Annotated in this window: 63 protein-coding genes and 1 tRNA gene (1 of these 64 running past the window's edge); 43 read left to right on the top strand and 21 right to left on the bottom strand. The window is 59.0% G+C overall.

The features are described from left to right. Positions 1–140, top strand: partial view of a TetR/AcrR family transcriptional regulator gene (locus tag KVT38_RS25680; RefSeq protein WP_217596593.1) — the 3' portion only. It extends 736 nt beyond the left edge of the window; the window shows 140 of its 876 coding nt (coding positions 737–876); the start codon falls outside the window, past its left edge; its stop codon occupies positions 138–140. A 119-nt stretch (positions 141–259) separates the two neighbouring features. Here the strand turns inward: KVT38_RS25680 and KVT38_RS25675 are convergent, their stop codons facing one another. Continuing rightward, entirely contained in the window at positions 260–1,147 is an 888-nt protein-coding gene (locus KVT38_RS25675; protein WP_217596592.1) for an aldose epimerase family protein, read from the bottom strand. Between the two features lie 412 nt (positions 1,148–1,559). Here KVT38_RS25675 and KVT38_RS25670 point away from each other — a divergent pair, with 412 nt between their 5' ends. Then, on the top strand, positions 1,560–2,585 hold the full coding sequence (locus KVT38_RS25670; RefSeq protein ID WP_217596603.1) for a phosphodiester glycosidase family protein: 1,026 nt from the start codon (positions 1,560–1,562) through the stop codon (positions 2,583–2,585). A gap of 113 nt (positions 2,586–2,698) precedes the next feature. Here the strand turns inward: KVT38_RS25670 and KVT38_RS25665 are convergent, their stop codons facing one another. From KVT38_RS25665 to KVT38_RS25650, 4 genes are all read right to left on the bottom strand, one after another. Next, positions 2,699–3,307 carry a DUF3298 and DUF4163 domain-containing protein gene (locus KVT38_RS25665; protein ID WP_217596591.1) on the bottom strand — a complete coding sequence of 203 codons (609 nt, stop codon included), beginning with the start codon at positions 3,305–3,307 and terminating at the stop codon, positions 2,699–2,701. A gap of 94 nt (positions 3,308–3,401) precedes the next feature. Beyond that, complete coding sequence (locus tag KVT38_RS25660) at positions 3,402–4,412, bottom strand: SPL family radical SAM protein (protein ID WP_217596590.1); 1,011 nt, start codon at positions 4,410–4,412, stop codon at positions 3,402–3,404. Between the two features lie 101 nt (positions 4,413–4,513). Next, on the bottom strand, positions 4,514–5,644 hold the full coding sequence (locus KVT38_RS25655) for an AbrB family transcriptional regulator (protein ID WP_217596589.1): 1,131 nt from the start codon (positions 5,642–5,644) through the stop codon (positions 4,514–4,516). Positions 5,645–5,683: 39 nt separating this feature from the next. Then, a complete protein-coding gene (locus KVT38_RS25650) occupies positions 5,684–6,343 on the bottom strand; it encodes a response regulator (protein WP_217596588.1) in 660 nt (219 codons plus the stop codon). Between the two features lie 132 nt (positions 6,344–6,475). Here KVT38_RS25650 and KVT38_RS25645 point away from each other — a divergent pair. After that, a tRNA-Thr gene (locus KVT38_RS25645) sits at positions 6,476–6,551 on the top strand. A 124-nt stretch (positions 6,552–6,675) separates the two neighbouring features. Here the strand turns inward: KVT38_RS25645 and KVT38_RS25640 are convergent. From KVT38_RS25640 to KVT38_RS25630, 3 genes are all read right to left on the bottom strand, one after another. Continuing rightward, entirely contained in the window at positions 6,676–7,089 is a 414-nt protein-coding gene (locus tag KVT38_RS25640) for a hypothetical protein (protein WP_217596587.1), read from the bottom strand. 195 nt (positions 7,090–7,284) lie between these two features. Beyond that, positions 7,285–8,103, bottom strand: coding sequence for a DUF2935 domain-containing protein (locus KVT38_RS25635; RefSeq protein ID WP_217596586.1), 819 nt, complete (start codon positions 8,101–8,103; stop codon positions 7,285–7,287). Between the two features lie 125 nt (positions 8,104–8,228). Beyond that, entirely contained in the window at positions 8,229–8,600 is a 372-nt protein-coding gene (locus tag KVT38_RS25630) for a c-type cytochrome (RefSeq protein ID WP_217596585.1), read from the bottom strand. 223 nt (positions 8,601–8,823) lie between these two features. On the opposite strand from KVT38_RS25630, the gene KVT38_RS25625 reads away from it, so the two are divergent. Together KVT38_RS25625 and KVT38_RS25620 are read left to right on the top strand one after the other, a co-directional pair. After that, positions 8,824–9,039 (top strand): hypothetical protein, encoded by a 216-nt coding sequence (locus KVT38_RS25625; protein ID WP_217596584.1) that lies wholly within the window; start codon positions 8,824–8,826, stop codon positions 9,037–9,039. A 377-nt stretch (positions 9,040–9,416) separates the two neighbouring features. Continuing rightward, positions 9,417–9,959, top strand: a complete 543-nt coding sequence (locus KVT38_RS25620; protein WP_217596583.1) for a DJ-1/PfpI/YhbO family deglycase/protease — start codon at positions 9,417–9,419, stop codon at positions 9,957–9,959. A gap of 60 nt (positions 9,960–10,019) precedes the next feature. On the opposite strand, the gene KVT38_RS25615 is transcribed toward KVT38_RS25620, so the two are convergent. Both KVT38_RS25615 and KVT38_RS25610 read right to left on the bottom strand, forming a co-directional pair. Next, positions 10,020–10,544 carry an ImmA/IrrE family metallo-endopeptidase gene (locus KVT38_RS25615; RefSeq protein WP_217596582.1) on the bottom strand — a complete coding sequence of 175 codons (525 nt, stop codon included), beginning with the start codon at positions 10,542–10,544 and terminating at the stop codon, positions 10,020–10,022. 73 nt (positions 10,545–10,617) lie between these two features. After that, positions 10,618–11,013: a transcriptional regulator gene (locus KVT38_RS25610; protein ID WP_217596581.1), complete on the bottom strand. Its 396-nt coding sequence runs from the start codon at positions 11,011–11,013 to the stop codon at positions 10,618–10,620. Positions 11,014–11,293: 280 nt separating this feature from the next. Between KVT38_RS25610 and KVT38_RS25605 the strand changes: the two genes are divergently transcribed. The 23 genes from KVT38_RS25605 to KVT38_RS25500 all read left to right on the top strand — a co-directional run bounded on the left by KVT38_RS25605 (position 11,294) and on the right by KVT38_RS25500 (position 31,468). Next, complete coding sequence (locus KVT38_RS25605) at positions 11,294–11,866, top strand: sigma factor-like helix-turn-helix DNA-binding protein (protein WP_217596580.1); 573 nt, start codon at positions 11,294–11,296, stop codon at positions 11,864–11,866. Between the two features lie 107 nt (positions 11,867–11,973). Further along, positions 11,974–12,423 carry a hypothetical protein gene (locus KVT38_RS25600; protein ID WP_217596579.1) on the top strand — a complete coding sequence of 150 codons (450 nt, stop codon included), beginning with the start codon at positions 11,974–11,976 and terminating at the stop codon, positions 12,421–12,423. A gap of 12 nt (positions 12,424–12,435) precedes the next feature. Next, positions 12,436–12,633 carry a YqzN/YkzM domain-containing protein gene (locus KVT38_RS25595; RefSeq protein WP_217596578.1) on the top strand — a complete coding sequence of 66 codons (198 nt, stop codon included), beginning with the start codon at positions 12,436–12,438 and terminating at the stop codon, positions 12,631–12,633. A 2-nt stretch (positions 12,634–12,635) separates the two neighbouring features. After that, complete coding sequence (locus KVT38_RS25590) at positions 12,636–14,084, top strand: phage tail sheath family protein (protein ID WP_217596577.1); 1,449 nt, start codon at positions 12,636–12,638, stop codon at positions 14,082–14,084. An 18-nt stretch (positions 14,085–14,102) separates the two neighbouring features. Further along, a complete protein-coding gene (locus tag KVT38_RS25585) occupies positions 14,103–14,510 on the top strand; it encodes a phage tail tube protein (protein WP_217596576.1) in 408 nt (135 codons plus the stop codon). A 14-nt stretch (positions 14,511–14,524) separates the two neighbouring features. Next, positions 14,525–14,935 carry a phage tail assembly chaperone gene (locus KVT38_RS25580; RefSeq protein ID WP_217596575.1) on the top strand — a complete coding sequence of 137 codons (411 nt, stop codon included), beginning with the start codon at positions 14,525–14,527 and terminating at the stop codon, positions 14,933–14,935. Between the two features lie 23 nt (positions 14,936–14,958). Further along, entirely contained in the window at positions 14,959–15,102 is a 144-nt protein-coding gene (locus tag KVT38_RS25575; RefSeq protein WP_217596574.1) for a hypothetical protein, read from the top strand. Positions 15,103–15,109: 7 nt separating this feature from the next. Then, complete coding sequence (locus tag KVT38_RS25570) at positions 15,110–17,284, top strand: hypothetical protein (protein WP_217596573.1); 2,175 nt, start codon at positions 15,110–15,112, stop codon at positions 17,282–17,284. Positions 17,285–17,317: 33 nt separating this feature from the next. After that, a complete protein-coding gene (locus tag KVT38_RS25565) occupies positions 17,318–17,908 on the top strand; it encodes a LysM peptidoglycan-binding domain-containing protein (protein ID WP_217596572.1) in 591 nt (196 codons plus the stop codon). Further along, on the top strand, positions 17,905–18,876 hold the full coding sequence (locus KVT38_RS25560; protein ID WP_217596571.1) for an XkdQ/YqbQ family protein: 972 nt from the start codon (positions 17,905–17,907) through the stop codon (positions 18,874–18,876). The genes KVT38_RS25565 and KVT38_RS25560 overlap by 4 nt, the downstream gene beginning before the upstream one ends. Next, positions 18,869–19,132, top strand: coding sequence for a hypothetical protein (locus tag KVT38_RS25555; protein WP_483298193.1), 264 nt, complete (start codon positions 18,869–18,871; stop codon positions 19,130–19,132). The genes KVT38_RS25560 and KVT38_RS25555 overlap by 8 nt, the downstream gene beginning before the upstream one ends. Next, the gene (locus tag KVT38_RS25550; protein ID WP_217596570.1) at positions 19,125–19,583 is read left to right on the top strand and encodes a DUF2634 domain-containing protein; all 459 of its coding nucleotides are present in this window, start codon (positions 19,125–19,127) and stop codon (positions 19,581–19,583) included. The genes KVT38_RS25555 and KVT38_RS25550 overlap by 8 nt, the downstream gene beginning before the upstream one ends. Next, positions 19,583–20,698 carry a baseplate J/gp47 family protein gene (locus KVT38_RS25545; protein WP_217596600.1) on the top strand — a complete coding sequence of 372 codons (1,116 nt, stop codon included), beginning with the start codon at positions 19,583–19,585 and terminating at the stop codon, positions 20,696–20,698. The genes KVT38_RS25550 and KVT38_RS25545 overlap by 1 nt, the downstream gene beginning before the upstream one ends. After that, a complete protein-coding gene (locus KVT38_RS25540) occupies positions 20,691–21,263 on the top strand; it encodes a YmfQ family protein (protein ID WP_368859160.1) in 573 nt (190 codons plus the stop codon). Before KVT38_RS25545 ends, KVT38_RS25540 begins: the two co-directional genes overlap by 8 nt. A 20-nt stretch (positions 21,264–21,283) precedes the next feature. Further along, complete coding sequence (locus KVT38_RS25535) at positions 21,284–23,833, top strand: phage tail protein (RefSeq protein ID WP_217596569.1); 2,550 nt, start codon at positions 21,284–21,286, stop codon at positions 23,831–23,833. 3 nt (positions 23,834–23,836) lie between these two features. After that, positions 23,837–24,646: a hypothetical protein gene (locus tag KVT38_RS25530; RefSeq protein ID WP_217596568.1), complete on the top strand. Its 810-nt coding sequence runs from the start codon at positions 23,837–23,839 to the stop codon at positions 24,644–24,646. A 15-nt stretch (positions 24,647–24,661) separates the two neighbouring features. Beyond that, positions 24,662–25,186, top strand: a complete 525-nt coding sequence (locus KVT38_RS25525; RefSeq protein ID WP_217596567.1) for a hypothetical protein — start codon at positions 24,662–24,664, stop codon at positions 25,184–25,186. A gap of 1 nt (position 25,187) precedes the next feature. After that, complete coding sequence (locus tag KVT38_RS34985; protein WP_254639550.1) at positions 25,188–25,295, top strand: CD1375 family protein; 108 nt, start codon at positions 25,188–25,190, stop codon at positions 25,293–25,295. A gap of 22 nt (positions 25,296–25,317) precedes the next feature. Further along, on the top strand, positions 25,318–25,878 hold the full coding sequence (locus tag KVT38_RS25520; protein ID WP_254639549.1) for a phage holin family protein: 561 nt from the start codon (positions 25,318–25,320) through the stop codon (positions 25,876–25,878). A gap of 130 nt (positions 25,879–26,008) precedes the next feature. After that, positions 26,009–28,426 carry a glycoside hydrolase family 55 protein gene (locus KVT38_RS25515; protein ID WP_217596566.1) on the top strand — a complete coding sequence of 806 codons (2,418 nt, stop codon included), beginning with the start codon at positions 26,009–26,011 and terminating at the stop codon, positions 28,424–28,426. Between the two features lie 128 nt (positions 28,427–28,554). Next, positions 28,555–29,361 carry a DUF1906 domain-containing protein gene (locus tag KVT38_RS25510; RefSeq protein WP_217596565.1) on the top strand — a complete coding sequence of 269 codons (807 nt, stop codon included), beginning with the start codon at positions 28,555–28,557 and terminating at the stop codon, positions 29,359–29,361. Positions 29,362–29,428: 67 nt separating this feature from the next. Continuing rightward, positions 29,429–30,511 carry an AI-2E family transporter gene (locus tag KVT38_RS25505; protein WP_217596564.1) on the top strand — a complete coding sequence of 361 codons (1,083 nt, stop codon included), beginning with the start codon at positions 29,429–29,431 and terminating at the stop codon, positions 30,509–30,511. 117 nt (positions 30,512–30,628) lie between these two features. Then, on the top strand, positions 30,629–31,468 hold the full coding sequence (locus KVT38_RS25500; RefSeq protein ID WP_217596563.1) for a hypothetical protein: 840 nt from the start codon (positions 30,629–30,631) through the stop codon (positions 31,466–31,468). Positions 31,469–31,743: 275 nt separating this feature from the next. Here KVT38_RS25500 and KVT38_RS25495 read toward each other — a convergent pair whose 3' ends face one another. Together KVT38_RS25495 and mscL are read right to left on the bottom strand one after the other, a co-directional pair. Further along, complete coding sequence (locus KVT38_RS25495; RefSeq protein ID WP_254639548.1) at positions 31,744–32,454, bottom strand: NUDIX hydrolase; 711 nt, start codon at positions 32,452–32,454, stop codon at positions 31,744–31,746. Beyond that, positions 32,451–32,942 carry a large conductance mechanosensitive channel protein MscL gene (gene mscL, locus KVT38_RS25490; protein ID WP_483298192.1) on the bottom strand — a complete coding sequence of 164 codons (492 nt, stop codon included), beginning with the start codon at positions 32,940–32,942 and terminating at the stop codon, positions 32,451–32,453. Before mscL ends, KVT38_RS25495 begins: the two co-directional genes overlap by 4 nt. A 124-nt stretch (positions 32,943–33,066) precedes the next feature. Between mscL and KVT38_RS25485 the strand changes: the two genes are divergently transcribed. From KVT38_RS25485 to KVT38_RS25465, 5 genes are all read left to right on the top strand, one after another. Continuing rightward, a complete protein-coding gene (locus KVT38_RS25485; protein ID WP_217596562.1) occupies positions 33,067–34,833 on the top strand; it encodes an ATP-binding protein in 1,767 nt (588 codons plus the stop codon). An 82-nt stretch (positions 34,834–34,915) separates the two neighbouring features. Then, positions 34,916–35,881: a 2-hydroxyacid dehydrogenase gene (locus tag KVT38_RS25480; RefSeq protein WP_217596561.1), complete on the top strand. Its 966-nt coding sequence runs from the start codon at positions 34,916–34,918 to the stop codon at positions 35,879–35,881. A gap of 39 nt (positions 35,882–35,920) precedes the next feature. Further along, positions 35,921–36,826, top strand: a complete 906-nt coding sequence (locus KVT38_RS25475) for a hypothetical protein (RefSeq protein ID WP_217596560.1) — start codon at positions 35,921–35,923, stop codon at positions 36,824–36,826. Positions 36,827–36,853: 27 nt separating this feature from the next. Beyond that, entirely contained in the window at positions 36,854–37,969 is a 1,116-nt protein-coding gene (locus tag KVT38_RS25470) for a DNA alkylation repair protein (RefSeq protein WP_217596559.1), read from the top strand. Continuing rightward, positions 37,966–39,021: an FUSC family protein gene (locus tag KVT38_RS25465; protein WP_217596558.1), complete on the top strand. Its 1,056-nt coding sequence runs from the start codon at positions 37,966–37,968 to the stop codon at positions 39,019–39,021. The genes KVT38_RS25470 and KVT38_RS25465 overlap by 4 nt, the downstream gene beginning before the upstream one ends. Before the next feature lie 369 nt (positions 39,022–39,390). On the opposite strand, the gene KVT38_RS25460 is transcribed toward KVT38_RS25465, so the two are convergent. The 5 genes from KVT38_RS25460 to ilvA all read right to left on the bottom strand — a co-directional run bounded on the left by KVT38_RS25460 (position 39,391) and on the right by ilvA (position 43,172). Then, positions 39,391–39,672 carry a transposase gene (locus tag KVT38_RS25460; protein ID WP_217596557.1) on the bottom strand — a complete coding sequence of 94 codons (282 nt, stop codon included), beginning with the start codon at positions 39,670–39,672 and terminating at the stop codon, positions 39,391–39,393. A 23-nt stretch (positions 39,673–39,695) separates the two neighbouring features. Next, entirely contained in the window at positions 39,696–39,839 is a 144-nt protein-coding gene (locus KVT38_RS25455) for a hypothetical protein (protein WP_177244180.1), read from the bottom strand. 107 nt (positions 39,840–39,946) lie between these two features. Further along, positions 39,947–40,588: a TVP38/TMEM64 family protein gene (locus tag KVT38_RS25450; protein ID WP_254639547.1), complete on the bottom strand. Its 642-nt coding sequence runs from the start codon at positions 40,586–40,588 to the stop codon at positions 39,947–39,949. 8 nt (positions 40,589–40,596) lie between these two features. Beyond that, positions 40,597–41,790 carry an MFS transporter gene (locus KVT38_RS25445; RefSeq protein WP_254639546.1) on the bottom strand — a complete coding sequence of 398 codons (1,194 nt, stop codon included), beginning with the start codon at positions 41,788–41,790 and terminating at the stop codon, positions 40,597–40,599. Positions 41,791–41,897: 107 nt separating this feature from the next. Beyond that, on the bottom strand, positions 41,898–43,172 hold the full coding sequence (gene ilvA, locus KVT38_RS25440; RefSeq protein ID WP_483298191.1) for a threonine ammonia-lyase IlvA: 1,275 nt from the start codon (positions 43,170–43,172) through the stop codon (positions 41,898–41,900). A 210-nt stretch (positions 43,173–43,382) separates the two neighbouring features. Between ilvA and KVT38_RS25435 the strand changes: the two genes are divergently transcribed. The 3 genes from KVT38_RS25435 (at position 43,383) to KVT38_RS25425 (ending at position 45,147) form a co-directional block, all read left to right on the top strand. After that, a complete protein-coding gene (locus KVT38_RS25435) occupies positions 43,383–43,955 on the top strand; it encodes a hypothetical protein (protein WP_217596554.1) in 573 nt (190 codons plus the stop codon). 143 nt (positions 43,956–44,098) lie between these two features. Then, positions 44,099–44,824 carry an FHA domain-containing protein gene (locus KVT38_RS25430; protein WP_217596553.1) on the top strand — a complete coding sequence of 242 codons (726 nt, stop codon included), beginning with the start codon at positions 44,099–44,101 and terminating at the stop codon, positions 44,822–44,824. Positions 44,825–44,958: 134 nt separating this feature from the next. After that, positions 44,959–45,147 carry a hypothetical protein gene (locus KVT38_RS25425; protein ID WP_090109397.1) on the top strand — a complete coding sequence of 63 codons (189 nt, stop codon included), beginning with the start codon at positions 44,959–44,961 and terminating at the stop codon, positions 45,145–45,147. A 554-nt stretch (positions 45,148–45,701) separates the two neighbouring features. Here KVT38_RS25425 and KVT38_RS25420 read toward each other — a convergent pair. Next, entirely contained in the window at positions 45,702–46,436 is a 735-nt protein-coding gene (locus KVT38_RS25420) for a hypothetical protein (protein WP_217596552.1), read from the bottom strand. A 425-nt stretch (positions 46,437–46,861) separates the two neighbouring features. On the opposite strand from KVT38_RS25420, the gene coxB reads away from it, so the two are divergent. From coxB to KVT38_RS25390, 6 genes are all read left to right on the top strand, one after another. Next, the gene (gene coxB / locus KVT38_RS25415; protein WP_217596551.1) at positions 46,862–47,935 is read left to right on the top strand and encodes a cytochrome c oxidase subunit II; all 1,074 of its coding nucleotides are present in this window, start codon (positions 46,862–46,864) and stop codon (positions 47,933–47,935) included. An 80-nt stretch (positions 47,936–48,015) separates the two neighbouring features. Then, a complete protein-coding gene (gene ctaD, locus KVT38_RS25410; RefSeq protein WP_217596595.1) occupies positions 48,016–49,821 on the top strand; it encodes a cytochrome c oxidase subunit I in 1,806 nt (601 codons plus the stop codon). Next, entirely contained in the window at positions 49,818–50,438 is a 621-nt protein-coding gene (locus KVT38_RS25405; RefSeq protein WP_217596550.1) for a cytochrome c oxidase subunit 3, read from the top strand. The genes ctaD and KVT38_RS25405 overlap by 4 nt, the downstream gene beginning before the upstream one ends. Before the next feature lie 4 nt (positions 50,439–50,442). Beyond that, the gene (locus KVT38_RS25400) at positions 50,443–50,763 is read left to right on the top strand and encodes a cytochrome C oxidase subunit IV family protein (RefSeq protein WP_217596549.1); all 321 of its coding nucleotides are present in this window, start codon (positions 50,443–50,445) and stop codon (positions 50,761–50,763) included. Positions 50,764–50,886: 123 nt separating this feature from the next. Next, positions 50,887–51,804 carry a cytochrome c oxidase assembly factor CtaG gene (gene ctaG, locus KVT38_RS25395; RefSeq protein WP_217596548.1) on the top strand — a complete coding sequence of 306 codons (918 nt, stop codon included), beginning with the start codon at positions 50,887–50,889 and terminating at the stop codon, positions 51,802–51,804. Between the two features lie 104 nt (positions 51,805–51,908). Beyond that, a complete protein-coding gene (locus tag KVT38_RS25390; RefSeq protein ID WP_483298194.1) occupies positions 51,909–52,355 on the top strand; it encodes a DUF420 domain-containing protein in 447 nt (148 codons plus the stop codon). 103 nt (positions 52,356–52,458) lie between these two features. On the opposite strand, the gene KVT38_RS25385 is transcribed toward KVT38_RS25390, so the two are convergent. Further along, the gene (locus KVT38_RS25385) at positions 52,459–53,835 is read right to left on the bottom strand and encodes a sensor histidine kinase (RefSeq protein WP_217596546.1); all 1,377 of its coding nucleotides are present in this window, start codon (positions 53,833–53,835) and stop codon (positions 52,459–52,461) included. After that, complete coding sequence (locus KVT38_RS25380; protein WP_217596594.1) at positions 53,832–54,545, bottom strand: response regulator transcription factor; 714 nt, start codon at positions 54,543–54,545, stop codon at positions 53,832–53,834. Before KVT38_RS25380 ends, KVT38_RS25385 begins: the two co-directional genes overlap by 4 nt. A gap of 159 nt (positions 54,546–54,704) precedes the next feature. On the opposite strand from KVT38_RS25380, the gene KVT38_RS25375 reads away from it, so the two are divergent. Further along, positions 54,705–55,415, top strand: a complete 711-nt coding sequence (locus KVT38_RS25375) for a hypothetical protein (protein WP_217596545.1) — start codon at positions 54,705–54,707, stop codon at positions 55,413–55,415. 160 nt (positions 55,416–55,575) lie between these two features. Here KVT38_RS25375 and KVT38_RS25370 read toward each other — a convergent pair. Then, the coding region (locus KVT38_RS25370) for an EAL domain-containing protein (RefSeq protein ID WP_217596544.1) at positions 55,576–55,825 on the bottom strand (250 nt) is incomplete at its 5' end.

Here is a 55,825-nt window from a genome sequence, read left to right as displayed (position 1 = left end):
GACTGATCGAGGAGATCGGGCAGCCGATCCCCGATCGTATTCTCGTGCGCAGCCTGTACGCGTATCTGAAGGCGCTTTGCCTGCCGGCCTGGCGCGACCGTCTTGAAGCTGCGGGCGCCATGCTGAAGCTCGAACCGTAAGAAAAAGCGGCCTGCCGCCCTCGTCATCCTTAAGGATGATCAGGCGCGGCAGGCCGCTTTTGCAGACGTGCGGTTGTTCGGTTGTGTGCTCGTACGGGCGATGGCTCGCGAGCCGCGGATCAGGCTTCGGTCTCGATCGTAAAGTCCGCATCCAGACAGTCGCCGGGCGGCACGAGGATGAGGCCTTCTTTGCGATTGAGCGCTTCGTTTAATGCGGTCCAAGGCTCGACGCAGACGAAAGGCTTGCCTTCGACGGACCAGAGCACGACGACGCCGAAGACGTCGCTGTAGCTCAGCTTGATTTTGCGGCCGGACGGCGACGGGAAGGAAATCTCGGGCGTCTTCGGATCGAGGAGCGCGACCGATTCGACCAGGCCGCCGAGGTCCAGCGTGCCGTCGAACGGTTTGATTTGTCCGTCGTTGTAGTCGAGCGCCTTCGTCGCGTCGATCGCGTATGTCAGCTTCTTGTCCGACGTCGCGAAGTACGGATGGAATCCCGCCTGAACCGGCATGTCCCGCTCGGACAGGTTGTTGTAGGATTGCTCGATATAGAGCTTGCCGGCTTTAAGGCGATAGGTAAAATGAAGCTCGAATTCGAAAGGATACGACGCGAGCGTCTCTTCGTTGCTGTGAAGCTCGAGCGTCAGCGCGGCTTCTTCCTCGTCCGCATACGCGTTCACGACTTCCCAGGCAGCGGTGCGGGCGACGCCGTGATTTTTCATGCGATAGGTTTGTCCTTCCCACTCATAGGCGCCGCCTTGAAGCTGGCCGCAGATGGGGAACAGCACGGGGATTCCGCCCCGAATGTTCGCGGCCGGATCGATAAACGTATCGCGATCCAGGTAAAGCAGCTCCTCGCCGTTCAAGCGGCAGCCGATGACGATGCCTCCGCGCTGCGGGCATACGGTCACTTTGGAATCCGTCGCGCTGTCAGTCAGCTCATAGACGACATATGTATCGGTGCGATTGGTTATTCCGTAGGTTTTCGTTTTTGTATTCTCGCTCATTGAGAGGCCTCCGATCCGTGTGCCGCAGCAAGCTTGCTTGGCGGCTTTCGGTCCATTATAACAAGTTCGTTCGCCTTATGGTAACCGAATCTGACGGCAATTGCGAAGGTTGAGCGACAATTTAAGCTGTCATTTCCTGGGCAATGTTGTCGGATACCGCGCGGTGAGTGGGCCTTATACCCATTTTGGTCGGAAATGCAACTCTCCGCGCGATTTAATCGTCTATTTCGGTAGATTTGCCAATAGACAGGAGCGTGTCATCATTCCTAATCCTCACGTATCGACACCCGGAGGCGCGCCTGGCGGGCGTTCCCGGGCCGAGGTGTATGCCAACAAGTCCACGCGCTCGGCTGCGGGCCGGCGCCGTAAGAAAAATAAAGCCTGGCGGCGTTTCGTCGCTTTTTTCTGGACGATGGTCGTGCTGGCTGCGGCGTTTGCCGTTTGGTTTTTCGTCACGCCGTCGGGTACTTCCGTTCGTTATCGGCTCGCGGACGCGATCATCACGACACAGCATCGCGATTATGCCAAGTATTTGATCGGCGAGGAAGGGCTTAAGGAGCGGGTAGCCGCTTATGCCCAGCAGTTTAAAGACATGGGCGAAGAAAGGGATACCCACGAGATCGCGCTTCCCGCCGACGCGCCGCACGAAGACGAGACGACTGCGACAGAGCCGCTCACATCCATCGAAGAGGTGGACGGCAAGGGCTATCACGGCTACCTGCTCACCGTGTCGGATCCGACCAAGATTCGGCTCGTCGTGCCCGCGAAGGCGGGCAAAGGCGAGAAGGTGCCGAGCATGGTCAAGCGAACGGGCGCGATCGCGGGCGTCAATGCCGGCGGCTTCGCGGATCCGAACTGGCAGGGCAACGGCTTTCAGCCGATCGGTCTCGTCATCACCCAGGGCAAGATTTATTACAACGGGCTGGGCAAGAACAGCAGCACGCAGATCGTGGGGCTGGACAAGAACGGCAAAATGATCGCGGGCCATTACTCGATCAAGGAGCTGATGGACCTGGGCATCTCCGAAGCGGTCAGCTTCGAGCCGCGGATCATCGTCAACGGCAAAGGGCTGATCAAAAATCACGCCAACGGCTGGGGAATCGCGCCGCGTACGGTCATGGGCCAGCGGGCTGACGGCAAAATTATGTTCCTGATCATCGACGGCCGCCAGATCGGCTACAGCATCGGCGCGGATCTGTACGATTGCCAGCAGATCATGCTCGAGCACGGTGCGGTCATCGCCGCCAACCTCGACGGCGGCTCGTCCACCGTGCTGGTCAAGGAAGGCGGCGAGCTCGTGAACAAGCCGTCGTCCAAGGGCGAGGGCGGGCGGTACTTGCCGACGGCGTTTCTGGTGTTCAACGACCCCGCATCGGTGGACGTGCCGAATATCTGGGCCGGACTGACGTCGAAGGACATCGATCCGAGCAAATGGTAAAGAAGGATCGCAAGTGGCCCGGAGAATTTAGAAAGGAAGGCTGCCGAACCGCATTGTTGCGGCGATGGCGGCCTTCCTTTTTTTTCGCGATGCGTTGCCTTGCAGGCTTGGGCTCAATACATCATCGCGCCGAGCGGTCCGTCTTCGTCGATGATATCCTGAATGGCGTACACGGAAATCGGGAAGTAGGGAAATCCCCAAGCGTAAGGGACCAGATCGTAGAGCTGAAAATAAATGACGAGCGCTTTGTCCGCAATGTAATAATCCTGATCCGCCGAGATGCCGGGATAGGAGGACAGCAGCGGGAGCTTGCGCAACTTGATCTGGGCTTCGATGAGCGCATTGAGCTTCTTTTCGTAGTCGGCCCCTTTTTTGAACAGGTCCTTCAGCGCGTAAGACCGGCCCGTGTCCGCATCGAAGGTGAGCGACTTCTGGATCGTATTGCCGTGCGCGCCGCCCGAGAATACATAATTGAGCAGCGACAGGCTCAGGACGCCGCGCTGGTTCGTCTTGACTTCAAAGGTGCCGTCCATTTCCTGCACATCGGGGGACGGATAGCCCTGGGTGGACATCAGCGACGCTTCTTCGCGCTTGATCGCTTCGTTCATCTTCTTGAGGGCTTCCTCGCCCGTGCCGCCCGTGATGACCGGCGTGCTGAGCTTGAGCGGGGGCTTCTCGGTCCGCTCGATCGAGATCGGGAGCATCAACGTCTGTACGTTCATTTTCATTCCCCTTTGCCTGCGCTGGGCGATTGTCATCACAGCTTATGCGCAGGGGGAGAGGGGCGTGCCGGGGCGCAGAGATCCAGGCGAGACGTCAGAAAAGGGCCAATTGCACGGGCTGGCATGGCGAAGCGCCGGCTTCGCTTGAAAAAGGCGATTCGGCCATCGGATGGTTGAGCGAGGCCGCATGCGCGGCGGCGGGAGCGGCGCCCAAGGCATAGGCGGCGTCCCCCTTGGGCACCTCCATCGCGCCGATCTCGGAGAGTCCGTAGCGCTTCATCTGCGACGCGATTCGGGAATAGACCGGCCTGCGATAGCTGTCGGGCAGCCGCGCGGAATGCCAGTAGAGCTTGCCGTAGGCCTCGGCCAGCTCGGGGTGCGCCGTCCGGAGCACCGAGAAAAACCAGCTCTTGACCTCGGGCGTGGACAGCCGCAGAAACGACGACATCATGTGGCGGACGCCCGCATTCGCGAGCGCTTCGACCAGCGCCTCGGTATCGGCTTCGCCGTCGGTGAGCAGCGGCAGAATGGGCGCCGCGAAGGCATGCACGCGAATGCCGGCCTCCGTCAGCGTGCGCGCGCAATCGAGCCGCCGGGCGGGCGACGGCGTCGATGGCTCGAATGTCCGCCAGATCCGGGCGTCCAGCGTATGAATGCTAATATTCACCGAGGCGCCGGGCAGCGCGCGCAGCAGGTCCAGATCCCGCAGCACGAGCGGCGAGCGGGTGGTGATGCTGACGCCAACGCCGAATTCGGCGAGCGTCTCCAGGCAGCCGCGCGTCAGCTTGGCCTTGGCTTCGAGCTGCTGATAAGGATCGGTCGCGGTGCCGATCGCCACGTGCGACGGAAGCTTGCCCCGCGCGCGCATGCGCTGGAGCTGGGCGCGCAGGATCGCCGGCGCATCGTCCTTGTAGAAGATGCGATGCTGGAACGTATCGTCCGCGGCCTCGCCGAGAAATGCGTGCGTGCTTCGCGCATAGCAAAAGCTGCATCCGTGCTGGCAGCCCCGGTACGGATTAATCGACCAATCGAATGGCATCGACGGAGCGGTCACGGCATTTAAGATCGTTTTCGCCTGCATGGGCAAATATTGTGTCGGATTCATCCAGGGGACCTCCTCCGAAATTGTTTAATATAATGCGAACTTATGTTCTTGTTTTAAGATAACAGACTTGGGGAGCGGAGTAAAGCAGGGATGGTTTCCAGTTAAGAAGCTTCTTTTTCAGACTGCTCCTTTGCTGCGCGTCGAGTGGCGAGGCGGATGACCCATCGGAGCAGCGGCGGAATGGCGAAGAAAATGAAAAATGTGCGGAACAGCTGGTATCCGGCCACGGTCGAAAGGTCCGCGCCGATCTCATGGGCAACGATGCCCATCTGGTCCATGCCGCCCGGTGCGAGACTAAGCAATGCTGTGGGCAGTGACAGGGGATGGATTTTTGTCAAAAGGAAGCTTAAGCCGAACGCGCAGGCGAGCAGGCCGATGCCGCTCATCGCCGCGAGCGCGAGGGTTCGCAGCTTGCGTTCGAGCTGGGCGGGCTTGAGCAGCAAGCCTACATAAGTCCCGATGGCGAGCTGCGCCGCGTCGATGATCGGGGCAGGCAGCGTCGAGCCGTGCAAGCCTGCCGCTTGGAGCAGCGCCGCGCCGAGCGCGGGAGCGAGCAGGTAAGCGGTCGGGAATCGGACTTTTTCGCCCAACATTGCAAATACTGTGCAGACGACGGCGTAAATCGGGAGGGCTGGCCAAAGCCCGGCCCAGTCTGCATGCCTGCTCGAAGCGGCGACCGAGCTTATGGCTTCGTCGACTTGAAAACCAAAGACAGGGCTGAAAATAAGCAGCGGAATGCAGATGACGATCATCATCAGCCGAACGACCTGGATAATCGTAACAACAGTCAGATTGACTCCCTTTGTTTCCTCCGCCAAGATGAGCACCTGCGTAAGTCCACCGGGTATGCTGCCCATCAGCGCCGTGAGATAAGGGATGCCGCCAAGTTTCGCGACGACTGCGGCAAGCGCGGCGCACAGCAGAAGCAGCAGCGCGGTCATCAGCAGCATCGTCGGCAGCTGCGCGCCCATCTCCCGCAGCGCGGCACCAGTGAGCGACAGGCCGATCGTATAGCCGACGGCGATCATGCCTGCGTTGCGCACAGGAGCGGGCAAGTGGTATTTGCCTTTCCAGATCGAGGAGCCGATCAGTACGCCGATCATCGGTCCCAGCAGCCAGGGCAGCGGCCAATTCAACACATACATCAGCGTGCCGCCTGCCAGCGCGGTAATCAGCGCGACGAGCCCCCGCGCCGATCGGCCGGGGGCGAATTTTGGAATATTTGCGTTCATGGTGTTGGTTGTCCTTTCATAGCAAACTCTTGGACGCGCTCAGCCGTTCGCCATCTCCTTTAGCCAGATGACCGCCTGCGTTCGATCGTTCGTCCCGATTTTGTCGTAGATCGTGCTGACGTAATTTTTAACGGTGCCTTCGCTCATGAACAGCTGGCCCGCGATCTCGCGATTCGTCCGGCCCTCGACCATCAAGGCGATGATGCTGAGCTCGCGGTCCGTGAACTTGAGGCCGTCGGTCCGGCCGCGGGCACGGAGTCCCGTAGGCTTGCCGGCATGCGGGGAAGCGAGGCGGGCCGCCAGCTTGGCCGCAATGCCGGCGGGCAGCATCATCTCGCCGCGAGCCGCGTCCCGAATCGCCTGGAGCAGTTTGTCGCTCTGGATGTCCTTGAGCAGAAAACCGACCGCCCCGCTCGCGAGCGCCTCGATAATATAATCGTCCTCATCGAACGTAGTAAGCATGAGTACTCTGACGCCGGGGGCGTCCTGCCGGAGCTTCTTGACCGCCTCGATGCCGTTCATCACAGGCATGCGAATGTCCATCAGCACCAGGTCCGGCTTGTGCCGAATCGCGAGCGCGCATGCGTCTTCGCCGTTCTCGGCGGTCCCGACGACCTCCATGTCATCTTCGAGCTGTATTATCGTCTGCAGACCGTCCCGCATGAGCGTCTGGTCGTCGGCGATCACAATCCTGTACACCCGGCGTTCACTCCTTTGAGCCCCATTATACGGCACATTTGGCCCTTATCGAACCCCCGCGAAAGAAAATCAAAAAAAATCGAAAAAGGGCTTGACTCTAAGCGTCCAATTCGGTATTCTGTAAAAGTGTTCGCTGATGTAGCTCAGCTGGTAGAGCAACGCATTCGTAATGCGTAGGTCGGGGGTTCGAATCCCTTCATCAGCACCATAAGACGCCAACGATGGCGCGGTTTCCCGGATTCGGGGCCGCGTCTTTTTTGTGTATAAAGTTTGGGGCGGTTCGTCTCTAAGAAAACAAAGGAGGAGCCTTGTTGCAGGCTCCCTCCTTCTTTTTAATCGATATCGTATATCTTCCAGACATCGTCTTCTTTAGTAAATGAATATAATTTTGTAGTCTCCGGTTCGGTGTCCATCCAAATTTTTGTTTCTACAGATGCGGTATCTTTATTGATAGGACCAAGGGAAACGACTTCAATCCTTGTAACCTTTTTTTTGTTAAGTTGCGAAACTGGACTACTCTTTGCGAATAACGCTAAGTACTCGCGCTCATTTCTGTCATTTAACAATTTCGTCGACTTATTGATAATTTGTACGAGTTCCAATTCTTGTCCTGAATATTTATTCTCGTCAATTATGGTTTGGTCATCGGATAGAGAGCGCGATTGATTTCCCGAAGTTGGCGCGCTGGTGCACCCTAAAATCATAATTAACAGGAATAATACTCCAAGCCTTTTCAAATCGTTCACTCTCCTTGAAATATTGGGCATGAGAATGAATCGCCGATTAGTGCAATGTTATATTGCAACATATGTATAGACTCCTGCGACGCTTTTCTAAAGCATACACTACACTCCTATAATCGCAACAAAAAAACCGCAAGGAAGCCTCGCGGTCGCTTAACGTATAGCGTAGGTCGGGGTTCGGATCCCTTTCACTGGGGATCAGTGCTCCAACTGCTGCATATGAACCTGATGCCCCATTAAATGCTGCTCGAACATGTCGATGATATGAAGGAATCTTTCCGCTTCTCTGAACACGTGGTCGGCCAAGAGCGGATGGATAATGCTTTTGATTTTGCAAGCATAGATCAAGTCGCGGGCGGTTTGTTTGAAATCCCGCAGAGACTTGACGGATACGCGGTTTTGGTCCAGGAACTGATCGAGCAGAGGGACGGTTTGAGATTGAGGCCGCATGGATTCCAAGTCTTTGGCTTGGAAAAGCAGTTGATCGAAGTCTTGGCTGAACTCGCGTGCCTGCTCGACCAACTTCCTTTCGGACGGATCCAATAAGTGGCTGATAAACTTCGCATGATCCGCCATGATCCTGAGGAAGAATACGTTCTCGTCGATGATTGCGTCCGGCAGCGGCTCGAGCGTTCCGTTGTTCAATTCGATGAGGCGATTGCGAAAATAGTTGGCCTCTCTGCTCGTGTGGTCTACCAGCAGCGGAAAGTTGTTCGCGCCCGGCAACTGACATCTTAAAATGAGGCCAAGAATTTTTCTTTTAAATGCCCATATATGTGACACTGCATTATGGACTTCGAGATTAAAGCGTCTAATGATCTCGGGATCCGCATCCAAAGGAAGCGTATGCGATTTGTTCTCGATGGCCTCGAACACGGCATAGAAATGATTTGCTTCGTTGATAAGCTGCGTGTCTTCGCATCGGAAGCCTAACCTCAAAAACAGGGAATGTTCTTTCATGATACGCGACCAAAATTGAATTTCGTCCAATGAACGCATTACAAAAGCATCCGGCAATCGTGCACCTCCTCAAGGTGATCTTGAGAAGAGCATATTCGAATTGCCGGATCCCATATTCAACATTTTTTTGTTGGTTTGTCCGCAGGGCGCTCGGGGAAAATGGACTTTTCCAGCGATGCGAATTATTTCTTAGCCGCCAGCCAAGCCGTCACCGTGGCAATCTCCTCGTCCGTCAGCGTGCCCTTGAAAGGTGGCATGCCGCCGCCGCCGTTCGCGATCTGCTTGTGGATGTCGGCATCGGACATGTCGGCCCCGACCTTCGCCAGCGCCGGGCCCATGCCGCCTTGCAATTGATCGCCGTGGCAAGACAGGCAATTGCTCTTGTAGATGGCGGTCGCTGCTTCCGCGTCGACTGTGGCGGGCGCGGCGGGTGCGGAAGGCGCGGCCTCGTGCGTTCCGCCGGACGGCTCTTTATCCTGGAGAGAGAAAAACACCATTAAGACGGCAATCAAGCAGCAAGCGGTAATCAAGCCGGGCATAAACCATTTTTTCATCGTTCGAGTTCCTCCTTATGCGCATCTTTAAATAAGATTACCCGTTTCCCCGAATGTTAGTTAGGCCCAAAGGGGCTACATCCTCATTTTCGGCGACGAGCCTCTTTTTGTAAACGGGGCATTAAAATTGTTTAATCATTGAAAACGGTTAAAACGGGTTCGCGGCTGTCCCAGCGGGTAATAATAGGTGCAAGGCCATTCCACCCTTGAAGGAGTGATTCAAATGGCACGAGCAGATCCAGACGTCAGCGCGAGGCGCGAAGCCACGATGCACGGCGGAGAAGCGAGGGCTAGATCTCCGGATCGTGAACACGACTACGAAGAGTTGGGACGCGCTAATGCCGAGTCAAGGGCATCATGGGATCAGAAGGCCGGGCTGCAGCCGGATATCGGGAACCAGGTTCGTGACGATCACGGCCGGTTCGCGAGCGAGCGCTGAAGCCGCCGGGCGATGATGCCGGATACGAATGGCATGGCAAACTTGCTATCGCCTAAGGACAGGATGTGATTCCGTTGAACCATGAAAGACAGCGCGGAATCGCGGAACGGCAATAGGTTCCGCAGCATCACGGCCAAGGGTTCGAGTTGACGCTTGCTCAGGTCACCGCCACAGCCCGCAGCAAATCCTCGGTTCGAATGAGGCAGGGCTAGAAATTCGGGCAACCGTTTGAAGTGTTCCCGGCACCCGCGCGAAGCGAACGAACGAATTGTTGTTGTCGAGGATGACCATTCTTATAGAAGTCACGGAAGCAGAACGCAGCAGTGCAAGCTGCGTTCTGCTTCCGTACATAAACAGCGAACAAGAGGTGATGCGATATGGCAACCGTCAAGCAAGGCCTTCGCAAGGTGGCATTCTTGCTGGAGGATGGCTACGAGGATTCGGAAATGCAAAATCCGTACGACGCGCTGGTCGAAAACGGCAACGATATCGACATCATCAGCACGGAAAAGGGCAAGGAGCTAAAAGGAAAGAAGGGGACGGTCTCGTATACGTCCCATCTCGCGGCGGGCGATGCCAAGGCCGGAGATTATGAGGCGATCGTAATTCCCGGCGGCGGCTCGCCCGCCAAGCTCCGGGAAGATCCGGCGGTCATCGCGTTCGTCGCCGAAGCGGACAGCGCCGGCATCCCGATCGCGGCGATCTGTCACGGTCCGCAGGTGCTCGCGAAGGCGGGCGTGCTCAGCGGCAAGACGCTGACGGCGACCGCGTCCATTCAAGAAGAAGTCGAAGCCGCCGGCGGCGTATTCGTGGATCGGGAAGTCGTCGTGGGCGGCAACCTGATCACGTCGCGCAAGCCCGAAGACGAGCCGGCATTCATCCGCGAGACGATCGCGAAGATCGGCGTGACGGCTTACTAAGCCGCCGAACGACAGATTAAAGGATGCGAGGCGAAACCGCCGAATCGCATCCTTTTTCTTTTACAAAGGGGGCTCCCGTTTCATTTTGCCGATCTCCTCCCAAAGTACGGCCTCGAAGGCCCGACGCTGGAATTGGTCGAGCCGAACGTCCGCCAGCTCGCAGGTGACGCCGAATCGGCTGGCCAGCTGCTGCACTGCCTCGCCGCGAGCGGCAGGCAGCTTCATATTCTTGATCATCGAAAAGGGCATCGAAGCATAGAGAACAAATCGCTTAGCCTCGGCCTCCTGATGCTCCAGAAAAGCCCGGGGCATCACCGTCTGGTTGCCCGCGTGCCGGAGAATATGGCATAGCTCGTGCAAGTAATCCTCCCATTGCCGCTCGGCCGTAAGGCGCAGATCGATGAGCACCGATCGTATGCCCATCCATTCCAGCGCTTTGCTGGATTCGTTCATATAATGAACCCATACGTCCAACCGCTCGGACACTTCCTCAATGGTCAATTGATCCGGTCTCAAGATTCCAGCCCTGAGCCATAGCGCCTCGATCCACTGTTCAAGGGGCGTCGGTTGATAATACTGGAGCATCTGCGGCACCTCGGAATGAGAATGTATGTTCGATTTATCGGCGAAAAAGAAACGCCCTAAGGCGCCAACTCATCTATTCAGAATCGCGATCCGCTCTGCGAAGACGCTCCTGCTCGCGAATAAATGTCCAAAATCGCAGCATCTCCTCCTGCCGGGCTTCGGGCGCATCCAGATAGTCTTTGAAAAACAATCCGTGCTCGGGGTTGCGCATGAACTCTTCGAAGGCCGCAGCTTCCGATGAAGCGCCCGTCGGCCCCTCTAACGTCGAATCGTTCGTTAGTCCAAGGAGGTAATCGGCGGTCGTCCTGTAATACTCGGCGAAGCGGCCGAGCATGTCGGGCTCGGGCTTGCGGTCATCGGATTCGTAGCGCGACAGCTGGACATTGCTGATCCCCAATTCCTTGGCGGCGGTCAACTGCGTCTTGCCGAGACGCTCGCGCCGTTCTCTCAGCCGGCTTCCCAACGTCATGACCATCGTTCCCTCCGGTAAGAAGTTCTTTTTAGTTTACCACCCATTTTCCGATATGGCAAACCATTTTCCATAAAACCGTTAAAAAAGGAATTGACAGTTGCCGAGTTGGCAATATATGATGGGTTAACAACCATATATACGAACTTATGTTCCTATTTTGACGAGATTCCGTGTGAATAGAGTATGATTTTATTTTTTTGAAAAGGTATGGCTTGAAAGTGAAACGACTTACGTAGGTGCTGGATTTACCATTTTGGCAAAGCGGGGGTGTTGATTAATGAAAGATACGAAGGTTCTGGCTACGCCGGAGAGCTACCGGCATACGCGCCGTCTGCTGATGATCGCGGCGGACAAGCTCACGCAGCGGATGAGCGCGCTTGAGGCTCATGCAGGAAAAGCAAGCGCAGCGGGAAAAGTCTGGTTCGAGCTGGACCGGGAGCGCCGGCTGATCATCGAGATGATCGCGAGCTGTTCCTATATTATCGATTGGCTGGAAACGGGACGCATGCCCGGCAATCGCAGGGGCATTGAACGGCGCGCGGGCTATCAGCGGGAGATTCCGACCGATCCCTCGGTGATGTCGGGTGTGCTGGAAGGAAGGAGCGGCTGCGTGCGTTCGGATGGGCCGGGCGACAGCGACGTGCCAAGCCTGGCGCTCGAGCAAGCGCTCGGCGGGCTGACGGAGCGGGAACGCGACTGCTTCAGATTGTCTCAAGCCGAAGGCTTCACGCTCGCCGAGGTGGCGGAGGTGCTGAAGATCAGCAAGTCGAGCGCCGGCACGTACCTGCTGAGGGCCAGACGCAAGATCGAGGCGAACCTGCGAGAAGGCGGCGGCAGCCACGCCGGATAGCTTGTCGTACGAATGCCACCTATAGATGAGAAAGCGAACATGCGTTCTCGTAAAAGGTGGTGCGGCAGGACGCTTCGGCGCGGCGGCATGAAGGGGAGGAAGCTTCGATGAGCGGAGACGGAGGCTGGATGCAGGCGCTCGCGAGCTGGACGGTGCAGGCGCTTGACGATGTCGAGTGGCAGGTGTACGAGCATGCATGGCCCGCCGATTATGAGCGGCCTGCCGTGTTGTGGCGGCTTGCAGGCGCCGAGACGAAAGTCGGCAATGCCGCGTACGGCGAGGAGCTGCGGCGTTACGTCGGTCATGTGCTCGGGCGGGACCCCGCGGAGGAAGCGGACACGGCCGCACGGCTGACGAGCGCGCTGGGCGCCGCGGCCAAGCTGCCGCTCGACGCGGCGGAGCGGCGGTTTTTGCGGGTCGGGGAGGCGATGGCCGACCTGAAGGCGGATGCGGTCGCGACGGGCCAGCTAAGCCTGACGCTAAGCCGCAAAAACCGTCGCTCGACGGGGGAGGCGCCGCTGATGCGGGAGATCGCGTTTCATCAAAAAGAAGGATGAGGTGGCCGGCAAATGGCGGGAAAAAAGCAAGGCGACGATACGGTCGCGACATACGGCAAGGATGAACTGATCGCCTATGCGGGCGAGCTGTTCGGCGTCAGTCCGGAAGCGGTGCAAGGCGCCCTGCACGGAACGAGCGAAGGCGAACGATTGGGCATCGAGGGCGCGATGGCGCTCGTCCAAAATTTCATGAACAGGAAGGTGAACTGAGCATGGCTGGAGGCACTTGGAATCAGACGGATCTGCCGGTATTGCCCGGCTTTTATATGGCGTTTCGCTCGGCGGCCGCGGCTGCGGTGCAAGCAGGAGAACGAGGCGTAGTCATCATGCCGGTCAAGGCCCATTGGGGACCGGTCAAGCAATTCGCGGAGGTGACGAGCGAGGCCGATATCGCGAGCCTGTACGGGATTGACGAGACGGGCGGCGCGACGGCGTATACGTCGCTTCGCTTCGCGCTTCTCGGCGGCGCGAGCAAGGTGCTCGCCTACCGGCTGTCGGACGGCACGGACGCAAAGGCGTCCAAGACGCTGAAAGACGGAGCCGGCACACCGGTTGACGTGCTGAAGCTCGAAGCGAAGCAGACCGGTGCGCGGGGCAACAACTTCAAGGTGACGGTACAGGTCAATCCGGCGGATGCCGGCATGAAGGACATCAAGCTGTTCGAGGGCAATACGCTTCTGCGCACCTTCACCTTCGCCGAAGGCTCCGTGCAGGCGGCCGTCGACGCCGTTAACCAGGATGCGGCCAACGTATGGGTGACGGCCTCCAAAGTCGCGAGCGGCAACGGCTCGCTGGCGCCGGTCGCCGGCGCTGCGCTGACGGGCGGCGCATCGGGCATCTCGGGCATCGCGAACGCGGACTACGTGAATGCGCTGTCCGCCTTCGAGACGCAGACGTTTAACGCGGTCGCGCTCGACGGCATTTCCGATGCGCAGCTGCACGCAAGCCTGGTCGCCTGGGTGGCGCGCATCCGCGGCGAGGGACACGGCGCGATCGCCGTCCTCGGCGGCTCGCTCGCGGACGACAAGGCGGCGGATGCCGTCGGCAAAGCCACGCAGCGCAGCGCTTCCTACAACCACGAGGGCATCGTCAACGTCGGCACCGGCGCGGTGCTGGCCGACGTCGAGTACAGCTCCGCGCAGGTGGCGGCGTATGTCGCCGGCCTGATCGCCGGCCAGCCGCTGAACGCGTCGACCACCTATGCGTCCTCGCCGTTCCAGGATGTCGTGCGCCGCTGGACTCGCTCCGAGCAGGAGCAAGCCGTGCGCGGCGGCGTTTTCCTCCACGTTCACGACGGCCGCATGGTCAAGGCGCTGCGCGGCGTGAACAGCCGCGTGACCTTGGCTTCCGGCCAGAATGCGGCCTGGAAGAAGATTCGGACGATCCGTGTACTCGACAGCGTGAACGCCGACCTTCAGCGCACCGCCGAGGACCAGTACATCGGCAAGGTAAACAACACTGAGGAAGGCCGCCTTGCGCTCATCGGCGCTTGCAAGCAGTATTTGGCCGCACTGGCTTCTGCCGGCGTCATCGAAGCGACCGGCTACGACGTCGCGGTCGACACGTCCGTGCCCGCGGCGGCGGACCAGGTGTTTTTGAAGTGGGAAGCGCGCTTGACCGATGTGGTCGAACAAATTTTCGGCACGTTTATCGTGCAATAACGAGGGGGACGACAGATCATGATGGATCCGACCAGAGCGATTCTCGGTACTTACGGGCAAGTATTCATCGACGGCAGCTGGCAGACGAACATCAACCACCTGGAGGCGTCGGTCGAGGTGGAGAAGCGGGGGCTCAAGCTCGCCGGCTCGGAATGGACGCAGCACAAGCTGGGCGCCAAGAAAGGCACCGGCACGATGAGCGGCTACAAGGTGACGAGCGATATGATCGCGCGTGGCTTCGCCAAGTTCGAGATCATCAACAAGCTGTCCGATCCGGAGGCGTACGGCTTCGAGCGCATTCGGCTGACCAACTGCGTGGCGGACAAGCTGCAGCTGGCCAACTGGACGGCGGGCGAGGAAGTGGCCGAGGAGACGGCGTTTACGTTCGAGGGCTACGAGCTGCTCGATCCGATCAAGGCGAACTAAGGGAGGCATTAGGCATGACGATCGACATCGGTCAAATGACGGAAGAACAAGTGCTGCAGCGGCTGCTCGACGCCGATACGCTCCCCGAGCGCACGGTGCTGCTGGAGCGGCTCGGCATCCCGGTGAAAATTCGGGGCCTCACGGGCAAGCAGGTGTTCAGCATCCGCGAGCGCTGTACGGAACGCAAAGAAAGGCGCGGCCAGACCGTCGAGCGGCTCGACGAAGAGCTGTTTAACGTGTCGCTGATCGCGGCATCCACCGTGTCGCCCTCCTGGGGCGACGGGAAGCTGCTGGCCAAGTTCAGCGCGAGCAGCGCCGAGGAAGTCGTCAAGCGCATCCTGCTCGCAGGCGAGCTGTCGGCGCTCGGCGACGTCGTGCTCGATCTCTCGGGCTTCAATACGGAGCTTGAAGACGTAAAAAACTGATCGCCTCCGGGGCGCTGGCCGGCATGCTCCATGCCATCTGGGTCCGGCACCATCTGCGCCCCGGACAGTTCTGGCTGCTTCCCCGGGGGGAGCAGCTCTTTTTGATGGCGAGCATGGAGCTCGAGCTCGAAGCCGAGCGCGGCCAGAACGGCGGGAAAGGAGGTTAGGCGACAGATGGCGGACAATGCGGTGCCTTACGATTACATTATCGATGCGGATGGGTTGAAGGAGACGGTGACGCAGCTGCGTGCGGTCGACCGGTACATGGAGAGCATCCAGCGGCGGGTGGACCGGCTGTCGCGGATGCGGGTCGTGATCCCGATAAGGTTGAGCGATTGTTTGTGCGAGCCGATCAGGAAGATTCGCATGCACCTCGAGTCGCTGACGAAAAAGGATTGGCGGATTCGCATGCAAGCCAGCTTTACTGAAAAAATGAAGGCTGCAATGAAGGTGTCGGTCAAAACGGTCGTCAGGACAGTCGTTAAAACGGTGGTCAAGACAGTCGTCAAGACGGTGGTCAACACCAGGGTAAACGTGAATGTTCGCGTTTCAGCATTGGCCGAGGCTGCGGCAGGAACCAGTATCGGCGGCGGACAAGGGCCCCCGGATAAAGGCAAGGACAAATCGTTATGGGAACGCATTCTCGACTATGTGAAGGATCTCGGTAAGGAAATATTGGACGTATACAAGGATCGCCTTAAAGAATGGGCCGTCCGCATGATTGACAAAGGCATCAAGACGCTTTCCGGCATACCCGGCTTGGGTTGGCTTAAAATATTGCTTCCGGAAGAGAAGGACGAAGAAAAAGGCAAAGACAAAATCACCGTCAAGGTGAATTGCGTATGCCAATGCAAATGCAAAGGAACGTCATACGGCGGCCGAGGCGGGCGTGGTGGACGAGGCGGACGCGGCTCGCGTGGAGGCGGTGGACGAGGCGGTCGAGGCTCGCGAGCCGGCGGAATGCTCGGACAGGCGTTCGGAGGACTGGGCAGGGCCATCGGCGGACTCATCCGTACGGTGGGCAGAGGCCTGATCGTCAAGACGCTCCTGGGCGGAGGCAAAGCGCTCGCAGGGAAAGCCTGGTCGGCCGGGAAATCCGTAGCGGGCAAGGCATTGGAAAAAGGCAAGATGGTAGCCGGCCAGGTATGGAGTAAGGGCCGAGCGGCAGCCGGGCAGGTGATTGACAAGGGCAAGGCCATCGCCGGACGGGCTGCCGGCGCGGTTAAAGGCGCGGCGAGCAGCGCCTGGAACGCAGGCAAAAATACGGCAGGCCGACTGTGGAACGGCAGAAAATCGCTTGCGGGACAAGCGTTGGTCAAGGGCAAAGCTGCCGTCGGTCGTGCGGCCGGCGCAGTCAAAAACGCTGCCAGCAGCGCCTGGGACGCAGGAAAAAGCCATGCAGGCCGACTGTGGAACGGCGGAAAGGCTCTAGCGGGCCAAGGGCTGGAAAAAGGAAAGAACGCTGCCGGCAGAGCAGCAGGCGCTGTTAAGAACGCCGCCAGCAGAGCCTTGGGAGCCGGCAAAGCGCTATTCGGCAAATTGCGCAATGGCGGCGGTATGGCAGAAGCGGCCGCTGACACGGTCGCCTCGTCTGCTTCCGGCAACATCTTCAAGCGCTTTTTGAAGGTCGGAAAGATTGGAGGCAAGCTGCTGCGTCCGCTCGGCGCGATCTCTGACGTAGCCAGTATCGTCACGGCCAAAAGCGGAGACGAGCGCGCAAAAGCAATCGGCAGCGCGGCAGGCGGCTGGGCCGGTGCAGCGGGAGGCGCTGCGATGGGCGCTGCCATCGGATCGGTCATTCCTGGTATCGGCACCGCGATCGGCGGTTTGGTCGGCGGCGCAATCGGCGGTCTTGGCGGCAGTGCCGTCGGCGAAAAACTTGGTTCTTACGCCAATAAGGCGTTTGGTTGGCTAGGCAAGAGAAGAAAGAAACCCGACACAGCTTCTGCCGGCGGGACCTCTCCTTTAAGTGAACCGGCATTGTCTACAACTGCAACGAGAGGGCCGGTATCAACCTCCCTTCTAGCGGGTGGCTTGCTTGGCGGAGCTGCAATTTCGGGTCTCCCAGCAGGCATTCAAGTACCGCGTTCCGTTCAACAAATCATGACGCGGTCCCTTTCCCAGATTCAAGCGCTCCCGGCGCCTGGTGTGCCTCTGAGCCCGGCAACCCCGGGTATGGCCCGTGGCCAGGGAGCGCCCCAGCCAGCCCCGACCATCAACATCAACATTCCCGCAGGCGCCGTCCAACTGACGGTCAAGGAGACCGAGATCGACTACAACGCGATCACGGCGCAGGTCAGCACCCGACTTACGGCCTCGATCCGGCAGACGTTGGAGAACCGGCCTTAATATACATTGCCGCGCGGCGGAAGGAGGAGAAGCGTGGAATTTTATCTGAAGGATGCGTCCGGTAAAAACAGTTTCCTTTTTCCCGTCAATCCGGAAGAGGTCTCGATTCGGCGCGAAAAGCAGCTCGAAACCGTCAACATCCTCTCGCTCGGCGAGGTGGATATGGCGCAGGAGGAGAAGCTGAAGGAGATTTCGTTCTCCTCCTTCTTCCCGGCGGACCAGGATCCGATCGGCTCAATGAACCTGCTCACGAGCTATATGGTCAGTAAGCAGCCGGTGCGTCTCCTTATCACGGAGGCCGGCATTAACATACTCGGCTACATCTCCTCCCACTCGACCAGTCTGCGGGGCGGAGAGCCCGGCGACATCTATTTCGATATCGCGATTCGCACTTGGCGGGAGCCGAAGGTCCGTACGACGGCAGCGTCTGGCGCGACTGTTCGCACGGACTTGAAGCCGGTCCCGAAGACGTACACCGTTCGCCAAGGAGACACGCTCTACGCGATCGCCAAGCGGGAACTCGGCAGCAGTGCAAGATGGGGCGAGATTTACGCGAAAAACAAAGCGCTGATCGGCAGCGACCCGGGCCTGATCCATCCGGGGCAGAAGCTGGTGATGCCGTGAGCTACGAGGTGGTTTTGGATGGGAAATATTATTTGGGCGATCTGGCGGAAGAGATTACGCTGGAAGATTCGCTGGAGGAGATCGCTTATCGGGCGAATATTCGCCTGACGGTACGTCCGGGCCTGCCGGCCATCGCGCCGGGACAGGAGATTCGCATTTCCGGCGTTCCTTACGGTTCGGCGGGAATGGCTTATCTGCTTCATCCGGCACTCGTGTGGGAGTGCGAGAGCGAACGCGCGGCGGGCAGCGGCAAGCATCTGAACGTCACGGCCTACGACCGGACGCTGTATCTGTCCAAGTCCGAGGACGAGCGGCTGATGCCGGACGGTCAGACGGCGGCGGAGCGGCTCGCGTCCTATGCGGCAGGCTGGAACATTCCGCTCGCGTCGCTGCCGGACACGAAGATTAAGCTGAAACGCAGCGTGAAGCGAAGCCAGTCGATTTTCAGCATGATTCTGGGAGATTTGAAGGAGACGGCCAGCAAGGGCGGCGATCTGTATCGCCCGCGCATGACGCCAAACGGACTGACGCTCGTCAAGCTGGGCGGCAATGAGAACGTATGGCAATTGGAGTCGCTGGAGTCGGTCAGTCAGAAACGGACGCTCGAGGGAGCCGTCACGCAGGTGAAGGTGCTCGGCAGCGAGGGAAGCGAGACGAAGCTGTCTCCGGTGCTGGCGATCGTCAAGGGCGAGATCGACAAATACGGTACGCTGCAAAAGGTGCTGCAGGACTGCGCGATCGAGACGCCCGCCCAGGCGCGCAAGGCGGCGGAGCCGCTTTTGCTCGGCTTGCAGGAAACGATGTCGGTGACGGCGCTCGATATCAATCTGATTCGGGCGGGGGACTTGGTCGAGCTGGACGGGCAGCGGCTATTTGTGACGTCCGTCCGGCATCAGCTAGGCGAGCCGGGGCATATGCAGCTGGAGCTGGCTCGTGAAGCCAAGGTGAGGAGGGATTATTGTGGCTGATCCTTACAAACAGCTGGCCGCCGCGCTGGAGAGCCGCATGAACCGGGTGGCGGCCAAGCAAGTCGCGGGGGTGCCCGCGGAACTGGGGACGATGACGGGAGCCGGCTTGAAGCTGGATTCTTTTAAATATGAAATGCCGGATTTTTTGCAGGCGGAGGGCTTGATACTGGCGCCGGGAGATCGCGTACTCGCGATCCCGGTTGCCGGGGGCAGTCAGGCGGTCGTCGTATGCAAGGTGGTGAGTCCGGGTGGTTGATTTGTTTCCGGCGACGCCGGTCGTTGCGGAAGTGATTCCGGACGAGACGCAGGCGTCGGGCGCGTCGTTTGGTCGGAGCTGGAAGTTTGACTTTGAAGCGGGTGAATTCGTACTGACGCCAACGGGGAAAATCGCGGGCGCTGCCGCAGACGCCGAGGCATGGCTCGAATGGTGCCGCAAGGCGCTTGCGACCGAGCGGTATCGCCATCTCGTGTATTCACGGCTGTATGGACATGAGTTCGAGTCGCTCATCGGGCTCGGCCTCTCGCGTGCCGCCGTCGAGAGCGAGATCGCGCGCATCGCCTCGGAGACGCTGCTGGCCGATCCGCGAACGGCGCGCGTCGGGGGATTTGCTTTTGCGTGGCAGGGCGACGCATGCAGCTTCGTCTGCTCGGTGACCAGCGTGCGGGACGAAGCGGGAACGATTGAGGGAAGCGTGGTGAGCTTGTGATGACGGCGTTGCCGGATTATTTAACGGAGCAAAGGGAAGAGAGCATCCTGGCGCGCATGCTGGGACGAATTCCGGCGGACGTGGACAAGGCCGAGGGCTCGTATATTTGGGACGCGCTGGCGCCTGCGGCTTACGAGCTGTTTTTGTCGGCGGGCTGGGCGCAGGAGGTGCTGCGACGCGGGTTCGCGACGACGGCATTCGGCGCATATCTGGATCTTAGATGCGGCGAGCATGGCATAGAACGGCGTCCGGCGGAGCGGGCGACGGGGAAGGTGACTTTTGCGGGGGCATCGGGCGTTGTGGTGCCTGTTGGCACGCGCGTGGCTACGGCTGCGGATGCCGTCACGTCGACGCCGTCGGTGGAATTCGAGACGGTTGAGGCAATTACGATCGGCGGCGTGGGGCTGGTGGAAGCGAGCGTAATGGCGGTCGAGGCAGGGCTGGCCGGCAACATTGCGGCCGGGTCGATCGCGGTGCTGGTCGAACCGGTGCCTGGCGTGACGGGCATCGCCAATGCAGCAGCCATGAGCGGAGGCGCCGAGACCGAGAGCGATGCGTCGCTGCTGGAGCGCTATCTGTTAAAAGTACGCAATCCGGGCACGAGCGGCAACCGGGCGGACTATTTGCAGTGGGCGCTCGAGACGGACGGCGTCGGCGGCGCACAGGTGCAGCCGCTGTGGAACGGGCCGGGTACAGTAAAGGTGTTTGTGCTGAACCAGGAGAAGCGCGCGGCCTCCGCGGCGATCGTGACTGTCGTGCAGGATGTGATCGCGCCGGGTACGGCGGGCACGGGATCGGGCAAGGCGCCGATCGGTGCAAACGTCATTGTGGCCGCGCCTGCTGAAGTGCCGATTGTCATCGGCGTGAAATTGACGCTTCGTACCGGCTGGACATTGGCGCAGGCTGTCGCGGGCATTCAGGCGATGATGACCGAATACCTGAAGTCGCTTGCTTTTGCCGATGCCGTCGTTCGTTATTCGAAGGTAAACAGCTTGCTGCTCGACGTTACGGCCATCGTGGACCTCTCGAATTTGACCATCAATGGCGGTACCTCCAACGTAACGGTCGGGATCGGTCAGGTCGCGGTGCCCGGGGCGGTGAATGCCAGTGTCTGAACCCGCAACGATGACAAGTGTGCGAGGGCAGGAGATGCTCGGCTATTTGCCGGGTTACTACGCTTCTTCGCGCGTTATGCGCTCGCTGATGGAATCGCAAGGGACGGAGCTCGACCTGCTCCAGCGCGCGCTGGATGAGACGCTGGCGCAATTTTTCGTAGACACGGCGACGTGGGGCTTGGATCGCTGGGAGAGCGACCTGGGCATCCCGACGGATCCTATGAAACCGATGGAACAGCGGCGCAGCCTGGTCAAGTCCAAGCTTCGCGGCACCGGTACGGTGACGGTTGCGTTAATGCGCAGCGTGGCGGAATCGTTCGACAACGGCGCGATCGAGGTGACGCAGCAGCCGTCGCTTTACACGGTGACGATTCGCTTCGTGGATACGGTCGGCTTGCCGCCTAACCTTGACGATATTAAAGACGCTTTGAACGCCATCGTGCCGGCGCATCTGGCCGTGTCGTATTCGTTTAGGTACTTGACCGTTAACGAGGTTAACGGGCTGACGATCAATCAAATGCAAAGCCATCCGCTGACGGACTTCGCGCCGTTCTTGGATGCATAGGGAAGGGAGCGGCTTATCGCATGGCTATTTTTACGAGCATTCTGAACCTGCTCAAGAAGAACCCGGCGACGGACGGCGCGGATACGTTTAATATTCAGACGATGCTGAACGACAACTGGGATAAGATCGATGCGGCCATGGCGTTGAATGGTGTCGATGGAGATGTGCGCGTCGCGACGACGGCGAATATCACGCTGTCAGGGCTGCAGACGGTAGACGGCGTCGTTCTAGCGGCCGGCGATAGGGTGCTCGTCAAGAATCAGACGACGGGAAGTCAGAACGGTATATACGTCGCCACATCCGGGGCTTGGACGCGCGCGGCGGATGCGGACAGCTCGGCAAAGGTTGCGGCGGGCATCAGCGTGTATGTTCGGGCTGGGACGGCTAATGGTGCTAAGGGATTTTCGCTTAGTAATGCAAGCGCGGTGACGCTCGGGACGACGGCGCTCACATTCGTACAATCAACCGGCGCTGGCCTTAACGCCGACACGGTAGATGGATTCCATGCCGTTTCTGGAACAGCTACTCCGAATACAGTGGCCGCTAGGAATGCGGCGGGAGACCTGCATGCAAATTCTTTAGCGTCAAGTGTGGCGACGGGTACCCAGCCGATATACGTGGCGTCTACGACGCTTGTCCCGAACCTGAACGCCGAAATGGTCGGCGGCCGCAAACTGGCGGGTCTATACCAGTTCGAGACAACGGTTATATCCGATGCTGATGCACTGACGACGAGCGGGGTATATGCCACGCCGGCAACGTTTACGGGGAGTCCGTTCGCTGGTACAGACGGGTCCAACCAAGGTTACCTCGAAAATATTGTATGGGGCCAGAATACTAGTTACATCATGCAACGGCACATGCCTATCAATTCCCTCTCTGAGACTTCTCAGCGGTTCCGAATCAAGAATAACGGCACGTGGGGCGCTTGGCGGAAAATGTGGGATTCGGGCAACGACGGCGCGGGTAGTGGCTTGGATGCGGACTTACTGGAAGGCTATCACGCCCAATTCGCTTCAGCTATCAATACAATTCCCATCCGCGACGGCAACGGCGTTATTTTTGTTGGCGGGCTGGACGTATCGGGCAACGTCATGGCCACAACCTTTAGATCAAACGCCGGGTTTACCTTTCTTAACGTGGCAGGCGCCGCGCAGATTGTGAAATCGGGCGGCCTGCTTGCATCGGATGACTATGGCGACGTATCCAAGCTTGGGACGTTGGGCGCGGGCATCTATGCAAAAGGTGGGATATGGGGCCACGGTAATATTCAGGCCGATGGGGCGTTCATATCACAGGTCGGGACGGCGGCAGGCGGAAATGCGTTCCTGTCCGCCCGAAGTACTGGAGGGACGGCGCGCTGGCAATTCGGCATGATCGGTACCGAGGCGGGAAGTAACACAGGCGGCGACTTCGCCCTCTGGAACTATGCCGACGACGGGGCATACCTGAATAAAGCGCTAGGAATCGAGCGGAAAACGGGTAACGCGACCTTCGCGGGCTCTGTATCAATCTTAGGATCGATGGGGGCCCAGGGGAATATCACGTCTACGACAAGTGGAAATACGGCAACCCTTTCTGGTAGCGCGGTAACATTCAATCGGAATAACGCCAATTACGTCAGGGCAGAGACGGCTAGCGGATACCTTAATTTTATTGTTAACGGGGATTCGCAGAACGACGGAAACGCGACCCTTCGCCTTGCCACCGACTACAGCGCAAACTTCAAAGGACGGGTATATGCTCCAGTCTTTTCCGACGGGAACTCCTTCAGCAAGAAAGTCGGGGAAATAGCGTTCGCGTCAAATGGCGGGGTTAACCAAAAAGCCGACGTTTACCTTCCCGCGAATACAAATTTTAACGGCTACTTCGACATAACTGTCGTTGGCACTTGGAACTTCGTAAACGGGACCGGCCAGGTAACAAAACGGTTTGCTATCAACGCAGGACCTACCGGAACACTAAACCTGCAAGAGTCCAGGTATACCGAAGCGATCGGCGCCACAAAGAATGTCATATCGATAGGTAACCTAGCATGGGACGCAACCAACACTCGCTGGAGAATACCCATCGCTTTCAAGGTATCTAATTCGAATAGCGGAAGCGAACTGTACACGGTATTTGTTAGCGGAGCGTCCCAAAGCGCGACGGCTGCAAGCAACGTAATGAACGCCCAACTGGGCAGCGTCTACACGACCGATTCGACCGTACTCCCGACGCCTGTCGTCACATCGCCCGACCTGGTCGCGAAATCCGCGTCGGTGAGCGAGTTCAATGTCACCAGCAGTACGGGGCAGGCTGCCCTGTTATTTACGCCTCCATCTGCGGGGAACTATCAGGCGCTTATTTATCTTCGGATAACGGCGACAACGACCGTTAACTTAAACGTTCAGTACACGGACGCGGGCGGGGCGCAAACGACGAGTGTTATTGGCGGACAATCCATGACAGCGGGTAGCTATTCGCTGCTGCCCGTATTCATTAACGCGACAACGGCACAGGTAAGCATTCAAATTTCGTCGTCCGTCTCTGGCGCCGCGAAAGTATCCGCGTCTATTTTGGGGGTGTAATCGATGGGGCAAATATTTATTCCGGGTGACGCCGTGCCGGGCGATGTTGCCGCACCGAAGAAGTTCAGCGCGGGTACGAACTACCAAACCGCCGGAACGCTGCCTGACCGTCGCGGAAACCCAGCCGCAGGGCAGTACATTACCGCAGTATCGGCGCGCGCAGATTCGGGTGGCAATATCGTCATGGAGCCGCCTCTAGGCGTTTACGGTCCCGGCAAAAATACGGGCGGATTCGGTACATTAATAGCCAATGATCCGAACTTCGTACCGGCGAACTGGCCGAGCAATAAAACGATGTTCGGTACGCCGGGTACGATGCCGACTTACCCGCTGGGAACCAACATCACGAATGCCTGGGCCGACGGACAAGGTAACATGTCCTTCGGTTTTCCTGTCGGTGCTTATTTACAAGGTGGGGGCTTTGGAAATCCCGGAACGACAGAACTCCATAATTTTGATCCTAGCCATAAGGCATCCAATATTTTAAAAGGCGTGACGCTATTAGGCATAACGGGAAACGGGTCGACCGCCGCTTTTGCGAGCGGCTACTCTGACCCCGTGGGAACTACGAACGTCGTTAACGGACTATCGTTTACACCGACCCTAATTGTCGTCGAGGTTGTAATGGGCGCTTGGGATAACACGATACGAGCCGTATGGAATGGGCGGACGCAGTGGCCCACTGCTAACACATTCTCCAGTTGGATGGACGGCACCAGACACATAACAGTAAGCTGGAGCGTGTACGCGGGCGGTTTTTCTGTCGTTGCAAGTGGCAACGGAAATAGCTTTTATTGGTTCGCATGGGGATAAAAAGGAGGCAGGCACATGTTACAGATCGGTCGCAGAATCTACTATGACAAGGCGACAGGGAACATCGTCGTTAACACGGGCGAGCGCACAGGCCACGTCGTCGAAACGACCATCGGGCAGGACTTCAAAGCATACCTGGCGTTGAAGGAGCGCGACCCGGAAACGGTCGGCATGCTTCAGCTGGAGTATGGCGAGTTCGCCGAAGACTTTATGGCCGCAAATGGGTATCGGGTTGACATAAGCAGCGAGCAGCCCTCGCTGCTTTTTTCGTATCCCGATCCAGAGAATCCACAGGATTCGCCAGTTTACCAGACGCCATTGTCGGCCCAGGTCGCCGCGCTGCAAGCGGAAAGCGTACACACCATGCTCGCCGTCGCCGAGGTATACGAGACGGCCACGGCCGCCGACACCGCCCGCGAGGAAGAGGCCGTTAATACGATGCTCGGGCTCGCCGAGGCATACGATACCATCATCCAGCAGCAGGCCCGAATCGATGCCTTGGAAGCGCGTTTGACTGCGCTTGAAGGAGGTGAGAGCTGAAATGGCCCAAGTTTATGCGAACCTGATCCGTCGGGCGCTGAAGACGATCGACGACGTACCGGAAAGCAAACGCGCTGAAGTGCAAACCATCCTGGATGCCGACGATTAAGCGGCTGATGGGGCGGCGTTGATTGGATTCGTTAATTAAATACCTATTTTTAAGGCACCGGAAAGCAAACGGTGTCTTTCCTATTTTGGAGGGGGTCGACCTGCTACAACTGAAACTACTACTATCCAACGCCTGGTATGCGGCCGCGGCCGGCGGCAAAGAGGCATTCGCGGGTGGAATGGGGGCGGCGATCGGCATGCTTCTTACTACGATCCTCGGTGGCTGGGACAAAGCGCTGGAAGTGCTATTCACTCTCATTGTCCTAGACTATGTCAGCGGCGTTGCCAGTGCGATCAAAAATCACAACTTAAACTCGGACAAGCTCTACTGGGGCGGCATTCGGAAAATCATCGTGCTGGCCGTCGTTGGGCTGGCGGCACAGTTGGACGATTGGCTGCAACCCGGGGTGCCCATGTTCCGGACGGCCGCGATCTATTTTTACGTCGGAAGAGAAGGCCTCAGCCTGGTTGAAAACTTTGGCGCGCTCGGCGTCTCTCTGCCGGGCGTCATCACCAAACGGCTTGAACAATTTAATCAAAAGCAAGAGGACTCGAACGTCGATACAATCAGCGGAAAAAACTAACGTGAACGGGCGAATCCTAAAGATAACCTCTCCAGGATTTTTTAGCAACTACTTGTCGTACGATTGCCAACTAATAGTTTTAGGGGAATGCATGTTCTGGGATTAAACCATTTTGAACGGAGGAATTGAAATGGAATTTAACGTTCTCGATTACGGTGCAGATCCGACAGGCGCAACGGACAGCACAAACGCGTTCAAAGCGGCATTGCTGGCCTGCGACAAAGAGCACAATTTGTACGTCCCGTCGGGCAGATACGTCATTACGGACACGCTCGATATCGACTGCCGCGTATTTAGGGGCGACGCCCCGTATGTGGACAGCGGATCGGGCGGGACAACGATCAACTTTTTGCCGGTCAATCCGACGGACTTGATGCCATGCCTAAGCGTAGCAGGAACTGGCGGAATCGTGCGGGACATCATGGTATGGGGACCGACAGCGTACAATCTGGTCAATCTGGCCAACTGGGTGGACAAGACGTGGTTCGATCAGGATCGCTACGAAATGTTCGCAGTGGGTCCGGCCGCTATCGGGGTGTATGGAGGAGCGACGCCCGTCTTCGAGAATGTGAGGACGCGCAATATTAAAGTCGGTCTCTTGCTTAACAACACCGTTGGTCATGTCACATCTCGGGACTGTACTTGGGGCGGGCTTGCGGGCGTGTATGTCAAAACGAACAATTACGACTATACGTTCGAGCGCGGCAATATTAACGGGACGTTCTGCGGCATTCTTATCGGGACCTCGGGCAATAGTGGACTTGGCGGAGCCTTCTGGAACGTGCATGCGGGCTTCAGTCCTTACGGCATTTATCAATGTATCGATGATGGAGGTGTTCGAACGGACCCTGTAGGCCTCAGCGGAGAATTTGACTTCCTGCAGTTCGAGGTCATCGGAGAAGCCGCCATTAAATTGCTCAACAATGCTTCGTCGAACGGCTTGGACATCAATGGCTTTGGATTTTCCTGGTCATCGCCCGTTCAAAACGGTTCCCCAGGCTGGTTTTTCGCATTGCCCGATACGCTTAAACCGCTTGCCGAGAAGCAAAAATACGCCGCATACCTTGGGCGTATAGGATCCAACGTACGGATGGATACGGGAAGCGCCGCTTTGGTAAAATCCGGGGCTCCGGGTGCCATCGGTTCCGCTTATATTCATCAACTGCAGTCGAGCGCTAATTTGAAAGGCGTAACTCTAAGCCAGGCCACCATTAACGCGAAAAACGACGATGTCTATAAGAACCTCGATTTGAAAACAACGCTTGATCAACGTCAGCAACGTTTGTTTAGTCCGCCAGGAATTAATTTGCTGCAAAACGTGAACGACATTCGAAACTGGAGAGTTGCCGGCAACGGCGCTACCATTGAGCAAGTTCAGGATCTTTCTACCCTTCCCGTTCCCTTGTCGCCAGAAGTGAAACAAATCGTCGGGGAGAATCCGGTAGTATTCAAGATTACGCCCAATGGAGTGGACAAGCCCAATTTAAAAATTAAATTTCGCGGCACGACAGGTCTAGTCGATCAAGGACCGGTTCAACTCGACCCTACGCGGGACGTTGCATACAGCATATTCATCCAAGGTGGAGCAGCTAATAGTGCCTATTCGGCCCGAATCTCCGGAGGAGTCGCTGGCAACGAAGTGCTTTATCCCTATTCCTTGGGCGGTGCCTATACGAAGTGGATTCAATCGGTGGGCAGAGGCAGTCGCACGTCGGACGGCCAATATATTCAACTGTCCGTTTCGGATCTTCCTGTATCGGCCCCGACATATTTTTGCGGCGCAATGGTCACTTACGACGATGTATCGCCGTTCTCTCCTTCGGACAGGCATTACTTCGAGAAGGGCATTTATACAAAAGAGGAGATCGCGGCAGAAAACTATATCGGTAAAATCAACGGCTACAAAGAGCCGGTAGCCCGATCTCCTAAAAATGTCCCTTTTAAAATATCGGTGGATGACGCAGGAGCGATCTCCTCTCAGTTTGCAGGCATCGCCTACGATACGTTTACGCGTCCGGACGCTTCCGCGCTCGGCAGCGCGAATGTTGGAGGTGCATGGGCGACAACCGGTGGGTGGGCCATCGCGGGCAATGAAGCCACCAATACGTCTGATATCGACGGTCAAGCCGCTACGCTGGTCATCGCCGAGCCAGACTATGCCGTTTCCGCCAAGTTAAAGGGTCAATTGACAAGCGGCCTACGCATGGCAGGTTTAACTTTTAAACGGGTAGATGCAAGCAATCATTTTTGGATTTCTTTCGATGCGACCACTTTGAAGCTGAATAAGCGCATTGCGGGCGTTTTCTCTACGCCACAAACATATCGTTACGATTTTGCGAACGACACGTACTATGAACTCAAAGTCGTTTGCAAAGGCAAACGCGTTTTGATCTACTTGAATGGAAATATCGCAATTGACCATTTGCTGAGCAATGCGGAGTATGCCGGTATAGGCAATGGCCAAAACGTGGGCATGATTTTAAATAAAAGCGGCTCGCCGGCGCTGTTCCCCGCGAAGTGGAATAGCATCGTCATAGAGCCTGTATAAAGCGACCATCCAAGGTTAGGACGAGCGCCGTGCCCCAACATTCGTCCCCGAATAAAATACAACAAGCACTACCTCACCCTATGTATCCCTCACAGTCCTTTAACGCCTACAAGAAAGGAGCCATCCCCATGGCAAAAGGCATCGATAAAGCCACGCCTGTCACGGCCGCGCAAGCCAAGGCGCTGGCGTCCGCCGGCTACGCCTTCGCCGCACGTTACCTGGTGCCGCCGTCGTACGCCTGGAAGCGGATGACCGCGGACGAGGCGAAGCTGATCACGTCGGCGGGCATGCAGATCGTCTCGGTGTACGAGACGACGGCGAACCGCGCGGCGAGCGGAGCGGATGCGGGGCGCAACGACGGAGCCGCCGCCTATGCGGAGGCGCTCGCCGTCGGGCAGCCGAAAGGCACCGCGATCTACTTCGCGGTGGATTACGATGCGCAGCCGAAGGACTTCGACGCCATTGAAGCTTACCTGAAGGCGGCGGCGAAGCAAGTGACGGGCTACGAGACGGGCGTCTACGGGTCCTATGCGGTCGTCGAGGAGATGGCGAAGCGCCGCGCTTGCACGCACTTCTGGCAGACGTACGCCTGGAGCCGGGGCAAACGCAGCGATAAAGCGAACATTTTCCAATATAAGATCGACACGAGGGTATCCGGCATCGCGCTGGACCTGAACGAGTCCTACGGCAACGAAGGCTGGTGGGACACGAATCCGGTCGGCAACCCGAACCCGAACCCAAATCCGAATCCAGATCCTAAGCCCGATTCCGATCCTGACGAGGAGGAGGAGATTACGATGAAGCCTGAAGACGCGGAGAAAATCATCAAGTTCCTGTCCGCAGCATGGTTCGCGGCGACGACGAAGGCGGACAAGGCGGAGTTCAATCGCCTGGCCAACGAGGTTCGCAAAGCGGCGGGCATGCCGACCGAGTAAGAAGGAGTTTCCCGCCGGCCGACGAAGGTTATATCTTATTATAACTTTCCGAAGGTCGGTGGGCTGCATGCCTCAAGGCAAGTATTTCAGGATCGGCTACGGCATCATTGTCGTGCTGGTGATCATCTTCTTGGCTTCCAAGGTCAGGTTTATTTTTAACCCGCTGGTAACGGTACTCGAGGTGCTGCTCCTGCCGATGCTGCTGTCGGCGATCATGTACTATTTGCTGCGGCCGGTCGTCGGTATATTGGAAAAAAGGGGCATCAACAAGTCGACCTCGATTGCGATCGTATACTTGGCGCTGGCGGCGTTGTTCACGTTTTTTATCATGCTGGTCGGCCCGATCATTCGCGATCAGATCGACAGTCTCATCGACAGCGTGCCGCAGCTCGTCCAGCTCGCGCAGGATCAAGTGAACAAGCTCCAGGAATACGAGTGGGCGACCAAGTATCTGAACGATCCGAAGTTCGACCTCACCTCCCGCATTCCCGACCTGGTCAATGGCGTCATTTCCAACACGGGCAACGCCTTCAACAAGATTATGGGCTGGATCTCGCAGTTCGTGCTGCTGCTCTCGACGGTGCCGTTCATCGCCTACTATATGCTCAAGACGGGTTACAAGGTGCCGGATTACGTCGTTAAAATCGTGCCCGACAAGCACGACGACCAAGCCAAGTCGATCATGATGGAAATGGACAAAGCGCTCAGCGCCTACATACAAGGTAAAATTCTGGTGAGCATCTGCCTCGGCATCATGATGCTGACCGGCTACCTTATCATCGGGCTCAAATACGCGCTGCTGCTGGCGATCGTGTTTACGTTTCTCAACGTCATCCCGTACGTCGGCGTGCTCATCGGTTCGGTGCCGAGCGTGATCGTCGCGTTCATCGATTCGCCGTGGAAGGTCGTCTGGACGATCGTCGTCATCCTCATCGCGCAGCAGATCGAGGACCGACTGCTGTCGCCGCAGATCATGGGCAAGAAGCTCGACATCCACCCGCTCACGATCATCATCGTGCTGCTCATTGTAGGGAGTCTATTCGGATTGCTGGGCATGTTCCTGGCCGTGCCGGGCTACGCGGTGCTGAAGGTCATCGTGACGCACCTCTACCAGATCTATCGCCTGCGGAAAATCGAGATTATCGAGTAGACGGGATTCGTCTCGCGCTTTCGGATTCACCTTAAGCCCAGTCCCTCGCATATGATGCTGCAAACAAGGCGAATGCCTGTGCCCTTTCGGCCGCAGGCATGGGGAGGCTGGACGGGAATGCCGACAATAGCGAACTTTCCGGAGGATCTGCTGGAAGAGCATATGAACTGGCACCACGCACATCACGTGAGCGATCCGTCGCAGCTGCGTCCGGGATACGGCACGCAGTTTCTTCAGTTCCATCGGGGATTCATTCGCAGGGCGCTCGATTGGTACGGCCGGCAGCGCTACGATACGTCTTTGGTCGCGCCGTGGCAGCGGGTGCCGGAAGAAATTCGGCGTGCGCCGTGCTATGACCGGTCGGCGGAGGCGAGGATCGTGATGCAGCCGCAGTCGTTTCGGACGGCCGACGAGCTGGGACTGTTCATCGAAGGCTCGGGCCTGCACGGCTGCATCCACGAGATGGCGGCGGACTTGTACGGGGAGCCCGACATCAACGACTTCGACGTCGCCCCGCGCAACACGGTGTTCTACAACATTCACGGCATGATCGACGGATGGTACCGCAACTGGGAAGCGGCGGGGCGCGTCAATCAGGGCATGCTGGAATGGGGAGGCCGATTCGCGGAAAATTCAAGTGCGAGCGAACGAGCGGATTCGGACGGACCGTCGGAGCTGCTCCGGTACGTGCCGGAAAGCGGTCGCTGGTGGCTGGGCCGCGTTTCGTCTGAAGGGACCTCGACGCAGGGGGCACAGGCGTACCTCCATCAGAACTGGCAGCTGATCGGCGAAGGTGGTGTGCTCGGCGCGAAGCCGGACGTGCGTTTCCTGCGCGTATGGGATACGGACGGGGACGAACGAAGCGAGGTGCTGTATTACAGCTTGCCGAACGGGAAATGGCTGGAAGGCAAGCTGAATGCCGGCAAGCTGAGTTGGCAGGAGATCAGGCGGTCGTAAAAAAGCGCAGCCTCGAAAGCGTCGATTCGGGGCTGCGCTTTTTTATGGGGCGAGTCGGAGGGGGCGGAAGTTCTGAATGGAACCTTTAGCTTGGAGCGCGCTGCCCGACAGCCGGAAGAAGTCCTGCTTAGGACTAAATGCTGCGACTGCGCCACCTGATGGCCGGAAATAGTCCCGATTAGGACTAACTGCCTTGACTGCGTCGCTATGTTGCCCAAGGAAGTCCCAGTTGAAAACTGCCTGCTGCAACCGGACGCCACCTCGCACCATCCCCGCTATACCAGCCGCATCAACGCCTCGATCACGCGGATGTAATATGTTGTGTCCCGCGTCACAAAGTCCGTGAGCCTCACTGCGACGCCGGACACCGGCACCGCCAAGCCGTCCGCATCCAACTCAGCGCCATTCGCCAATACCGTCTCTGTCTCGCCGCGCATCAGCGCAAGCAGTGCCTCCGCATCCGCCTCGTACAAGCCGGCTAGCTCTTCGCGCTGCAGCCGGAACGTCGCAGGCCTCCGGTCGGTCACGTAGCCGTACACCTCACTGACCTCGCGGTCGATGTACCGCACGCCCTGGGCGAAGCCTTCGTCCTCCTCGCGAAACGTGCCAAGCAGCGCCAAATCCTCGAGCGCAACGCGAAGCCCGAGCTCTTCTTCGAGCTCTCGGACCGCATCGCGCACCGTCTCGCCGGCAGACAGATGCCCGGCCGCCGTGATGTCGAAGCGGTCGGGATTCGTATCCTTGTCCTTGTTGCGTCGCTGGAAAAGGATGCGCGCCCGGCCGTCCTCGCCGCGGCGCGCGAGCCAGCAGTGGAACGTATGGTGCCACAGCCCGCGCGCATGCGCCTCCGAACGCGTCGCGGTGCCGATGGGGCGGTCCTGCTCATCGTAAATGTCGAACCGCTCCTCCGATTTGCGAGCGTCGGGGCTTCCCGTGTTCCCGCCGCTCATACTGTCGGCATCGTTCGCCTTCTCATTTCCGCTCATGCGCTTGCCGTCGACTCAAGCTCCGACGTGCAATGTGCGCAGCGCACCGCCTTGATCGGCACGACCGACAGGCAGTACGGGCATTCCTTCGAGGTCGGCTCGGCGAGCGGCTCGTCCTTTTTGCGGCCCTCCGTCAGCTTGTTGATGACCTTCACCAGCATAAATACGCAGAAGGCGATGATGAGGAAGTTGATGATAATATTGATGAATTGCCCGTACGCGATGACCGGTGCGCCAGCATTGCGAGCGTCCTCCAGCGATTTGATCGATGAGGCGACGGTACCTTCCTTGTAATCCCCGATCCGCCAGTACAAATCCTTAAAATCCACGCCCCCCAGCAGCCGCCCGATCGGCGGCATAACGATATCGTTGACGAGCGATGTCACGATCTGACCGAACGCGCCCCCGATGATCACGCCGTCCGCCAGGTCGATCACGTTGCCGCGCATAGCAAACGTTTTGAACTCTCCTGCCATTTTTCTTAACATTTCATGCAAAACCTCCATTTTTTTAAGTTGGAAAAAGTAGGATTTTCTTAAAACTTGTCGAAGTGTATCACCAAGGCATTCACATTACATCTTTATTACATCTTCGACTGCGGGGGATCACACGATGTACGATTCCGAGACGTCCTGGAAGATCGGTCTTCTGCTGTTGGCGCTGATTATCAGCATAATCGCATCCTACACCATGTTTAACTTCACTGGCAATCTCCAGCGCAAAGACAATCACTTCCGCGTATTCTGGTTATCGGGCGGGGCTTTTGTATTCGGCATCGGCATGTGGGTCAAGCAATTCCTGACGACGCTGGCGTGGGACCAGACGATCGTATTCACGTGGGCGGCCGTCGTATCGCTGCTGTTCACGATCTTTTTCAGCTCGATGGCATTTGTCATGCTCGCTTTTCAAAATACGATCCGATACCGCCTGGCCGCCGGCAGCTTCATCCTGGCCTTCGCCGTCGCCTTCATGAGCTACTTCGGCGAGCTGGGCGAGACGGTCTCGGAGATCCGAACAGTGACGGTCTACGTCGTTCTCGGCGTTCTTCTGCTGTTCAGCGGCATCTATGCGGCGCTTCGCCTGTCGGAATGGCCCGGAGAGCGGAACAAATGGCTGGCCAGCCTGACGCTCGGCATGGCGGTATTCGTCGAGAGCCAAATTTCCAAGCAAGCGATGCTGCTCCAATATCGGGACAGTGCCATGTACGCATCCGCGGACCGGCTGCAGGAGGATATTTACCGGCTGTCCATTATTATCGGCATCGGCATGCTGCTGATATTGACGTCGACGCTGTTCACCTGGTATATCGACAAGCGCATGAATCATATGGATGAACGGTACAAGCTGCTCGTCGAGAACTCGCTGGACACGATCGCCATTTTCAAAAAGGATAAATGGGTATTCGTGAACGAAGCGGGACTTCGGATGTTCGATGCGACCGAGCCGGAGGAGCTGCTGGGGTCGTCCATCTTCGAGTACCTACTGCCCGAGGATCACGACAGGGTGCGGGAGCGCATGCACAATCTCGCCATGACCGGCAACAGCGGGCCGCTCGAGCAGGAGTGGGTCACGCTCAAAGGCCGGACGCTCAATACGGAGATCGTGGAGCTGATGACGTCGATCGAGAACGAGCCTGCCCTGCAGATCATTATCCGTGACATTTCCGAGCGCAAAAAAAACGAAGAGCTACTAATCAATTCGGAAAAGCTGTACGTAGCGGGCCAGCTCGCGGCCGGTATCGCGCACGAGGTCCGCAACCCGCTGACATCGCTCAAGGGCTTTCTCCAACTGCTTTCTTCCGGGAGAAAAAATAACGGCACGTATTACGACATTATGAAGTCGGAGCTTACCCGCATCGAAAATATCGTCAGCGAGATGCTCATGCTGTCCAAGCCTCAAGTGTACGAGCTGTCGTATTACGATACCCGACACGTCATGCGCGAGACGGTCACGCTGCTCGAGACGCAGGCGATTCTGCACAGCATCCAGATCGAGAGCGACTTCGGCCCGGATCCGCTCTGGATCTACGGCGTAGAGAGCCAGATCAAGCAGGTATTCATTAACGTCATCAAAAACGCGATCGAAGCGATGACGGACGGCGGCGCCATCCGCGTTCATATGAAACGCGTCGACAACTCGGTGCGCATCCGCATCGTGGACGAAGGGCCAGGCATAGAGGACAGCCAGCTCGCCAAGATGGGCCAGCCGTTTTACACGACGAAGGATAAAGGGACTGGGCTCGGCCTGATGGTCAGCTACAAGATCGTGGACAACCATCAGGGCAAGATTCAGGTTTACAGCCAGTTGGGGAGCGGCACGACGTTCGAGATTTTGCTGCCGTTCCGTTATCCGGACACGGCGCCCGTCAAGACCGGTTGACGTCTGCGTATCGTCGTTCGAAGAGGGAGGAATTGGGTTAAAACTAGGAGAATCCGATCGATCTGAAGAGGAGGAAGCGCTCATGCCCTACCGTTCGAAAGTCGTCATCATCACGGCAAGAGGAAGAAGCACCTTTACCGAGCCCCAGGCCGCGCGGCTGGAGAAGACCGCCGACGTCCGATTTTTCGCGGCGGAAAGCCCGCTTCCGCCCGATACGCTCGTCGACATGCTGAAGGATGCGGACGTATGCGGGCTGACGCCGCGCTCCGTGCCGTCGATCGACGGTACATGGCTGTCGCGCCTGCCGAAGCTGCGTGGCATTGCCGTGTTTGCGACCGGCGTCGATTATATCGATACCGCCTGGCTGAAGGCGCATGGCATCGCACTTAGCCATTTGCCCGAGTATTCCGCGGACTCGGTAGCCGAGCACGCGCTCGGCATGATGCTGACGATGTCGCGGCGCATCCATCTGAGCCAGGATCGCGTGCGCGGCCGCGTGCCGCCCGGCACGAGCGTGCTCGGCTTCGAGCTGCGCGGCAAGTCGCTGGGCATCGTCGGGCTCGGCCGGATCGGCTCGCGCGTGGCGGAGCTGGCCGCTGCCTTCGGGATGCGCGTGCTGGCCTGCGATCCGCGTGAGAGAAGCGCGGCGGGCGTCCGACTGGTCGACCTCGACGAGCTGCTCGCATCTAGCGACATCGTAAGCTTACATATGCCCGCGCAGTGGCAGGGACCAGCCGCCTTCGGCGAAGCGGAGCTCGCGCGCATCAAGAGCGGTGCGACGCTGATCAACGTCTCGCGTTGCGCGCTGGTCGATCCCTACGCGGTCGTACACGCCATCGAAGAGGGCCGCCTGCGCGGCTACGCGGTAGACGACCTGTTTCCGATCGCGGACAAGGACGAGCGTGCCGCCAGGCAGATCGCCGAAGGCCGGCTGCTGCAGACCGGGCATACGGCGTGGTATTCCGTGGAGGTGCTTCAGCGGGGATACGAGACTTGGGTGGACAATATATGCGGACTTGCGACCGGCGAGCCGCTGAATCTGGTATAAGTAGTGGGCAGGAGTTCATTCTGAAAAGGAGGCCGGCGTATGCGAGAATCCAAGCGGGGAGCGGGAGATTCCGTCGTCCCTGCAGAAGCGGGGCGGCTGCCGGCCGCAGGAAAGCGGCTGCTGGCTGCGCTGTGGCTGGCCGTCCTGCTGTTTACGGTCGGCATGCTCGTCGCCGGTTGGCCGCGGTATTGGGTCTATGTCGCCGCGGAGACGACGCCCCAGGCATGGCTCGAGAGCGTGCTGCTCGTGCTGGCCGCGGCGATGGCGGCTCTTAATGCGGTCGTAGCGTCGCTTGAAAAAGGGCTCGCAGCGCCGTTCGGAGAACGCGGCCGCGAAGCGGAAGTAGCGGGAGAAGCGGGGCAAGATGCCCGTGAAGCCTGGGTGTCGGCGCAGGCAGCCCCTTCGGTAGGTCGACGCGGGCGGGGGGCGCGGCAGCTGGCCGACGGGCATTCCGGGGAGCGCGGCGCGAGATTGTCGGCCTGGATCGGCAGGCATGGCGCCTGGGGCTGGACGATTACAGTCGTGGCCTTTATGTGGCTGGCGCTCGACGAGCGGTTCGCGCTGCACGAGCGGCTGCGGGACCGCTATTTGAAGCGGACGGGCATCCGGCTGCTTCCCTGGATGGAAGCGGGAGATTGGCTCATTCCGCTGTACGCGGTATGCGGGCTGGCGGCGGTATGGGCGCTATGGCGACTGCTCGGCAGAGGCGTGGCCGCGCGCGCGTTTTTTACCGCGGGACTGGTGATCGCTTTTTGCGCCGTATCGATGGACACGATTGATATCCGCAGCCTGGGCAAAGACAGCGAGCGGCTGCTGCAGACGATCGAGGAATGCCTGGAGACGGCCGCGATGACGGCGTTCGTATCGGCGTTCCTGTCCGTGCTGACCGGCCGGTTGTTCGCGTGGTATAATAAAACTTCGATTCGGCGGGATATGCGCGATTGATAGCCGACGATAGGAGGAGTTTTGACCGTGGCGGAGCCGCTTAAAAATATATATGACGAAGCTTTCCTAAAAGAGTTCGGCGCTCGGGTGGCCCGTGCGTGGCAGCCGTTCGATACGGAGCGCTTCGTGAGCCTCACGCTCGCGGACGGGTGGGAGGCGCTCGCTCTCAAAGGTCGTATGCGCCGCATTTCCCTGTCGCTGGGCGCCGTGCTGCCGGGAGACTACGAGCGCGCGCTCGATGTTTTGGAGGGGATAGCCGATGAATGCCGCGGCTTTCCTTATTTGTTTTTCCCGGACTTCGTAGAGGTATTCGGGCTATCCCACTGGGACAGGTCCGTGCGCGCGCTCGCGCTGTTCACGCGTTCGTCGTCCGCCGAGTTCGCGGTCCGTCCTTTTATCAAGCAAGACCCGGCCCGCATGATGGCGCAGATGCTGGCCTGGAGCGCCGATCCGGACGAGCATGTGCGCAGGCTCGCCAGCGAAGGCTGCCGGCCGCGGCTGCCTTGGGCGGACGCACTGCCGGCGTTCAAGCGGGATCCGTCGCCGATCCTGCCGATCCTGGAGACGCTTAAGGCCGACCCGTCCGAGTACGTGCGGCGGAGCGTCGCCAACAACCTGAACGACATCTCCAAGGACCATCCTGGCCTGGTGATGGAGCTGGCTGCCCGCTGGCACGGGGACAATCCGCAGACGGACGCGCTGCTGCGCCATGCCTGCCGAGGATTGATCCGCAGCCGGGCCGACGAAGACGCGATGCGCCTCTTTGGCCTGCTGCCGGCGCCGGAAGCTATCGTACGGACATGGTCCGTCACGCCCGAAGCGGCTGCGATCGGCGACGCCGTGACGGTCGCCTATGCGGTGGAGCTGTCGCTGCCCGAAGAGGAGTCGCGCAAGCTCAGACTCGAGCTCGCGGTGACCTACCCGCGCAGCGCGGAGGGGAGCGGCTACCGCAAGCTGTTCCGGCTGGCGGAGCGCGAGATTGCGGGCGGCGCCGCGATCGAAGGGACGCGCAAGCTGTCCTTTAAGGACCTGTCGACCAGGCGCCACTATCCGGGCACGCACACGCTTGCGCTTGTCGTCAACGGCAAAGAGACGGCGACGACGGCCGTGGCGCTGGAGGCCGCAAAGGAGGCCGCGCCTTGACGATCGGAGCCCGCGTATTCAAAACCGGCCTCGCCGTCGCGATCGCGCTGTGGATCGGCAGCTTGATCGGGCTGAAGCTGCCGCTCATCGCGGCGATCGCCTCGGTCGTGATGATCCAGCCCTCGATCTATCGCAGTTGGGTGCAGGTGCTTCAGCAACTGCAGAGCAACGTGCTGGGCGCCGCCGTCGCGATCGCCGCGGTGTGGCTGGTCGGCAGCAGTCCGTTGTCCATCGGCATCGTCAGCGTCTTGGTGATCCTGCTCTGCATTCGCCTTCGCGCGGAAGAGACGATCGGCCTGACCGTCGTGACCGTCGTCGTCCTGATGGAGGCGCATGGACTCGGCTGGCCGCTCGTCATGGACCGGCTGGCGGCGTTGCTGACAGGCATCGTCACGGCCTTCGTCGTCAACATCGCGATCGCGCCGCCCCGCCATCGCGGCCGGTTCGTCGCGCAGGTGAAAAAGTCGCAGACGCAGCTGTCGCTGCTGCTGCGGACCGCGGTATCCAACGAGCTTCGGGAGAACGTGTTCAACCGGGAACTGTCGGACTTGAAGGGGCAGCTGCGCAAGCTCGAGGATGCCTACGACCTGTACGCGGAGGAGCGGGTCGTCCGCAAGGCGCCTCGGGCCGACCGGTCCCGTCTGCTCGTCGTGTACCAAGGCATGCTGAACGCGCTCGAGCGAGGCGTCACGTTGATCGAGGCGGTGGAGGTGCACTACTTTGCCGCGGCTGCGGACGGGGCTTGGCGGCGCGAGATCGACAGCCATATCGAGTCGCTATGCGCCTATCACGAGCATCTGATGTGGAAGTGGGACGGGCTGCTTAAGCCAGGCGCCTCGGCCTCCGCCCCTCCGCCCGAAACGTCCGCGCTGCTCGAGAGCATCGCCTGCTCGGCGGAGATGGAGCGCGCGGACAAGACGCGCCTGGCCGTCGTCGCGTCGGCGATCTACGCCTACGAGGAGCGGCTCCGCCGGCTCGACAAGCTGGTCGAGCATTGGCAGGACCGAAGAGACGGCGCGCCGGAGAATCCTGAGCGACTGCTAGGACTGTAGTTTCGCGTGAGGGGGCGCAGTTGTGCGGAAAAACCGTGCATCTCCATGCGAAACACCCTGTCGGGCAAGTTAATCCACGGGCTCGTGATACGATAGAACGGTGCTGTAAAGGAAAAAGATTACTCTACAGCCTCGCGAACCAGTCTAAAAGGTGCTATAGATAAGGGCAAAAAGTTACTCTGCAGGCTTACCAGCCTTGGTTGCTGCACATTTGCAGGATGGCATCCGCTAGCATCGCCACGACCAAATGCGCGAAATAATGCCGCGCTATCGTCTTATTCGGCCGCCGCACCGCCATCATCTTCCTCGTCCCAATCAAAAAAATCGGCGACCGCCTCCGATATCCGGAGCGATCGCCGATTTTCGTATTCAGCCTTTGGAGCCCCGGTCCACTTGCCTGCGCGGATGCTCGATTTTTTCCTGCTTGTTGACGTCCTTTTCCTTGGGGACCAGGCGCGGGTCCGTCTCGCCGTCGTGGTGGTTGTCGTAGACCGCCTCCACCCATTCCCACTCCGTGCTGCCGACCATCGGATCGGACGGAAATTCGTCCCCGCGTTCGAGCTTCAGCTCGCGGCCCCACTCGTCGCGGTAGATGCCGTCGGATTCGACCTTTTCGCCGGACAACGGCAGCATTTCGTTATTTTCGCTCATCTGAAGTCACCGCCTCGCTGGGATTACTTGCCGTGCTTGCGCATGGCGGAGTGGTCGGATTCGGATTGGAGGCGGCTGGCGGCGTCCTTGCCGGAACCTGTGCGGTCGGCTTTGGACTGCGCTTTTCTGGCCTCGATCTGAGCGCCTGACGGTTGTTCGCCGGACATGGCGATCCCTCCTTCCGGTGATATCGTCGACTCCCGGATAGGTTGCCACGCGCGCGGCGGCATTATGCCGGGCCAGCCGGCGCTCAACTCCCGATCGAACCGGCCCCTTATCCCACGTACCGGCCCTCAAGCCTTTTTCCCGCGAACCACAGCGCGGCCAGGATAACCGCGGCCACGAGCAGCCGCCAGGGCTGGTGGACGAGCGCGTTCAGGTCGTGGCCGAGAAAGCAAAGGGTGAAGATCATGACGGCCTTGCCCATGATAATGGCGGTGACGAACGTATGCGTCGGAATCTTGGAGATGCCCGATGCGATATTAACGACGGCCGACGGAGAGAAGGGCAGGCACGACAGAATAAAAATCGGCGTAAACCCTTTGCGCTCCACCCAGGAGAAAAGGCGCTCCATGCGGGGCATGCGCCTCCGGATGCGCTCTCCGTAGCGGGAGCCGAAGCGGCGAGCGAGCAGGAAGACGAGGATCGCGCCGCAACTGGCACCGATCCAGGAATAAAGGAAGCCAAGCCATAGTCCGTAGGACAAGGCATTGCCCACGACGATGACGATGAGCGGCAAAAAAGGCAACAGCGACTCGGCCAGGGGCAGCAAGATGCCGGGCAGCGGCCCGAGAGCCGAGTAGCGGTCGAGCAGCGCCTGAATGTCTTCGAGGCTCATGCCTTTTAGATAAGTCATCCACTCCTGCCAGCGCGTGGCGGCGAATGCGGAGATGCTGTCGGACAATAGCTGAAGCATAGATTACCTCACATGCGCTGTGCGGGCTTTTCCCCGCGGAACAGGCGGAATGGGAACAGCAGGTAGATGACGCCGATGACGGCAAAAATGACCGCCGTGCTCAGGACGACGGACGGCTCGCCGAAGCCTGTGGCCGCGAACCCGCCGATGATCGGCCCGAGCAGGCCGCCGACGCCTTCGACGGCGGAGAGTACGCCCCAGCCGAGGCCCTTCTGCTCAGGCGGCACGTAAGCGGCCAGCAGCGCGTTCCAGGCGGGTAGCACGGCTGCGTAAGATAACCCCAGCGTGACGGCCCATATAAAGGCGAGCACGGTCACGGGCCCGAGCGTCAAGCCGTAGAGCGCCACGCCGAACAGGATGAAGCCGACGACGAGAAACCACTTTTTGCCGAGCCTGTCCGACAGCCTGCCCATTGGGATCAGCCCGAGCGCCGTAAATCCGCCGCCGGCGAGCAGAAGAAGCGTATACTGCCAGGAAGCCATCCCGAGATGATCTTTTACGAAGCTGGGCAGGATCGGTTGCAGCATGCCGGCCGCCAGCGTTTGCAGGATCATACCCGGCAGCAGCAGCCGCATGTCCTTCAAGTGCGTGCCGAGCACGGCTAATTGCTTGCGAAAGGGAACGGCCGCCACTTCGGCATGCGCTTCCCTCGGGATCATCAACGAGAGCAGCCAGGCGCCGGCGGATACGAGCACCATGATCCAGTAGCTCGCGCTCTCGCTGTGAACGAGCACCAGATTGAGGACGACCGGACCGGAGCCGAGCCCGACGAGCCAGATCATGTACAGGAAGCCCATCTGGGCGCCGCGGCTCTCTTCCTTGACCTTGGTCAGGCAATAAATCCAGATCGGCGAGATGCCGAGTCCGTACAGCCCGGCGGCCGAGATGAACATCCAGGGCACGTCCGCCCAACCGATGAGCGCCATTCCGACCAGCGAGGCGAGCAGCCCGATATTGATAATCTTTTTGACATGAAATCGATGAACGAGATAGCCCATCCCCAGCTTCAGCGCCGTGTCGATCAGGTAGTGGGCCGTTATGGCCGCGCCGATGACATCCAGATCAAGGCCCAGCGTCTCCTTGCCGTAAATGGGCAAAAAGCCGATGAGCGCCGCCCCGCGCACGAACTCTACCAGATACAGGATGATGGCCAGCAGCGATATTTCTTTCGTAAACAGCGATTTGATCGAAGCCGTCTTCAACGGAATTCTCCTTTGAAGCCCTCTGGCGCACAAGCGGCGGGCGGGATGCATGACCTCACCATTATAGCCATAATTTGCATGCGATCAAAGTCGCGCCCAGGGTCCGTTCAGATCAGCAAGTTGAACAGCAGCGGGTCCTTGTTCAGCTCCGCGTACCGGAATCCCTTGTGATTCATCCGCTCGATCAGAGGGCCGTAGTCGTCCCGGCTCTTGAGCTCGATGCCTACGAGGGCCGGGCCGTTTTCCTTATTATGCTTCTTCGTGTATTCGAATTGGACGATATCGTCGTCCGGCCCGAGCACGTCGTCGAGGAACTCTCTGAGCGCGCCGGAGCGCTGCGGAAAGTTGACCATGAAATAATGCTTGAGCCCCTCGTAAATCATCGACCGCTCCTTGATCTCCTGCATGCGGTCGACGTCGTTGTTGCCGCCGCTCACGACGCAGACGACGCTCAGGCCGGCCAGCCTGTCGGCCAGCATCGGCAATGCGGCGACGGTCAGGGCGCCGGCCGGCTCGGCGACGATCGCATGCTCGTTGTACAGCTCGAGGATCGTCGTGCATACCCGGCCTTCCGGCACGACGATCACCTCGTCGAGCAGGTCGCGACACAGCGCGTACGTGAGATCGCCCACCCGCTTGACGGCGGCGCCGTCCACGAACTTGTCGATCTCCTCGAGCGGCTCGACTTCGCCGCGCTCCATCGCGGCCAGCATCGAAGGCGCGCCCTCGGGCTCGACGCCGATGATGCGCGTATTCGGACTCACGGCTTTGACGTAGGAAGCGACGCCCGCGGCGAGTCCGCCGCCGCCGACGGTTACGAGCAGCACGTCCACCGGCTCCTTGCACGCCTCCATGATTTCTTTACCCACCGTTCCGTTGCCTGCGATGATGCGGGGATCGACGAAGGGATGCACGAACGTCATGCCTGTCTCGCGCACCGCCCGCTGGGCTTCGGCATAGGCATCGTCGAACGTGTCGCCGATGAGCCTGACCTCGACTTTGTCCCCGCCGAACAGCTCGACCTGACCGACCTTCTGGCGCGGCGTTGTCGCGGGCATGTAGATGATGCCGGGAATGTCGAGCGCGGCGCAGGAATAGGCGACGCCCTGCGCATGGTTGCCCGCGCTCGCGCAGATGACGCCGCGCTCGCGCTCCTCCGCGGACAAGCCGGAGATCAGATTGTAGGCGCCGCGAATCTTGAAGGAGCGCACGACCTGTTGATCCTCCCGCTTCAGGTGAATCCGGCAGCCGTGCTTGGCCGACAGCCGCTGGTTGAACTGCAGCGGGGTGGGAGATACGACGCTGCGGAGCGTGTGGGCCGCGAACAATATATCCTCCATACGGATAGAGGCGGGGGCGCTGCGGGGTAATGAGTCTGACAACGTCATCATCTTCCTTCCTGATCCTAAATGAAGAGCCGCCCCCGAAGGGACGGCCGGCTGAAGCGCGGGCAGGGCGCCGAATCCGCGCGATGATCGAACCCTGTCCGACGTTTGAATTACTTAATGTTATACTCTTAAGCAGGGATGCAAGTCAATGCAAGCGTGGCGCGCTATGCCCGCGCGAAGTTCCGTCCGGAGGAGGGCTTACCTTTGAAAAAGCTGCTGTTCGCGCTCATCGCCCTCGTCGTGCTCATCGCGGTCGGGAGCGTCATCTTATTTCAATTGATCAAGCCGGCCGAGCGTCTCGATCTTTCCTACGAAAAGGTCGATCTCGAGAAAAAGGCGGTGGAGATGCTCAAACGCGTTTCGACGGAGCTGGTGCTGTCCGAGGCCGACGTCAACAATCTCGCCAAGGAATCGATCGCGCAAAATCCGATGTACAGTCCCGACGTGCGGATCACGGGCGCCCGGTTCCGCCTGCTAACGGACGACCGCTTGGCGGCAGACGTGAATCTGAAGATCAGGGAGCGGATTCCGGTCGGGCTGACGATCGTATATCGGCTAAAGTGGGCATCGCCCAACTTGATCGCAGAGGTCCAAGGAGCTTCGCTCCGGGGCGTGAAGCTGCCCGCCGACGGGTTCGAGGACGTCGTCATCCCGCTGGGCGACGAGCTGCCCAAGGTCGTCAAGATCAAGGACATATCGTCGGACGCGAGCGGACTTCACGTATCCTTTCGCGCGCCTTCGGCAAGTGAGCTCCGCGAGCTGATCGGCGGCCTTTAACAAGGCTGCCGATCTCTTCGGGCCATCCGGGCAAACATTGAACGGGCCGCCGAATCAAGCTATAATCGAGATCATAAGCGGTATTAAATAATAAACTTGCGCATACGCATTAGTAAGCGTTTACATGACTAGGAGGAGCCGCCATGAAAAGAAGGTCCGGCCGCCGCGCCCTGCCGGCCGCCGCGCTGGCGCTCGCGGCTGCGGCATGGCCGGGCCTGAAGGCGGAGGCGGCGCCGGCCGCCGCCCAAACGGCCGCCGAACGCTTGGAGTCGCAGGGCATGCTCCCGCTTCTGGCCGCCATGGCCATCGGCATCGCCGTATCCGTGATTGCGGTGTTGGCGTTTCTGCAGATGACTTCGCGGGGTAAGAGTACGAAGGAGGACGAGTCCAGGCCCGCGAATTCGGACTTGTCTGCCTCGAACCAGGCCGTTCCCGGCTACGAAGACGAGCGGCAAGAGGGCGATGAGGCTGCCTATACGATCCCGCTCCGAAGCCTGAGCGACGCATCGGACAAGTCCGGGCGGCGCAAGGCTGCGATCGCTGGCGCCGGCGTGCCGCGGCTTGTGGGCGTCGCGGGTCAGTTTGCGGGCGTTAGCTACAGCCTGGCGGACAGGCCGCTTGCCATCGGCAGGGACGGCCACCAATGCGAGCTTGTTTATCCGGACGGACATGCCGAGATCAGCCGCAAGCATTGCACGGTCAGCTACGATCCTTCGCGCGGCATTTTTTCGCTGGTCGACCACGGCTCATCCAACGGTACATATTTGCCGGACGGCACGCGGCTGGCGGCGGGGGATCGGCGAGAGCTCAAGGCGGGCGATCGATTCAGCTTGCCGGGCGGGGAACAATGGTTCGAGGTGGACGTCTGAAGACGGTTTTTCTGTTAAACCTCTAGTCGAACTGGTATAATGAGACGAACGGGAAGTAAACATCTAAATATGGGCAGCCGGGCGTCAACTCTGTACGAATCTTGCGGGAAGTTTCCGCCGGGAGGGATTATGGCATGGCAAAGCGCGGTCATAACGAAGTTCAGGAGAGTCTGCAGGAACTAACGAGAATTTTTCGCCCCAAGGATCCGCGCAAGTTCGTGAAGGACTACATCCGGAAATACAGAATCACCGGCGGCTATGAAGATGAACTTACCGTTATCGTTGAACGCGAGCTGATGAGAATCAATTCATCCGCTTCCTGACCACCGATTTTTCGCAAGGCCTCTTTGACTCGGGGCCTTGTTTTTTTATGTCGCGGCGCTTTGCGCTTTTTTTCCAGATCGCTCATGCGGATCAGCTCCCCTTCAAGTTTGGTCCCGATTATCGTACCCACACCTTGGAATGCCAACCAACCGAGCAATCGCCTTTGCGAAGCCGGACTTCGGGCGCGCCGACATTCAGCTCGTGCCGCGAGCGGAGGCTGCAGGCATGTGGTAGCCAAAAAAAGGATTCAAAACTCGCCCTTGCTCGGCTCCGCAGTGGCTGCTCGGCCTCTTCGGCGCGGAGTTGTGCGATGAAATCGCATAACTCAGCCACAGCTCGGCTTTTCTGCGCGACTTGTGCGATAAAATCGCATAACTCGGCCACAGCTCGGCTCTTCGGCATGAGTTGTGCGATAAAATCGCATAACTCAGCCGCTTCTCAGCTCTTCGGCGCGGAATTGTGCGATAAAATCGCATAACTCACAAATAAATAAAATACGGGCCGCTGCAGAAATGAGGCTCTCTGCGCAACCCGCATTCAACGTGTCCGTTGTTCATTCGTGCCCGCTCCTGCCGCGCGCCGTCGGCTCGGGCACAGGCAGCGGCACTTCGTCGCCCGCCGCGAACATATACTTGGCCAACCTGTTGAAGCTCGGCGTGAGCGGAGCGAGCGGCTGCCCGTCCCAGGACGCTTTGGCGTAGCCGAGCAGTTGGTTCATGTATTCCATGTTGGCGGAGATGTGGACGCCGTTCACGTTGGGCGCCATCTTGCGCACCTCATTTGCCAGCGTCTGCCGGAATTCGGTCGACAGATCCGAGATGTCTTTATGCGAAAAGGAGGAATTGTACGGCGTCACGATTTTCGTCAAATCCCATGACGTGCTGCCAGTATCCACGTTATAGACACCTTCGGTGGTGCCGGTATTGTCCTGGTCGCGCGAATCCCGGCCGCCGCCGTGCGAGCGGACGCCCGTTGCGGTCAGATCGGTCGAGATGCCGACGTAGGCGTTTTTGTCGGTCAGCATGACGATGGCGTTGGCGACGCCCGGCACGTTGGACAAGCGATAGGAGAGAGCCGAGCTGTACTCGAAATAACGGTTGTCGTGCGCGCGCGGATCGGTGACGACATGGCTGTAGGCGCGAACGCCGGACATTTTAGGATCGTTCGCCGTTCTGCTGCCGTAATCGTTCGCGCTTTGCTGATGATGGGCTTTGTAATTGCAGCCGCCCAACGCTGCCGTCAGCGCGGCCGCGAGCAGCAGTGCATGGGCGCAACGGCGCTTGTTCATAACCGGCTCCTCCTCGGAATCTGGATGCGATGCGACTAGTGTTCGCCGCCGCCGCAAAAGTATGCCGCGCCAGCGTACATAAAACAAGCCGACAATGGTAAAAGCTGATGGAAAGGGCTGCGGCCCGACATCGGGAGACCGGGAGGGCTTGTGGACGAAGAAAGCCTTTGCACGAGGGGGCGCACGACCTCCGAAAACGCAAAATTGAGCCTTGAAACCCTTGCGGCGCAACGATTTTGACAGTTTTGAGAACAATTTGTGAACTGTTGTGTGAACATTGACAAACTGTCGTGCCAATCTTTATATTTATTAGAGGGTTTAGGCACGTGCGTGAACAAAGTTCGACATCGCGCAACACATGGATCGCCGCCGCCACAGTCAGAGAAGAGGGCGATCCGTGATTATGTCAAAGTGGGGATGAATGGATGATGAATCGGTGGCGCGTATTAAAGCGTTTGCTTCCGCTCATGGCCGGCATGGCGCTATTGCTGTCGGCGTGCGGTAGGGAGGATCTGTCGACATTGAGCCCCAAGGGGCCGGTGGCGCAAAAGCAATTTGACCTGATGACGCTCTCGATCTCGATCATGGCGCTTGTCGTTGTCGTCGTGTTTGCGATCTGTATTTACGTACTGATCCGCTTCCGCCGGCGCAAAGGCGACAATACGGTCCCGAAGCAAGTCGAAGGGAATCACACGCTGGAGATTATCTGGACGGTCGTTCCGATTATTTTGCTGCTCATTCTGGGCGTCCCGACGATCAATACGGTTTTCGGACTGTCCAAGGACTATTCCAAGGATCCCGAGGCGGTGCAGGTGACCGTCACTTCTCACCAGTACTGGTGGGAGTTCGAGTATCCGGAATATGGCATTAAGACCGCGCAGGAGCTGATCGTGCCGACGGGCCGCAAGATTCAGTTCAAGCTGGCGTCCGGCGACGTGACGCACGCCTTCTGGATTCCTTCCATCGGCGGCAAGATCGATACCAATGCAGGTCTTGGCACCACGAACAAGCTGTACCTCGAGTTCCCCAACGAAGGCGTGTTCAGAGGCAAGTGCGCCGAGCTCTGCGGCCCTTCTCACGCTTTGATGGACTTCAAGGCGAAGGCCGTCAATCAGGCTTCGTTCGACCGCTGGGTCGCGGCGATGAAGGAGCCGGTCTCCATGCCGGCGGACGAGAACGTCAAGGCGGCGTTCGAGAGCAAGTGCCTGACCTGCCACGCGATCGGCGAGACGAACGCAGGCAGCGCAGCGCCGAACCTTACGGGCGTCGGCAGCAGGCTCACCGTCGGCGGTATCCTCTACAACGACGAGAAGTCGGCCGAGGAGAACCTCAAGGACTGGATCGCCCACGCGCAGACGATCAAGCCGGGCAACCAAATGCCGGACGTCAGCACGAACGTGAAGTACGGACCCGGCAAGGGCACGACGGCGACCGGCCTTACGGAAGAAGAGCTCGACGGCATCGCGAAGTATCTGGCCGGCCAAAAGCTCGAATACTAATACTCTAGCTTCTGCGGGGAATGAAGGAGGACGCGGCTTTGGCTGCACACGCGCACACGGTCAAGCGATATCGCGGCTTGATGGACTGGCTGACGACCGTCGACCACAAGAAAATAGGGATTCTGTACTTAATCGCCGGCGGTTTGTTCTTCCTGGTCGGCGGCCTTGAGGCGGTCCTGATCCGGATTCAACTGATTAAGCCCATGAACGACTTCGTCGGGGCGGATACTTTTAACCAACTGATCACGATGCACGGTACGACGATGATCTTCCTGGCGGCGATGCCGATGCTGTTCGCGCTCATGAACGCGGTCATCCCGCTGCAGATCGGGGCTCGCGACGTTGCGTTCCCGTTCCTGAACTCGCTCGGCTTCTGGACCTTCTTCGCCGGCGGCGTTCTGTTGAACATCAGCTGGTTCGCCGGCGACATCCCCGATGCGGGCTGGACATCGTACGTGCCGCTGGCCGGTCCGACGTATGCCGGCGGCCACGGCGTCGATTACTATCTGATGGGTCTGCAGATTGCCGGTATCGGCACGCTGCTCGGCGGCATCAACTTTATGGCGACGATCATCAACATGCGCGCGCCGGGCATGTCCTTCATGCGCATGCCGATGTTCACCTGGACGATCTTCATCACGTCCGCGCTGATCGTTTTCGCTTTCCCGGTACTGACGGTCGGCCTCGTCGCGCTGACGTTCGATCGCCTGTTCCAAGCGAATTTCTTCGAGACGGGCAACGGGGGCAACGCCGTGCTCTGGGAACACATCTTCTGGGTGTTCGGTCACCCCGAAGTTTACATCCTGATTCTGCCGGCCTTCGGCGTCATCTCCGAAGTCGTCAGCACCTTCTCGCGCAAGCGGCTGTTCGGCTACAGCTCGATGGTATTCGCGACCGTGCTGATCGCGTTCCTCGGCTTCATGGTCTGGGCGCACCATATGTTCACGACGGGCCTCGGTCCGGTCGCGAACGGCTTGTTCTCCATCGCGACGATGCTGATCGCGGTGCCGACGGGCGTCAAGATTTTTAACTGGCTGTTCACGCTGTGGGGCGGATCGATCTCGTTCACTTCCGCGAGCCTGTTCGCCATCGGGTTCATCCCGACGTTCGTCATGGGCGGCGTCACCGGCGTCATGCTGGCTGTCGCGCCGGCGGACTTCCAGTATCACGACACTTACTTCGTCGTCGCTCACTTCCACTACGTTATCGTAGGCGGATTGATCTTCGGCATCTTCTCCGGCCTTCACTACTGGTGGCCGAAGATGTTCGGCCGGGTGCTGAACGAGAAGCTGGGCAAGGCGACCTTCTGGACGTTCTTTATCGGCTTCCACTTGACCTTCTTCATTCAGCACTTCCTGGGACTGATCGGGATGCCACGCCGGGTATGGACGTACCTGCCGGGCCAAGGCTTCGACACGATGAATGCGGTCAGCACCGTCGGCGCGTTCCTGATGGGCATCGGCACGATTATCTTCGTCGTCAATGTCATCGTCAGTTCTGCGAACAAGAAGCCGGTCGCGGACGATCCGTGGGAAGACGGCCGCTCGCTCGAATGGTCGATTCCTTCGCCGCCGCCGGAGTACAACTTCAAGCAGCTTCCGCTCGTGCGTTCTTATGACGCATGGTGGAACGAAAAGCAAAAAGGCAATACCGAAATGCCTCCGGCCGAGCCGGTCGGGCCGATCCACATGCCATCGCCTTCGATTCTCCCGCTCATCATGAGCATCGGATTGTTCGCTGCGGCGCTCGGCTTCATGTACGATCACCTGATCGTTGCGATCGCAGGGCTTGTCGTCACCTTCGGAAGCATGTTCTGCCGCTCCGTGTTCGACGATCACGGCTTCCATATCGAGCCTGAGGAGCAGGAGAAAGGGGTGCACGCATGAGCGCACACGACCATCACTTAGACGGACACCTTCCTCATGAGCCCGAAAAGGCGACGTTAGAAGGCCGCAATAAAATTCTTGGCTTCTGGCTGTTCCTCGGCGCGGAGACGGTTCTGTTCGGAACCCTCTTCGCGGCGTTCATCGCGCTTCGCCATCAGACGCTCGACGGTCCGACGCCGGATCATCTGTTCGAGCTGCCGATGGTATTCGCGGCGACGATGATCCTGCTCGTGTCGAGTCTCGCGAGCGTGTTCGCGGTTCAGGCGCTGCACCAGCACAAGGTCAAGGCGATGATCGTCTGGCTGATCATCACGATCCTGCTCGGCCTCGGCTTCCTCGGACTTGAGATTTACGAGTTCAACACGTACGTGTCGGAAGGCCACAAGCTGACGACGAGCGCATTCAGCTCCTCGTTCTACACGCTGGTCGGCTTCCACGGCGCGCACGTCGCATTCGGCGTACTTTGGATCGGGCTGCTCATCGCCCAGATTTTCAAGAAGGGCCTTACGGTCGTCACCGCTCCGAAGATCTATGTGTCCGCCATTTACTGGCACTTCATCGACGTCGTTTGGGTATTCATCTTCACCGTTGTATACCTGATGGGAAAGGTGGGTTAACCTCATGGCCAACGACCATTCGGCAGCCGCTTCGGAACCCAAAAGACGTCACCGGCACGAAGGACCGCAAAAGCATGTCGTCGCGTTCGTCCTGTCGCTCGCGCTTACGATCATCGCCTTCGCGGCGGTATCGGCCGGCGAGATCAACACGACGTTCACGTACATCATCCTCGTGTCCATGGCGCTGCTGCAAGTATTCGTACAGCTTGCTTTCTGGATGCACTTGAAGGATCGCGGACATCTGTTCGCGACGATGGGCATCATCTTCGGAATCATCGTCGTCTTCACGATGGTGATCATGGCCCTTTACTGGGTTTGGTGGTAAAATAACAAGAACTGAAGAGAGGCGGGCCTACAAGCCGCCTCTCTTTTTAACGGTTCAGGCAATTTGCATCGTTAATCGTGTCGCGCTTGATCGATCGGGATGCGATCGAAAGGAGGAACTGCGATGGGAATGGGATTGGAATATTTCTCGTTCGCCGACCTATGGAGCCCGGTTATGATGATCATTGCTTTATTGATCGTCATTTTGTATTCGCTCGTTACGGGACCCTGGCGGGAACGGTTCGATCATAGCGAGCCCGTCGCCAAAAAGCGGCAAGCGGCATTTATTGCAGGCATCGCGCTGCTTTATTTGGCGCAGGGCGGCCCGCTCAGCCTGATGGGCCACCTCATGTTTACTTTTCATATGACGGCGATGGCGATTTCTTATTTTATCGTGCCGCCGATGTTGATTTACGGCATACCAGCCTGGCTATGGAAGTCCATTTTTTCCAAGCCGTTCTGGAGGCCGCTGCGGTTTATCATGAATCCGCTCCTCGGGCTGTTCGCGTTTAACCTGCTGTTCTCGGTGTACCATATGCCGGCCAACCATGACTGGATCATGACACATTACGTGGTGCATGGCATCTACTACTTCGTAATGCTCGGCGCAGCATTGATCAGTTGGTGGCATGTGATGTGCCCGGTCGCCGAATGGAGCAAGCTGACCAATTTGCGCAAGCTCGGCTTCATTTTCCTGAACGGCCTGCTGCTCACGCCGGCGTGCGTCCTTATTATATTCGCGAGCACGCCGCTGTTCAGCGTCTACAACGACCCGGACACATGGGCTAAAGCGATGGGCTATTGTATCGCAGGCGACCCGTCCGCATTTTTGTCTCAGTTTAAGGGTGGACCGGCCTTTTTCAGCCTGCTCAAGCCGATCGACGACCAGCAGCTGGGCGGCATCATCATGAAGCTCCTGCAGGAGTTCATCAACATCGCCGCGCTGTACACCGTCTTCATGCAGTGGTACCGGAGAGAGCGCGCGCAGGACGACGATCCCGCGTTCGACCATGCTTCGTCAAGCCGTTTGAACAATGTGTGAAGTGGGGCCGTACTCAATTGAACTGGGGACAAAGGCAGGTTACAATGGGAGCAGTTGTCCAACATTTATGGAGCAGGTGAGCCCACTTGTCGAGCTATACCATTATGCCGACGATCAGTACGAGCTTTATCGCGCTTAGCGCCATTCTCGTCGCGATCGGCTGGAACCTCATTATCCGGGGCAAGCGAGAAGCCCACAAGAAGACGATGATCATGGCTGCGATCGCGGCGATCATTTTCTTCATCATCTACGTATCCCGTACGATTTTCGTCGGCAATACCGAGTGGGGCGGACCGGATCATCTCAAGACGATCTATTTGATATTCCTGCTGTTCCATATCACGCTGGCGATGGTCGCGGCCGTATTCGGCATCACCACGCTTGTGCTCGGCTTCAAGGAAAAATATGCGAAGCACCGCCGGTGGGGCCGCGTGACGGCCGTCATTTGGTTCATTACCGCGATTACGGGCATTACCGTTTACGTGCTGCTGTACCTGCTCTATCCGGGCGGCCATACGAAGCCGGTCATCGACGCCATCTTCGGGTGGTAGACCCAGCCGGCCGGCTTGTCCCATCCGATCAGCCAAACGAGAAGGAGCTGTACCCCGAAGTCGTCTTGACGACAGAGATACAGCTCCTTTGTTTTGCGCGGCCTCAGGCTGCCGTCTGCGGAAAGCTGAGCGAGATGACGGCTCCGCCGGATGCCTGATTGCCCGCGCGGATCAAGCCGCCGCAGCGTTCGACGATCGCGCGGGAGATGGCGAGGCCAAGGCCGGTCTCGCCGTCCTTGCCCTTGACGAATCGGTGAAACAAATGGGGGAGCAGCGTATCCGGGAAGCCTGCCCCATCATCGAGCACCCGGATGACGACCAGGCCGTCTTCGATGCCGGCTTCGATCACAATGCACCGAACAGCATGGCGTGCGGCGTTGGACACGACGTTAAGCAGCGCCTGCAAAAGCTTGTCTTTGTCGGCCATAATCGCAAGCTCGTCCTTCGCGTCGGCTGCGCAGACGATGTCGAGGGACAGCCCCCGCTGCGCAAGCAGCGGATTGATCCGCTCAGCGACGCCGGTCAGCAGCTCCTGTACGCGGACGAAGATCGGCTGTACGATGTCCGCTTCGCTGTCGAGCTTCGCGAGCAGCGTCATTTCCGTGACGAGCTTCGTCATCCGCCCGCTCTCGTTCACGATGATGTCGAGCCCCTTGCGGGCACCTTCGCCTTCGAATATGCCGTCGCGGATGCCTTCCGCATAGCCGGCGATCGACATGAGCGGCGTCTTCAGCTCGTGGGAGGCATTTTGGAAAAATTGCTTCTGCACCCGGCTGTATCGCTCCAGCTCCCCGGCCAGATCGTATACGGTCCGCGCGACAGCGCCGATCTCTCCGCCGGCCGGGACGAGACGAACATCGGCGAACCGCCGTTCATGCACCTTCGCGAGTTCGCGCCGCAGCTTCATCAACGGACGAATGAGCTTGCGGGTAATGAGCAGACTGAGCAGCACGGCTACCGCGCCGCCGACGCCCAGCACGATCAGCAGCCGGCCGAGCAGCGCGCGTTCGATCGCATTGATCTTGCTAATCGGGGTGCGCAGTGTAAGTGTGCCCTGGGGGACCGGGTCCGTGCGGACCAGATAGCCGCTGCTGATCTGCACGCCCGAGGGGTTAAGCTTGATCATCGCGTCCTTGGCCGATAGAGCCGTCGCGGAGAGCGCCTGCACGGAAGGCGTTAGCGACACCGATCCCGTATTGCCGCTGACGATATGACCCTCGTCATCCGAGACAAAAGCCTCGACGCCGACAGGCAGCGCGACGGCTTGATCGAGAGAGCGTGTCGTACCGGTTACGCCCGCCGCGGGCGCGGCCTGGAGCTGGAGCGTGGTGGCGATGTTGGAGGCCATTGTGCGGAGCTCCTGCTTTTGCTCGCCCATAAAATGATCGATCAGAACGAGATGAATGACCAGCGCCGTCATGCCCAATACGAGCACGAGCAGCGCCCCGAATGCCAGATTGATCTGATGCAGCAGCTTCATGGCTGAATCCCTCCGTCCGCTCTTAAGCGATAGCCGTGCCCCCATACCGATTCAATCGGGAGCTGCTCGGCTTTTTTGCGCAACCGCTTGATCAGATGATCGACGGCTCTATCGCTGCCGAAGTAATCGTCGCCCCACACCAGCATGAGCAGCTCCTCCCGCGTAAACGCGCGATTGGGATGCTCCGCCAGCACCTGCAGCAGCGTATATTCCTTAAAGGTCAGCTCCAATTCGGCGCCGCCCCAATAAGCGCGCCGTTCCTCGGGATACACGCGCAAGGAACCGACTTCGACGACGATCGGCGCGGCTACCGGCGCAGCCGTCTCGTTCGCGGCATGAAGCCGGTACCAGCGGCGCAGCTGACGCTTCACCCGGGCCACCAGCTCGCGAGGACTGAAGGGCTTCACCAGGTAGTCGTCGCCGCCCAGTTCGAGTCCCAATATTTTGTCGACCTCTTCGTCCTTGGCCGAGATCATGATGATCGGCACTTCCGCGTCGCTGCGGATGCGCCTGCACAGCTCGTACCCGTCCATGCCCGGCAGCATAATATCGAGCACCCAGAGATCCGGCGGGCTGCTCGTCCACAGCTCCCATGCCTCTTCCGCGGAACCCAGGCCGACGGTGCGATAATTTTCTTTGATCAGATAAGCCTCGACGAGATGCCGGATGTTCGGATCGTCGTCCACGACGGCAATCGTATATTCGTTGATAGGAAGGACCTCCCCGGCCAAGCGATAGGTTCATTATAACAAGTCCGTTCCGGAGCTGGGTGCGTGCCATCGTTTTTCCACAATTCCACCAATCGGATGCCACATCCGCGTCCTAAAGTAGGAGGTGCAACACAAACCAGAAGCAGGAGTGATCCAACGATGAAAAGCAAGCCATTGATCGCCAAAATCGCCATCACCGCAATGGCCGTCGCCGCACTGGGCAGTCCAGTCGCCGCTTTTGCGGCGGCCGGACCTGCGTTATCCGCGCAGTATGCGCTCTCCCAGGCGCCGCTGTCCCAGGTACAGCTGTCCCATTCGCCGGCCAAGCTGTCGCTGGAAGGAGGCGCGAAGCCGGTCTCGTCTGCCGCGATCCTGCAGCTGCCCGATCCGATCGAGGTCGCCGCGAAGTATGCGCCGGACACCGTCGAGGAATGGAAGAAGACGCTGGACAGCTACAACAAGCTCGTGCCGGTCAAGACGCTGACGTTGTCTGCCGCCGCTCTGCCCGCTTCGGGTTCGACCAGATCTGCGCAGCCTGCTCCTAATCTTGCTCTTGCTCCTGCGACTGCGAATGCGACTGACGTCGTGATCCGGAAGGGAAACCTGGGCGAGGCGGAATCAGTAACGCTTCAGATGGTCAAGGCGGTCGAGGGAGACGTGTTGAAGGCAACGACGACGGCAACACTTGCAGACGGTCCTGGCATAAAGGTGGCTTCCGCTGCGGCACCGGCGGGAGACGGCATCTTTCAAAGCCGCATCGCGTTGGCTCAAGCCGTCGCGAAGGACGATGCGGAGAAGATCAAGCAGACGCTCGACAAGCTGCTTGGGCAGTACAAAGCGGCCATCGCGGAGCTTCAGCAGGCTAAGTAAGTAAGGAAAGCAACCTTGCAAACGTGATCGGTTAGCGGACAAGTTTAGAGATAGACCGCCGGCCGTTCGGCGGGGACAAGCCCGGGCCCTCCGAATGCCAAACAGCCGTACGACTTTCCCTATGCATAAGGGAGCCGTGCGGCTGTTTGATTTAGTAGTCTTAGCGAGCGCCCCCGTCGATGATAAAACGCTCGACGTCGAAGGCTTTGAGCGGCTTGCTGATGTAGTAGCCTTGCATCTCGTCGCAGCCTTGCTGCGCGAGAAATTCGGATTGGGACTCCGTCTCCACGCCTTCGGCAACGACCTGCAGGTTCAGGTTGTGCGCGAGCGAGATGATCGTCGCCACGATGGACCGGTCCTTCGTCTCCGAATGCATCTGACGGACGAACGACTGGTCGATCTTGAGCCGG

The organism is Cohnella sp. GbtcB17, assembly GCF_019091135.1.
In the GTDB taxonomy this organism is placed as follows: Bacteria; Bacillota; Bacilli; order Paenibacillales; family Paenibacillaceae; genus Cohnella.
The sequence above is the reverse complement of the archived record's forward strand: the minus strand, read 5'-3'. Positions and strand labels throughout refer to the sequence as shown.

Bases quoted from the DNA above. Each gene is read 5' to 3' on its own strand.
- KVT38_RS25575 (WP_217596574.1), top strand. From the start codon at position 14,959: ATGCTCCATGCCATCTGGGTCCGGCACCATCTGCGCCCCGGACAGTTC.
- KVT38_RS25535 (WP_217596569.1), top strand. From the start codon at position 21,284: ATGGCTATTTTTACGAGCATTCTGAACCTGCTCAAGAAGAACCCGGCG.
- KVT38_RS25385 (WP_217596546.1), bottom strand. From the start codon at position 53,835: ATGAAGCTGCTGCATCAGATCAATCTGGCATTCGGGGCGCTGCTCGTG.
- KVT38_RS25475 (WP_217596560.1), top strand. From the start codon at position 35,921: ATGCGAGAATCCAAGCGGGGAGCGGGAGATTCCGTCGTCCCTGCAGAA.
- KVT38_RS25450 (WP_254639547.1), bottom strand. From the start codon at position 40,588: ATGCTTCAGCTATTGTCCGACAGCATCTCCGCATTCGCCGCCACGCGC.
- KVT38_RS25620 (WP_217596583.1), top strand. From the start codon at position 9,417: ATGGCAACCGTCAAGCAAGGCCTTCGCAAGGTGGCATTCTTGCTGGAG.
- KVT38_RS25580 (WP_217596575.1), top strand. From the start codon at position 14,525: ATGACGATCGACATCGGTCAAATGACGGAAGAACAAGTGCTGCAGCGG.
- KVT38_RS25570 (WP_217596573.1), top strand. From the start codon at position 15,110: ATGGCGGACAATGCGGTGCCTTACGATTACATTATCGATGCGGATGGG.
- KVT38_RS25480 (WP_217596561.1), top strand. From the start codon at position 34,916: ATGCCCTACCGTTCGAAAGTCGTCATCATCACGGCAAGAGGAAGAAGC.
- KVT38_RS25485 (WP_217596562.1), top strand. From the start codon at position 33,067: ATGTACGATTCCGAGACGTCCTGGAAGATCGGTCTTCTGCTGTTGGCG.
- KVT38_RS25510 (WP_217596565.1), top strand. From the start codon at position 28,555: ATGGCAAAAGGCATCGATAAAGCCACGCCTGTCACGGCCGCGCAAGCC.
- KVT38_RS25655 (WP_217596589.1), bottom strand. From the start codon at position 5,644: ATGAACGCAAATATTCCAAAATTCGCCCCCGGCCGATCGGCGCGGGGG.
- ctaD (WP_217596595.1), top strand. From the start codon at position 48,016: ATGGACTGGCTGACGACCGTCGACCACAAGAAAATAGGGATTCTGTAC.
- KVT38_RS25505 (WP_217596564.1), top strand. From the start codon at position 29,429: ATGCCTCAAGGCAAGTATTTCAGGATCGGCTACGGCATCATTGTCGTG.
- KVT38_RS25400 (WP_217596549.1), top strand. From the start codon at position 50,443: ATGGCCAACGACCATTCGGCAGCCGCTTCGGAACCCAAAAGACGTCAC.
- KVT38_RS25515 (WP_217596566.1), top strand. From the start codon at position 26,009: ATGGAATTTAACGTTCTCGATTACGGTGCAGATCCGACAGGCGCAACG.
- KVT38_RS25530 (WP_217596568.1), top strand. From the start codon at position 23,837: ATGGGGCAAATATTTATTCCGGGTGACGCCGTGCCGGGCGATGTTGCC.
- KVT38_RS34985 (WP_254639550.1), top strand. From the start codon at position 25,188: ATGGCCCAAGTTTATGCGAACCTGATCCGTCGGGCGCTGAAGACGATC.
- KVT38_RS25670 (WP_217596603.1), top strand. From the start codon at position 1,560: ATGGTCGTGCTGGCTGCGGCGTTTGCCGTTTGGTTTTTCGTCACGCCG.
- KVT38_RS25545 (WP_217596600.1), top strand. From the start codon at position 19,583: ATGACGGCGTTGCCGGATTATTTAACGGAGCAAAGGGAAGAGAGCATC.
- KVT38_RS25390 (WP_483298194.1), top strand. From the start codon at position 51,909: ATGCCGACGATCAGTACGAGCTTTATCGCGCTTAGCGCCATTCTCGTC.
- KVT38_RS25585 (WP_217596576.1), top strand. From the start codon at position 14,103: ATGATGGATCCGACCAGAGCGATTCTCGGTACTTACGGGCAAGTATTC.
- KVT38_RS25660 (WP_217596590.1), bottom strand. From the start codon at position 4,412: ATGAATCCGACACAATATTTGCCCATGCAGGCGAAAACGATCTTAAAT.
- coxB (WP_217596551.1), top strand. From the start codon at position 46,862: ATGATGAATCGGTGGCGCGTATTAAAGCGTTTGCTTCCGCTCATGGCC.
- KVT38_RS25375 (WP_217596545.1), top strand. From the start codon at position 54,705: ATGAAAAGCAAGCCATTGATCGCCAAAATCGCCATCACCGCAATGGCC.
- ctaG (WP_217596548.1), top strand. From the start codon at position 50,887: ATGGGAATGGGATTGGAATATTTCTCGTTCGCCGACCTATGGAGCCCG.
- KVT38_RS25605 (WP_217596580.1), top strand. From the start codon at position 11,294: ATGAAAGATACGAAGGTTCTGGCTACGCCGGAGAGCTACCGGCATACG.
- mscL (WP_483298192.1), bottom strand. From the start codon at position 32,942: ATGTTAAGAAAAATGGCAGGAGAGTTCAAAACGTTTGCTATGCGCGGC.
- KVT38_RS25420 (WP_217596552.1), bottom strand. From the start codon at position 46,436: ATGAACAAGCGCCGTTGCGCCCATGCACTGCTGCTCGCGGCCGCGCTG.
- KVT38_RS25425 (WP_090109397.1), top strand. From the start codon at position 44,959: ATGGCAAAGCGCGGTCATAACGAAGTTCAGGAGAGTCTGCAGGAACTA.
- KVT38_RS25495 (WP_254639548.1), bottom strand. From the start codon at position 32,454: ATGAGCGGAAATGAGAAGGCGAACGATGCCGACAGTATGAGCGGCGGG.
- KVT38_RS25595 (WP_217596578.1), top strand. From the start codon at position 12,436: ATGGCGGGAAAAAAGCAAGGCGACGATACGGTCGCGACATACGGCAAG.
- KVT38_RS25665 (WP_217596591.1), bottom strand. From the start codon at position 3,307: ATGAACGTACAGACGTTGATGCTCCCGATCTCGATCGAGCGGACCGAG.
- KVT38_RS25625 (WP_217596584.1), top strand. From the start codon at position 8,824: ATGGCACGAGCAGATCCAGACGTCAGCGCGAGGCGCGAAGCCACGATG.
- KVT38_RS25590 (WP_217596577.1), top strand. From the start codon at position 12,636: ATGGCTGGAGGCACTTGGAATCAGACGGATCTGCCGGTATTGCCCGGC.
- KVT38_RS25455 (WP_177244180.1), bottom strand. From the start codon at position 39,839: ATGTCCGGCGAACAACCGTCAGGCGCTCAGATCGAGGCCAGAAAAGCG.
- KVT38_RS25615 (WP_217596582.1), bottom strand. From the start codon at position 10,544: ATGCTCCAGTATTATCAACCGACGCCCCTTGAACAGTGGATCGAGGCG.
- KVT38_RS25675 (WP_217596592.1), bottom strand. From the start codon at position 1,147: ATGAGCGAGAATACAAAAACGAAAACCTACGGAATAACCAATCGCACC.
- KVT38_RS25405 (WP_217596550.1), top strand. From the start codon at position 49,818: ATGAGCGCACACGACCATCACTTAGACGGACACCTTCCTCATGAGCCC.
- KVT38_RS25460 (WP_217596557.1), bottom strand. From the start codon at position 39,672: ATGAGCGAAAATAACGAAATGCTGCCGTTGTCCGGCGAAAAGGTCGAA.
- KVT38_RS25525 (WP_217596567.1), top strand. From the start codon at position 24,662: ATGTTACAGATCGGTCGCAGAATCTACTATGACAAGGCGACAGGGAAC.
- KVT38_RS25500 (WP_217596563.1), top strand. From the start codon at position 30,629: ATGCCGACAATAGCGAACTTTCCGGAGGATCTGCTGGAAGAGCATATG.
- KVT38_RS25430 (WP_217596553.1), top strand. From the start codon at position 44,099: ATGAAAAGAAGGTCCGGCCGCCGCGCCCTGCCGGCCGCCGCGCTGGCG.
- KVT38_RS25600 (WP_217596579.1), top strand. From the start codon at position 11,974: ATGAGCGGAGACGGAGGCTGGATGCAGGCGCTCGCGAGCTGGACGGTG.
- KVT38_RS25610 (WP_217596581.1), bottom strand. From the start codon at position 11,013: ATGACGTTGGGAAGCCGGCTGAGAGAACGGCGCGAGCGTCTCGGCAAG.
- KVT38_RS25630 (WP_217596585.1), bottom strand. From the start codon at position 8,600: ATGAAAAAATGGTTTATGCCCGGCTTGATTACCGCTTGCTGCTTGATT.